General features: G+C 45.8%; 37 protein-coding genes and 3 tRNA genes (1 of these 40 running past the window's edge). 28 read left to right on the top strand and 12 right to left on the bottom strand.

Features of this window, described 5'->3' with window-relative positions; translation table 11 throughout:
* Positions 1–262: 262 nt before the first annotated feature.
* From HMPREF1254_RS11405 to HMPREF1254_RS11390, 4 genes are all read right to left on the bottom strand, one after another.
* Positions 263–339, bottom strand: a tRNA-Asp gene (locus HMPREF1254_RS11405).
* Positions 340–362: 23 nt separating this feature from the next.
* Positions 363–439 (bottom strand) — tRNA-Asp (locus HMPREF1254_RS11400).
* 121 nt (positions 440–560) lie between these two features.
* Positions 561–4,574: a glycoside hydrolase family 2 TIM barrel-domain containing protein gene (locus HMPREF1254_RS11395; protein WP_023058719.1), complete on the bottom strand. Its 4,014-nt coding sequence runs from the start codon at positions 4,572–4,574 to the stop codon at positions 561–563.
* A 294-nt stretch (positions 4,575–4,868) separates the two neighbouring features.
* On the bottom strand, positions 4,869–5,195 hold the full coding sequence (locus tag HMPREF1254_RS11390) for a hypothetical protein (RefSeq protein ID WP_036878222.1): 327 nt from the start codon (positions 5,193–5,195) through the stop codon (positions 4,869–4,871).
* 704 nt (positions 5,196–5,899) lie between these two features.
* Between HMPREF1254_RS11390 and HMPREF1254_RS12215 the strand changes: the two genes are divergently transcribed.
* The 4 genes from HMPREF1254_RS12215 to HMPREF1254_RS11375 are packed head-to-tail and all read left to right on the top strand — an operon-like array spanning position 5,900 to position 8,281.
* Positions 5,900–6,055 carry a hypothetical protein gene (locus tag HMPREF1254_RS12215; protein WP_023058731.1) on the top strand — a complete coding sequence of 52 codons (156 nt, stop codon included), beginning with the start codon at positions 5,900–5,902 and terminating at the stop codon, positions 6,053–6,055.
* A complete protein-coding gene (locus tag HMPREF1254_RS11385; RefSeq protein ID WP_196806308.1) occupies positions 6,036–6,833 on the top strand; it encodes a threonine/serine ThrE exporter family protein in 798 nt (265 codons plus the stop codon). The genes HMPREF1254_RS12215 and HMPREF1254_RS11385 overlap by 20 nt, the downstream gene beginning before the upstream one ends.
* A 10-nt stretch (positions 6,834–6,843) precedes the next feature.
* Positions 6,844–7,341: a threonine/serine exporter family protein gene (locus tag HMPREF1254_RS11380; RefSeq protein WP_023058770.1), complete on the top strand. Its 498-nt coding sequence runs from the start codon at positions 6,844–6,846 to the stop codon at positions 7,339–7,341.
* 31 nt (positions 7,342–7,372) lie between these two features.
* Positions 7,373–8,281 (top strand): LysR substrate-binding domain-containing protein, encoded by a 909-nt coding sequence (locus HMPREF1254_RS11375; protein WP_036871763.1) that lies wholly within the window; start codon positions 7,373–7,375, stop codon positions 8,279–8,281.
* 126 nt (positions 8,282–8,407) lie between these two features.
* Here HMPREF1254_RS11375 and HMPREF1254_RS11370 read toward each other — a convergent pair whose 3' ends face one another.
* A complete protein-coding gene (locus HMPREF1254_RS11370; protein ID WP_023058758.1) occupies positions 8,408–8,923 on the bottom strand; it encodes an Lrp/AsnC family transcriptional regulator in 516 nt (171 codons plus the stop codon).
* Positions 8,924–10,154: 1,231 nt separating this feature from the next.
* On the opposite strand from HMPREF1254_RS11370, the gene HMPREF1254_RS11365 reads away from it, so the two are divergent.
* The 7 genes from HMPREF1254_RS11365 to HMPREF1254_RS12400 all read left to right on the top strand — a co-directional run bounded on the left by HMPREF1254_RS11365 (position 10,155) and on the right by HMPREF1254_RS12400 (position 21,967).
* Positions 10,155–10,721, top strand: coding sequence for a DUF4738 domain-containing protein (locus tag HMPREF1254_RS11365; RefSeq protein ID WP_231385858.1), 567 nt, complete (start codon positions 10,155–10,157; stop codon positions 10,719–10,721).
* Between the two features lie 389 nt (positions 10,722–11,110).
* Positions 11,111–16,633 carry an alpha-2-macroglobulin family protein gene (locus HMPREF1254_RS11360; RefSeq protein WP_023058812.1) on the top strand — a complete coding sequence of 1,841 codons (5,523 nt, stop codon included), beginning with the start codon at positions 11,111–11,113 and terminating at the stop codon, positions 16,631–16,633.
* Between the two features lie 3 nt (positions 16,634–16,636).
* On the top strand, positions 16,637–17,698 hold the full coding sequence (locus tag HMPREF1254_RS11355; protein WP_023058752.1) for a DUF1573 domain-containing protein: 1,062 nt from the start codon (positions 16,637–16,639) through the stop codon (positions 17,696–17,698).
* A 7-nt stretch (positions 17,699–17,705) separates the two neighbouring features.
* A complete protein-coding gene (locus HMPREF1254_RS11350; protein WP_023058776.1) occupies positions 17,706–18,569 on the top strand; it encodes a 4-hydroxy-3-methylbut-2-enyl diphosphate reductase in 864 nt (287 codons plus the stop codon).
* A gap of 511 nt (positions 18,570–19,080) precedes the next feature.
* Entirely contained in the window at positions 19,081–21,420 is a 2,340-nt protein-coding gene (locus HMPREF1254_RS11340; RefSeq protein WP_036878224.1) for a hypothetical protein, read from the top strand.
* Entirely contained in the window at positions 21,417–21,746 is a 330-nt protein-coding gene (locus HMPREF1254_RS11335) for a hypothetical protein (protein ID WP_023058791.1), read from the top strand. Before HMPREF1254_RS11340 ends, HMPREF1254_RS11335 begins: the two co-directional genes overlap by 4 nt.
* Before the next feature lie 17 nt (positions 21,747–21,763).
* Positions 21,764–21,967, top strand: a complete 204-nt coding sequence (locus tag HMPREF1254_RS12400; RefSeq protein WP_231385857.1) for a hypothetical protein — start codon at positions 21,764–21,766, stop codon at positions 21,965–21,967.
* A 40-nt stretch (positions 21,968–22,007) separates the two neighbouring features.
* Here the strand turns inward: HMPREF1254_RS12400 and HMPREF1254_RS11325 are convergent, their stop codons facing one another.
* The gene (locus HMPREF1254_RS11325) at positions 22,008–22,238 is read right to left on the bottom strand and encodes a hypothetical protein (protein ID WP_023058763.1); all 231 of its coding nucleotides are present in this window, start codon (positions 22,236–22,238) and stop codon (positions 22,008–22,010) included.
* Between the two features lie 39 nt (positions 22,239–22,277).
* Complete coding sequence (locus HMPREF1254_RS11320) at positions 22,278–23,036, bottom strand: tRNA threonylcarbamoyladenosine dehydratase (protein ID WP_023058772.1); 759 nt, start codon at positions 23,034–23,036, stop codon at positions 22,278–22,280.
* A 72-nt stretch (positions 23,037–23,108) separates the two neighbouring features.
* Here HMPREF1254_RS11320 and HMPREF1254_RS11315 point away from each other — a divergent pair, with 72 nt between their 5' ends.
* Entirely contained in the window at positions 23,109–24,122 is a 1,014-nt protein-coding gene (locus HMPREF1254_RS11315; protein WP_023058760.1) for an iron ABC transporter permease, read from the top strand.
* Between the two features lie 518 nt (positions 24,123–24,640).
* Here HMPREF1254_RS11315 and HMPREF1254_RS11310 read toward each other — a convergent pair.
* Positions 24,641–25,795, bottom strand: a complete 1,155-nt coding sequence (locus HMPREF1254_RS11310) for a lactonase family protein (protein WP_023058746.1) — start codon at positions 25,793–25,795, stop codon at positions 24,641–24,643.
* Positions 25,796–25,966: 171 nt separating this feature from the next.
* Here HMPREF1254_RS11310 and HMPREF1254_RS11305 point away from each other — a divergent pair, with 171 nt between their 5' ends.
* Positions 25,967–27,331, top strand: coding sequence for a uracil-xanthine permease family protein (locus HMPREF1254_RS11305; protein WP_036878193.1), 1,365 nt, complete (start codon positions 25,967–25,969; stop codon positions 27,329–27,331).
* Entirely contained in the window at positions 27,328–27,672 is a 345-nt protein-coding gene (locus HMPREF1254_RS11300) for a hypothetical protein (protein ID WP_023058718.1), read from the top strand. Before HMPREF1254_RS11305 ends, HMPREF1254_RS11300 begins: the two co-directional genes overlap by 4 nt.
* Here HMPREF1254_RS11300 and hemW read toward each other — a convergent pair.
* Positions 27,647–28,807 (bottom strand): radical SAM family heme chaperone HemW, encoded by a 1,161-nt coding sequence (gene hemW, locus HMPREF1254_RS11295; RefSeq protein ID WP_023058765.1) that lies wholly within the window; start codon positions 28,805–28,807, stop codon positions 27,647–27,649. The two genes, HMPREF1254_RS11300 and hemW, sit on opposite strands and share 26 nt — an antisense overlap.
* A 153-nt stretch (positions 28,808–28,960) precedes the next feature.
* Between hemW and HMPREF1254_RS11290 the strand changes: the two genes are divergently transcribed.
* The 14 genes from HMPREF1254_RS11290 (at position 28,961) to HMPREF1254_RS11225 (ending at position 43,999) form a co-directional block, all read left to right on the top strand.
* On the top strand, positions 28,961–31,123 hold the full coding sequence (locus HMPREF1254_RS11290) for an elongation factor G (protein WP_023058756.1): 2,163 nt from the start codon (positions 28,961–28,963) through the stop codon (positions 31,121–31,123).
* A gap of 217 nt (positions 31,124–31,340) precedes the next feature.
* A complete protein-coding gene (locus HMPREF1254_RS11285; protein WP_023058714.1) occupies positions 31,341–32,900 on the top strand; it encodes a sensor histidine kinase in 1,560 nt (519 codons plus the stop codon).
* A gap of 27 nt (positions 32,901–32,927) precedes the next feature.
* Complete coding sequence (gene rprY / locus HMPREF1254_RS11280; protein WP_023058787.1) at positions 32,928–33,626, top strand: response regulator transcription factor RprY; 699 nt, start codon at positions 32,928–32,930, stop codon at positions 33,624–33,626.
* A gap of 541 nt (positions 33,627–34,167) precedes the next feature.
* Positions 34,168–35,547: an SLC13 family permease gene (locus HMPREF1254_RS11275; protein WP_023058700.1), complete on the top strand. Its 1,380-nt coding sequence runs from the start codon at positions 34,168–34,170 to the stop codon at positions 35,545–35,547.
* A gap of 17 nt (positions 35,548–35,564) precedes the next feature.
* On the top strand, positions 35,565–36,542 hold the full coding sequence (pfkA, locus tag HMPREF1254_RS11270) for a 6-phosphofructokinase (protein ID WP_023058744.1): 978 nt from the start codon (positions 35,565–35,567) through the stop codon (positions 36,540–36,542).
* Positions 36,543–36,692: 150 nt separating this feature from the next.
* A complete protein-coding gene (atpD, locus tag HMPREF1254_RS11265) occupies positions 36,693–38,222 on the top strand; it encodes a F0F1 ATP synthase subunit beta (protein WP_023058800.1) in 1,530 nt (509 codons plus the stop codon).
* A 21-nt stretch (positions 38,223–38,243) separates the two neighbouring features.
* Entirely contained in the window at positions 38,244–38,483 is a 240-nt protein-coding gene (gene atpC, locus HMPREF1254_RS11260; RefSeq protein WP_023058775.1) for an ATP synthase F1 subunit epsilon, read from the top strand.
* A gap of 14 nt (positions 38,484–38,497) precedes the next feature.
* Positions 38,498–38,908 (top strand): hypothetical protein, encoded by a 411-nt coding sequence (locus HMPREF1254_RS11255; RefSeq protein WP_023058703.1) that lies wholly within the window; start codon positions 38,498–38,500, stop codon positions 38,906–38,908.
* The gene (gene atpB / locus HMPREF1254_RS11250) at positions 38,905–39,987 is read left to right on the top strand and encodes a F0F1 ATP synthase subunit A (protein ID WP_023058811.1); all 1,083 of its coding nucleotides are present in this window, start codon (positions 38,905–38,907) and stop codon (positions 39,985–39,987) included. The genes HMPREF1254_RS11255 and atpB overlap by 4 nt, the downstream gene beginning before the upstream one ends.
* Positions 39,988–40,030: 43 nt before the next feature.
* A complete protein-coding gene (gene atpE, locus HMPREF1254_RS11245) occupies positions 40,031–40,273 on the top strand; it encodes an ATP synthase F0 subunit C (protein ID WP_023058810.1) in 243 nt (80 codons plus the stop codon).
* Positions 40,274–40,362: 89 nt separating this feature from the next.
* Entirely contained in the window at positions 40,363–40,869 is a 507-nt protein-coding gene (gene atpF, locus HMPREF1254_RS11240; protein ID WP_023058822.1) for a F0F1 ATP synthase subunit B, read from the top strand.
* Positions 40,870–40,875: 6 nt separating this feature from the next.
* Positions 40,876–41,412: a F0F1 ATP synthase subunit delta gene (locus HMPREF1254_RS11235; RefSeq protein WP_023058828.1), complete on the top strand. Its 537-nt coding sequence runs from the start codon at positions 40,876–40,878 to the stop codon at positions 41,410–41,412.
* Between the two features lie 19 nt (positions 41,413–41,431).
* Positions 41,432–43,021: a F0F1 ATP synthase subunit alpha gene (atpA, locus tag HMPREF1254_RS11230; protein ID WP_023058825.1), complete on the top strand. Its 1,590-nt coding sequence runs from the start codon at positions 41,432–41,434 to the stop codon at positions 43,019–43,021.
* A 3-nt stretch (positions 43,022–43,024) separates the two neighbouring features.
* Entirely contained in the window at positions 43,025–43,999 is a 975-nt protein-coding gene (locus HMPREF1254_RS11225; protein WP_023058734.1) for a F0F1 ATP synthase subunit gamma, read from the top strand.
* Positions 44,000–44,293: 294 nt separating this feature from the next.
* Here HMPREF1254_RS11225 and HMPREF1254_RS11220 read toward each other — a convergent pair.
* The 3 genes from HMPREF1254_RS11220 to ppdK form a co-directional block, all read right to left on the bottom strand.
* Positions 44,294–44,384 (bottom strand) — tRNA-Ser (locus tag HMPREF1254_RS11220).
* Positions 44,385–44,582: 198 nt separating this feature from the next.
* Positions 44,583–45,056 carry a hypothetical protein gene (locus HMPREF1254_RS11215; protein ID WP_023058723.1) on the bottom strand — a complete coding sequence of 158 codons (474 nt, stop codon included), beginning with the start codon at positions 45,054–45,056 and terminating at the stop codon, positions 44,583–44,585.
* 83 nt (positions 45,057–45,139) lie between these two features.
* Positions 45,140–47,118 carry the 3' portion of a pyruvate, phosphate dikinase gene (ppdK, locus tag HMPREF1254_RS11210; protein ID WP_023058793.1) on the bottom strand. It continues 742 nt past the right edge of the window, so only the last 1,979 of its 2,721 coding nucleotides appear in the window; its start codon lies beyond the right edge, outside the window; it ends in the stop codon at positions 45,140–45,142.

Raw genomic sequence — 47,118 nt, 5'->3', positions numbered from 1 at the left:
CAGAAAACGACCATTGTTAAAATCAAGATGAAATATTGTTTCTTCATTTGTGGAAACTTATTGAAATAAATGTGTGCAAAAATAAATAAAAAGCGGAAAAGTAAATGTTTGGTTCATCTGCTTTTTGTGCTTTTTAACAGATTTAGGAAATTTCTACTGAGCCTTTATCACGGGTAGAGATCAAAAAAATATCATAACTCCGTGGAGCTATGATACTGATGTGTTGTTAAATCCATTCAGACTTGATGTCTAAACTATTCGTTGGCGGTGCGTACGAGACTCGAACTCGTGACCTCCTGCGTGACAGGCAGGCATTCTAACCAACTGAACTAACGCACCAAGTGCATTGAGAAATGACTGGTTGGCGGTGCGTACGAGACTCGAACTCGTGACCTCCTGCGTGACAGGCAGGCATTCTAACCAACTGAACTAACGCACCTCAACAAATGCTGTCATTTCTGTTTGCGGATGCAAAGGTAATGCTTTTAATTGAAAAGTGACAAACAGATGTCAAGAATCATTCGTAATTAATATATATTAACACATCGCCTTGTCTAATCTTATTGCAACACAGAGAACTCTGCACAGGTGGCAAAGTCTTGTCCGTCTTGTGAACTGAGTGCGGTAAAACGCACATATCGCGCTTTAATAGGCTTGCTGAACAGTACGCGTTGTTGCTTCATACCATTCTCAAAGTTACCTTCCGCGACAGCCTTGCTCCAGCTCTTGCCGTCATCACTCACCTGCACGCGGTAGTTCTTGACGCGGCCATTTGGCGAATCCTGACGCGGCAAATAGGTAAAGCCTTTAAGTATCTTGGACGATCCGCAATCCAAATCAAACCAATGCGGATAGTTGGCCACCGTAACACTGTACATGGTGTGCCAGTAAGTGCGTGGGTTGCCATCGACAAGGTGGCTGGCATCCCCCTCTCCACTTTCAACACTGGATGCAAAACTCACGGTTACAGGAATGGTTTCTATCTTGTCAAACGATTCCTCGTACTTGAAGTTCGATTCTTTCTGCCACGCATTTACCTTACCGCCGTTGCGCAGATTGAACGGTCCATCGTATTTCATGGTCTTGTTTTTACCGTTGAGTTGATAATAAATCGTATGACCTTGCTGGCCTTTGATGGTAACCTGTCCCGTGTTGTCGCGTGTGATTGAAAGCGGAACATCTGATGATGGGCTCACCATTCCTGCCGCATTGAGTGTCGTGGAACGCATGTCACTGACGGGACGAATGACGTATCCGAAGGTGTGGGGTACCGCTTTCACCCGATCTTCCACCAAAGGAGCGCCTTGTCCACAGCTGTTTCCACCCAATCCGGTAATGGCCAGGTCAAGATGGAGGTAGATACCGTCGCTCTGTGGCAACTCGTAAGGATGGTTAGCCATGGCCAATTGCAGAGCCGAATAAGGCAGAACGGAGAAACTCATGTCACTTGTTGCGGTCGTAGCGAAGATGACTGACCGTCCATCTTCACCCTGCAATGCCACCCAACGCGAATCGGTGTGGTTGGCCATGTCTTGCGGTTTGGGGAAGTTTACAAACTCATCGGCCACATCTTGCTGCTCATAAATGCCGACGTGCTGGGAGGTTTTTCGGTCAGGATAGTTACCTATTGGGCCACGACCATTGTAAACCATCATGCGCATGTCAGCAGGCAACTTCACGACATAGCCCAAACGAGGCAGGATGAGTTGTGGGTTGTTAGAGGTGATGCTGCTTTGGCTTTCCACGCTTCCGTCAGGATAAACGGTGTAGATGACGTTGGTAGTGAACTTGAAGTCGGGACGTTTTCCCGTTTCCACCAATTTTTTCCAATTCTTGTCGGCTCCTTCCAACTTGGCTGTAGACAGGCCCTGGCTCTCTACCTTGAAGCTGAGCGACACGCTTCTGTTACGGTTTCTCGCCCATTTGCAATCCAATGCCTTGTGTTGCAGGGTGTGCAATCCATTTTCATGCCATGCCTGATAAGCCCAGTTGTCATTGTTGACCCATGCACGAAAGGCGTCGAGCTTGGGACCGTTGCCTGCTGCGATGATGGTTTTTCCACCGTATGTCAAACTATGGAGCGAACCCGTGGACTTGTCAAACACAATGGTGTTTCCGTTACCAGTCACTGTAATTTTGGATTCTTGTTGCATCACCTTGAGCGGCTGCAGGCTCTTATCCATCGTAGATGCAAGCGAAGGGCGCGTTATGGCTTTGTGAAGCTCCAGTTGTTGGTCAGCCTGAACATAGCCAGCCTTTGCCCAAGGCTTGTCGGCCTTGAGCTTAAAGCTGACGTCAAGACGGTAATCCTTGCCGTCATCCAGTGCATCGCAAAGTCCATCAATGCGCACCGTCTTGTGTTGGCGTGGCAACACGCTGCCTAAAGGCAACACACCTTTTTTTACACGAATGCCATCAGCGTTCAGCGACCAATGCACTTCATAATCGGTTAAATCGTCTGTGTAATAGTTTTTGTTGAAGATGTCGAGCGTGCCATCTTGCTGGTTCGCCCACGAAATGCCCACGTTTTGGTAGACCTTTTTTACCTCAAAGTATTGAGGCTTGGGTTGCATGTCGCCAAAGATGATGCCATTCATGACAAACTGGCCATCGTTAGGTGTATCGCCAAAGTCGCCTCCGTAGGCCAGATAGCGTTTTCCGTCTTTCGTATAGTTGTACATGCTTTGGTCAATCCAGTCCCAGATGGCACCGCCCATGAAGAAGTTGGTCGACTCAATGGCATCCCAATAATCCTGCAAGTTGCCCACAGCGTTGCCCATGGAGTGAGCATATTCAGAGATATGGAAAGGATATTTGATGTTCATCTGCCCTTTGACAGCGTCGCGCACCCAGTTGATGGACGGGTATTGGTTGGACCCCATGTCTACAATGTCGTTGTTGCGTTCGTATTGAACCGGGCGAGTAGTGTCGAATGCCTTCAGCGCTTGGTATGCTGCAACAAAGTTTTTGCCGGGACCAGCCTCGTTTCCCAAACTCCAAATGGCGATGCACGGTTCGTTGACGAGCGAATGTACCATTTCCATCACCCTGCCCACATGCGCCTTACGCCACTCGATGGGATGCGACAACGACTCCTTACCATAGAAATATTCGTGGCTCTCAATGTTGGCTTCGCTCTCCAAAACGATGCCATATTTATTACAAAGATAATAGAAATAAGGATCGTTGGGATAGTGCGAGGTGCGTACATGGTTGATGTTGGCACGCTTCATCATCATAATCTCATCGTACATTTGCTGGCGACTGATGGCGTGTCCCGTGGCAGGATTGGTATCATGGCGGTTTACTCCTTTGAGTTTTAAGGGCTTGTCGTTGATATAAAAATACCTGCCAGCCAAATTAAACTCGTCTTTTGCAGCAGGCGTGTCTTTAATTTCTACCGAACGAAAACCGGTTTGCACGCTGATGGCCTCAACGGTTTTTCCCTTCTTGTCTTTCAACAGAGCCACAAGAACGTACACGCGCGGGTCTTCGGGTGTCCACGGCTTGATGTTTGGTATCGTAAAGTGGTTGCAGATGATGGCGCTGTAGCCACTTTTCAATGACATGGCAGCATCGGCAGACCAGGTAGATACTAAATGATTATCGTCGCCAAACAATTTGTTTTCGTACAAAAGATAATCAATTTGATAGCCCTTCACGGCTTTCTTGCCCAGGTTTTCTATGGTTGTAGCAATCTGCAAAGCACCGTTTCCGTCCATGTAAGCTGGTTTCACCACCATGTCTTGTATATGCGTTTTGGGCGTGGAATATATGGCCACGCTGCGGAAGATGCCCGGTAGGCGGAACATGTCCTGTGCCTCGAGGAACGAACCGTCGCTCGAGCGGTACACCTCCACGGCTATTTGGTTGTCGCCTTTGTGCACAAATCGCGTGATGTCGAAGCGGGCTACGTCACGTGAGTTCTTGGAAAAGCCCACATATTGGCCGTTAATCCAGAGGTAGAAAAAGCTGTCTACGCCATCAAACGACACGAGGATTTCTCTTCCGTCCCAGTTCTCGGGAACGCTGAATGTGCGCTTGTACGACCCAACCTCATTGCGGTACTCGTAGGTGGTATAGTGCTTTGGCGGCTCACGCATCACACCCTGCCGCCAATCGTCAACGGCAATGTTGTATTTGAAGATAACCCACTGGTTCACATAGATAGGAACGCCATACTTCAGACTGCCATCTTTTTGAATGCCTTGAATGTTCCACGAACCTGGAACCGTAATATTGTCCCAGTTGGATGTGTCATAATCGTTCTTGTAGAAATCGGTTGGACGCTCATCTGGGTTCTTAGCAAAATGGAATTTCCACTGGCCGTCGAGGCTCATCCGATAAGACGAGTGTTCCGGAAGATACTGGCGCGCCTCTTCGGTCGAGGCGAAAGAAGTGAAATTGGCACGCGGCTGCAGCTTGTTGTAGCCCAACTGCTCGGGCGATTGCCATTCCTTTCTGGTAGGCGAAGTGGCATTTCCATACTCAAAACTCTCGAGCTGGGGTACTTGAGCCATGGCCGAAAGGACCATATTGGTGAGTGCGAAAAGAAGCAATGATTTGAAACTCATAGGCAGAAGATTATTGATAATTCTATTACGTTGCTACAAAGATACGAAATGATTTTCAAAGTAGATGGGGAAGCGTGCGGCAATCAAAAAAAATGTGCATGCAAGCTGTTTGGCAAACTCATGGAGATTGGGTGCCAAAAGCATGTGAATTGGGCATCAAACTCATAGAGATTGGCGGGTAAAGGCAATGAGTTTGCATGCTTATCTCAAAAATACTTGAGTGTGTATGCACAACAAGTTGATGTTCAGTGATTTGATAAATTTGACTTACTGGCGAAAATAGATGAAAATTGTTCACATCGCCGAAACGATGAGGAACAACGATAAAAGTATCATACAGCCGGCAACCACCTTTTGATATTGCTCTGAGAACAAATTGTTTGTCCATGAAAGCATGATGGCGGTAATGCTACAAGCAGGAATAAACGCAAGCAGGCTCAACAAAATCATGTGGTGTCCACCCGATATCCAACGACAAAGCATCACCAACCAAAGATAAAAAGGTGGCTTATCTGCATAAAGCTCTCCATGAAGCGTGAAGGAAAAGAAGTTACCTGACCTGATTGCTTCATCGGCAATGATGAGGTACCTACCTTCATTCGCAGGAGTGAAGTCGCGCAAGATGAGAATCGGGAGAAAGACCAGTATGATGACGAACTATATCTTCTTATCAATATCAGGAGCTTTTGCGTCTTTCATATATAATGTATATAAACATCAGTTAGCAGTGAAATTGCTACTCCATCCATTGTATTTTACAAAAACGGTGTGCATACTGCAATTCAAATGATGTGATACTTCTCATAATGCTTTTGTGCTGAATGATTGAACCATGTTTTGGTATGACAAAGATAATTTATTTTTCAAAGAAAGGCAAATAGATAATTGTCGTTTTTAGAATCTTCATATATATATATCATCATGGAAAGACGCATGGTAGGTTCATTTTTTTTCCTTTCTACGATAAAACCAATAACAGATATTCATAGAACCAAATGCCAAGCGAAAGAAAATCAAAACGTTTTTACTAAACATGTAACAACGTTCCATAGAAATGAAGAGTAAACGTCAATCAGTTCATCATGCGAGGTGATTCTGTGTAACAAACAGCTTGTCATGATGTTATCAAGTATTTATTCTTCCTTTTTATCGTTAGCACATCGTTCCTTTGTAGGGTTAGTTTAAAGTTTACAAAACAACCTGATGTCTCAATTTTCAACCATCCTCTACCGAATGCGGGTATAGATAAAAACCGTAGTAGGAGGGTAAAATCGGTTGTTTATCCTCCTATCTTTGCAGCGTCAAACTTTAACGAGATAGTAATTATGGACAATCAAATCATTATTTGGAGTAGTGTTATTTTAATATTAGGTGTCATTCTCATCATGCGGGAAGCAGTCAAAATGAGAAGACACACCAAAGGTCATAAACTATTTGAACTTTCAGATGAGTTTGACATCTATGACTGGGACGAAGAATAACCAACCACCTAAAGCTAATCAAACCAAATCAATATGCCTGTTTCTTACCGACTATGCCTCATGGCTCTATGGCTGCGGGGCGACGTGCACGCGAATTACGAAAAACGTAGACCGCTTGGCCAAGGTATGGAAACTAAACATAGAGATGACCATTCTGCCTAACAGCATCCATTTGGCGCACTTTGATCCTGTAACGGGACAGTCGAGGGTATATCTGAAGAAGACCCCAAACACAGGTATCAGCTTTTATAAAAACACCCAACTGAGCAAACTCAGTTGGGCAGTTACAGACGGACAAATACAATTTGAGGAGGCTCAAACCGAGTTTGCCCGCATTATTTCTGCACCGTTTACCAACGAGTGGGTGGTGCTGTTCCTTGCTTCATTAGCCAACATGTCATTCTGCCGCTTGTTCGGTGGCGATTTATTGGCCATGATCATCGTCTTCGTGGCTACGCTGTTGGGATTCCGATTGAAGCAGGTGTTGTTGGAAGAACATGTGGATGTCAAACTGGTTTTCATGGTTTGTGCTTTCTTTTCTGCCGTTATCGGTACGGCGGGATATGTCTTCGGACTGGGTGAAAAGCCTGACGTGGCACTGGCAACCAGTGTTTTGTACCTCATACCAGGCATCCCGTATATCAACAGTCTCAGTGATCTTATTCAAGGTCAGTATCTTGTGTCTTTCAGCAGATTCATGAATTCCATGATTCTCACGTTCTGCCTCTCTGTAGGATTGGCTGGCGGCATACTGCTGATGAATCTCAAAATGTTTTAATCGTATAGTTATGGCATTCTTTTTATGCGTTTTAGAAGACGCATTCTTTGGGGGGCTGGCAGGCATAGGATTTGCCAGTATCAGCAACCCTCCCCACAATGCGTATCCTTATTGCGCCCTCATCTCGGCCGTGGGCCATGGCGTGAGATATTTCTTGATGAACAACGCCTATCACCCAGAGAGCCTTATCGTAGCCAGTTTCGTGGCCTCTTTGTTCATTGGTTTTATGGCAGTGGCATTGGCAAGAATGGCTAAGTGTCCACCTGAGACATTCTCTTTCCCATCCCTTTTGCCCATGATTCCAGGTATGTATGCTTATCGTACCGTCGAAGCTTTGGTTATGTGTTTGTTTACACAGGATGAAGATTTATTCAATCATTATTTGTATCTTTGTACATCAAACGGATTCACTTGCGCTTTTGACATTTTAGGAATGGTGTTGGGTGCTACATTGCCCATCTTCTTCCTCAACAAGATATCCTATCGCGCTACCCGTAACGTAGATTGAATATGATGTAACAAACTGAATGAGGTTAACTATGGAACTGAGACAAATAAAATACTTTCTCAAGGTGGCCGAATTGTTGAATTTCTCTGAGGCGGCAAAGGCACTGTTCATTACACAGAGCACCCTCTCTCAACAGATACGCCAGCTTGAGAATGAATTCGATACCATTTTGTTTGAGCGAAACAGTCACGAGGTTTCGCTCACCGAAGCCGGGAAACAATTCATGCGATATGCCCGAAAAGTAATCATCGATGCCGACGATTGCACGCAGAAGATGGACGACCTGAAGAACATGCTGACGGGCGAATTGAATATCGGCGTTACGTTCACGTTCAGTCCTTTGCTTACAGAGACCGTTCTTGAGTTCATGAAACTGTATCCACATGTGCGCCTCAATGTTTTTTATAAAACCATGAGTGAGTTGATGGACATGTTGCAACGACGGGAAGTTGACTTTGTGCTGGCCTTCAAACCTACCGACAGAAACGATAAGATAGAGAGCCATGTGCTCTTCAACAACCATCTGTCCGTGGTGGTGAGCGAGCAACATCCACTGGCAAGGCGGAAGTCGCTGAACTTAGACGATTTGGTGCTGTACGATGCTGCCATGCCTGCACGCGGTTTACAGGCTCGCAACTCGTTCGACGATATGATTCATAGTGTAAACAGCAAACTTAAAATTCGCGTTGAACTCAACGACGTGAGCATCTTGCTGAAGCTGATTAAACAGAGCAAGCTCATCACGATATTGGCCGAAGCCACCATTCATGATGAAGATGGCTTGGTTGCCATCCCGCTCGAAATGGCAGGCAACGATATGGAGGGATGCATTCATCAGCTCAAACAAGCCTATGTCAAAAATTCCGCACGCGAGTTTTATCGGCTCCTTAGTCAGTCAAGAGCCATTCTCAAATATTCGTCTTTGGCCAAATTGCTCTAAGTTTTTTCGTTCAAGAAGAGTAGAAGCTGCGCCAGCCGCTACCCAACAAATCGGGTGGAAGTTAAATACACAAATATGTATTTATCTTCCACCCGTTTCACTTGGTGTTGTTTCGTTCGCGTATAACTACGACTCTGGTTCAGCTTCTTCATCAACCATCTCGCTGCGTTCTTCTATCTTCATCTGAGCGATGGGCAGTTGACGATCGATCACCGTGCGGAACGAAATCATGGTTTCGCTTCCCGATAGTCCCAGGGGTTGCAATTTATCATAGATAATGCTCATCAGGTGATGATTGTTTGTGGCATATAGCTTGATGAACAAATCATAATCACCCGTAGGGCAATGGCATTCTACCACCTCCGGAATCTTCTTCAACTCTTCGGCCACTCTGTCAAAATCACTTGGATCTTTCAAGTGTAAGCCTATGTAAGCACAGGTTTCGTAACCGAGCTTCTCTGGATCGAATATGAATCCCGAACCCTTAATAACTCCCAAATTTGTCAGTTTTTGCACACGCTGATGAATGGCTGCTCCGCTGACATTGCATGCGCGGGCAATCTCCAGAAATGGAGTGCGGGCATCCTCAGCAATCATGGTGAGAATCTTCTTATCTAATGCGTCTAAGTTATGATGTCCCATTTTTACTTTTATATATTTTAATTTTATAAATTACATGCAAATATACAACAATGTGTTGTTTTCCGCAACGATTTAAGTATTTTTTGTAATCAATGTTCATTTTGCGGTAATTTTTCTTGACAATCATCTTTCTCCTCCTTGGCTTATTTACAAACAAACTTGCTGCTGACAGAAAATACGCCGAAAATAAGCGATGTTTGTAAGGTGTTGATATACAATGTTCTACCGTCTTTATACGTTGTTTATCCTCAGTAGTTCATGTTGATTTCAGCCAAAGTCATTGCTTTTTAATGCTAATTTGCATGCTTTAACGCTGTAATGTCATGTCTTTTGTGGTGCAAAGTGATGCCTTTTACCGTGATATCTCATTGCTTTTGCGAGAAAAGCTGTTTTTTCTGACTGAATCATCACTTGTTTGCTCCCTGGTTGCCTATCAATTTTTTCTATTTTGAAACTTTTGAAGAGCCGTTTTTGGGGCATTATTTGAGTAAAATAATGTACAAATCGTGTCGTTTGTAGTACGCTCACTCTTTGTTCAACGACAAATTATTGAGATGGAAAGATACGGTCGTTCTGACTAATATACCTCCGTTTCAATTCATTTTTTTTATTGATAGGATTAAACCTTTTTATCATACTCTCGTCATAACATAAAATCGACACAGTAATTTAGCTATACTTCAACTAAAAAAGTTAAGTGATTTCGGTCTTTTAATTGACAGTCATCTATTGAGAGGTTGACTAACGCATCTTGAAGCATGCCTGTGAAGGTACGAGCTGGCAATATGGAATTCGTGGGAGAAAAAGTACTTCCAAATAAGGAAGAAAGGCATCAGGCTATTTGAAAGAAGACCCTGTACCGCTAAAAATCTCCTGTTAGAGTTGAAGGAAGATTTGTGACCTGGCCCAACGAACGATGAGGTGCGTTTATTGCTTGATAAATACAAGAACTGAACTTTTATATATTTAAATGTGATTCAGTAAGAATTAGTTTGTAAGATCAGGATGATATGGAGCGTCCCCTAAGTGATTAGTGGGCGCTTTTCTTTTTATTATCTTGTTTGTATGCAATGACTTTTTTGTCATTTTTTATTTGTACCTTTGCAAATGGTGGACGGCCCAGGTTTTCTTCCTGATGATGAAGGATGAAGCTCGACACGCCACAAGTAAGTCATAAGATAGGAAACATTAAAAATAGAATCAACTCATGCGATTGTTTTTACGTTTATTTTTGATTATAGTAGTAGGTTGTGGTATCTCATCTTGTTCAGAAAAGAAACAAGATAAGACGATTATCACGCAGAAGCCAAAGCCTGTCAAGAAGAAGGCTACGCAATCTATGAGCGATTACGAGCAGTCGATTCCTGTAGAATGGGTTGGTTCGGTGTATCATGTGAATGTTTCAAGGCAAGCTGACCAGTCCCTACCGTTAGCAGATGATGGGGCAGGCAATAAATATTATGATAATAAGATTAAACTGAGTATCGTTCGAAAGGATCAAAGTGAGTTCTATAGTAGGACGTTTACAAAAGCTGATTTTGTAAACTATGTTGATGAATCTTATCGTAAAAACAGTGCATTATTAGGCATTGTTTTTGACAAGGTTGAAGGCAACAACCTCATTTTTGCAGTGAGTATCGGCTCGCCCGACAAAATGAGTGACGAGTATGTTCCTTTGGTTATGAAGATATCAAACCTTGGTGCTGTATCCATCCAGAAAGATACCCTGTTGGATACCGGTAACACGGAGGGTGATGAGTCGGAAGCTGATACAGAAGATGATGATGATGGTGTGTAGGGTAGACCGTCATTGAGCAGCTTCGTACTGGCACATCTTTTCTTTGTTTCTATCCCCATGCCTCCACGCCCAACGGCATTTCTTCATGAGGGTTAGGGGATTGTATTGTTTGGTGTGACTTATCTTTTGGTATCATTTCTGTTTATTTGTTAGTCGGCATCCACTTTTAGCTTGTCCTTAATTCGTCATAAAGAATGATAATTCTTGCGGCTATTATTCGATTTTTGTTATCTTTGCATAAGATAGGCGTCGCCTTAGCAAAGTAAGTAGACTTCCTTTGCCTTCGGCTTGCACTATCTTTGCAAATAACGAACGGTGTGTGTTTTGGTAGAATACAGTTCTGTCATCTGCATGCTTCCTAAGTCTTTTATAAAAACAAGAGTTAAGGTATGAAAAAAATCATAATGATGTTGATTGCTACTTTACTGATGTTGCCGTTTCACCTGATGGCAGACAGTTATACTGTACTTTGGAAGCAGTATGAGCGAGTACAGCAGAAGGATCTACCTAAAACGTCCATGAATGTGCTGAAGAAGATTATAACCAAGGCACAGGCCGATAAACGATACGGCCATCTCTTGAAAGCCGAATTGCTACACGGTTCCCTCGCTAATCAGGTATCGCCCGATTCATTGACGGTAGAGGTGGAAAGACTGGTTGCCAGCATGCAGAAGGCCGAGAAGCAGGATCCTGTCTTAGCGGCTGTTTATCAATCATCGTTAGGTCGGCTATATCGGGAGAATGAGCGATTGTCAGACAACAGCAAGGAGTTGAGTGAGGAATATTACCGTAAATCCTTGTCGCATCCCGACTTGTTGGCTGCTCACAAGGCCTCTGAGTATGTGCCCATGGTGATAGAAGGCATCGACAGTAAGATTTTCGGCAACGATCTCTTGCATGTGTTGGGCATGGAGGCCAAGGCTTATGGGATGCTGCATGATTATTATCAAAAACAAAACAACCGTCCTGCAGCGTGCATCACGGCCTTGCTGCGTGTGCGACAAGATAGAGATGGGGACGTGATGCAGGTGAGGAAGTCGAAATATCTGCTGACCATCGATTCGTTGATTGGCCACTATAAAGATCTTCCTGTGGCAGGTGAGCTGGCCATAGAGCGCTATCGTTTTATGGAACAGGCTGACGATGTTTCTGCCGAAAGCAAGATGAACTACATCAATTATGCGCTGACTCAATGGGGAGCGTGGCCTCGTATGAACATACTGCGCAACGCAAAGGCACGGCTGACATTGCCAATGTTCCATCTCTCATTGGGTGAAAGCGTCCAAATTCCTCATCAGGAGCGGCAAGTGGTCATCATGCAAATGTGCAATATCAATCAGTTGGACATGTCGGTGTGGCGCCTCAATCTGAAAGGCGATACCTCATTTGATCCCAATGACCCGCGCGACTATGCAAAAATCAAGTCGCATATTGCTTCTAAAACACCAGTGTATACAGCCTCAAAGCGATACGTTGGTTTGCCAGACTATCAGGTCATGCGCGACAGGATGACCATCAAAGGCTTGCCAATCGGCGTGTATCTCGTGGAGATGACCACCAACAACAAGTCCATAAAGCCACAGCGGGCCTTGCTGCGTGTCAGCGATATGTATCTCATGTCACAGACACTGCCCAACAACAGGGTACGATTGGTTGCTGTGAGTGCAACCACAGGACAGCCGTTGCCGAACGCTAAGATTAGAATCACAAACGGTAACAATTATGATAACAAACGTCATTCCCAAACCTTGACCTGCAATGAGCAAGGTGAGGCGGTGTACGAAATGGGTTGGCCGTCCTATCAATCCATTTATCCTTATACAGATGAAGATCAAGCTTGTGCGGAAACTTATTTCAATGCTTATGGACAATTCTCAAAAGATCGAATATCAGTTCGTCCACAGGTAGAGCTATACACGGATCGAAGCATCTATCGTCCTGGACAGACTGTGCATGCCGCAGCCATTGTTTACCGAAGGGTGGATGATGAGCGTACTGAGGCAGTTGCCCATCAGACCATGACTTTGACGTTGCGTGATGCCAATTATAAGGTTATAGCCACCAAAGAGGTGGTCACGGACGATTTTGGAACCGCATCAACCGACTTTGTTTTGCCATCCTCTGGACTTACAGGCATATTCTCATTGCGCACAAACTTTGGCAACAACGGTTACGAATACTTTTCTGTCGAAGAATATAAACGTCCTACTTTCCAGGTTTCTTTCGATGAAGTGAAAGAGAAATATCAGGCGGGTGACACCGTGAATGTGGTTGGATGTGTGAAAAGTTTCGCCGGCGTTCCTGTTCAATTAGCCAAAGTTAAGTACACAGTTGTGCGCAGACCTGCCATGTGGTGGTTCCATCGAATGAGTAAAGACCGGGAAGTCATGGTCACTAAAGACACCTTGGTGACTGACGGTGACGGACGCTTCACGGTTCCTGTGCCGATGGAGATGCCCGATGATTACAGCCATCACGTTGCCCGTTACTATTCGTTTGAGGTTCATGTCGATGTCACCGACGCTGGCGGAGAAAGCCATTCGGCTGAAACTCGCCTGCCATTGAGCGACAAACCAACCTTGCTCACCTGTAACTTGCCGGCTCAAAGCTTGCGAGACAGCATCCCGCCTGTGACCTTCAGGTACATCAATAATGCAGGTCAGCCTGTCGATGGACAAGTAAATTATACGATAGATGGGCATGCTTATTCAGTAAAAACCAATGAGCCGACCGTTCAGGGATTGAAGAATCTGTCTTCGGGCGAGCATCATTTAGTCGCCATTTGCGGCAACGATACGCTTGACCAGAAGTTTGTCATCTTCTCTCTTGATGACAAGAAACCCGCTGTCAATACCTCCGATTTCTTTTATGTCACATCAGACACCTTCCCACACAAGGGCAAACCGGTGTATCTGTTGTTCGGTTCGTCTGACAAGCAGGTGCATGTGGTGTACACAATGATTGCTGGCGACCGTGTCATTGATAGTGGAACGCTTGAAATCAATAACCAACTGATTAAGAAGAAGCTGACTTATTTGCCCCAATATGACAAGGGATTGCTTGTCAACTACGCATGGGTGAAGAATGGTAAGCTATACAGTCATCGTCAGATGATACAAAAACCGCAGCCCGACAAGCGGTTGATGGTCACATGGAAGACTTTCCGCAACCGCCTCAACCCAGGGCAAAAGGAGGAGTGGTCGTTGCAAATCACCAAGCCAGATGGCTCGCCAGCACAAGCTCAGTTGATGGCTGTGTTGTTCGACCAGACGCTTAATGAAATCAGAAAACACGATTGGAGGTTCAATACGACCTACCATCCAGCCTTGCCTTTTACCCAATGGAGCGGGTTAAACTTTACTGAAGCTGTTCTCTATGGTGATGCTCCCATTGCGTCTCTTCGTGAACGGAATCTTGATTTCAGTCGTTTTGACGATGTGTTTGCAATCGACCCCAGGGTGGAGGTGCTCCTCGCAGCCCTTGAGGGCAGGCTGTATGGAACCCGTGCGATGAAGGCCATGCCTATGTCTGCGACGGCTAAGCAGTCAGGTGCCATGATGCTGAAATCGACAACTGGAGGGGGCAATGCAAGGGAAGCATCTGATGATGACGCTGCTTCTCCGGCCTTGGCAGAGCCATCTCAACCCCAGCAGCCTGCCTCACGACAGAGCGTTCGCGAGAACTTGAGCGAAACAGCCTTCTTCTTTCCCGCCTTGTTGTCTGACGACAAAGGCAACGTGAGCTTGAAGTTCACCTTGCCGGAGAGTGTTACCACATGGCAGTTCATGGGCCTTGCGCACGACAAGGCGATGCAACATGGCATGCTCAAGGACGAGGTTGTGGCGCAAAAGACTGTCATGGTGCAGCCCAATATGCCGCGTTTTGTGCGTATGGGCGACCATGCCACGCTGTCAGCGCGCATCATCAGTACTTCCAAGCGAGTGGTGGAAGGCACCGTGCAGCTGGAGTTGCTCAACCCCGAGACTGAAGGTGTGGTGTTCAGCAGGCAGCAGACCTGCCGTCTACAGCCCGACACAACCGTGTCGGTAGCCTTCGATTTTGACGTAACTCCTCTGCTTGCAGCCCATCCGCAGCTGTCGTTGCTCATCGCGAGAGTCACGGTAAGCGGTAAGGGATACAGCGATGGCGAACAGCATTACCTGCCCATTCTGCCTGCGAAGGAATGGGTGACCACCACTGTACCATTTACGCAGCATGCCCCCGGCACCAAGACGATTGACTTGAAACAGCTCTTCCCCGTGGATGATGCTGCTAATCGGCTGACCATTGAGTACACCAACAACCCGGCATGGCTTATGGTTCAGGCACTTCCCTCGATGGGAACGCCCGACGCCGACAATGCCATTAGCCTGTCAGCAGCCTACTATGCTTACAGCGTTGGGCGCTATCTGTTGAACGAGGCACCGCAACTGAAGTCGACTATCAGCCTGTGGAAGCAGGAAAAGGGTAGTGAGACCTCGCTCATGAGTAGTCTGGAAAAGAACCAATCACTCAAAACAATGGTACTTGAAGAAACGCCTTGGGTGGCCGATGCAAGCAGAGAGAGCGAGCAGAAGCAGCAACTGGTCACTTTCTTCGACCCAAATTCGATCGACTACCGATTGAACTCCGCCCTCGACAAGCTGTCAAAACTGCAAAATCCCGACGGCTCTTTCAGTTGGTGGGAGGGCATGTCGGGCAGTCGTTACATGACAACGGCGGTAGTCAAGATGCTGGTTCGGTTGAATGTGCTCATTGGTAAGCAGCAGGTAACAACGTCAATCATTCGGCAGGCTCTTGCATACTTGGACAAGAAGGCAGCTGAAGAGGTGGCTAAGTTGAAAGAATTGAAAGCAAAAGGAAGCAAGAATCTGGCTCCCAGTGAGGCGGCTTGCGACTATTTGTACATCCATGCGTTGGCAGAAAGACCATCGACATTCACCGTTAAATATCTTGTTGACTTACTTGCCAAGAAGCCTTCCGCGTTGACGATTTATGGGAAAGCCAATTCTGCGATTATACTTTCACAGTATGGTAAACACGAATTAGCCAAAGAATATCTGCAAAGTATCAACGAATATAGCGTGTACAAGGAAGAAATGGGACGCTATTTCGACACGCCGCGCGCCCAGTACACCTGGTGTGACTATCGCATTCCTTCTCAGGTGGCCGCTATTGAGGCCGCCAAACGCCTGCGTCCCGGCGACCCCAGCATCGAGGAAATGCAACGTTGGCTGTTGCAATCCAAGCGCACGCAGACCTGGGACACGCCCATTAATAGCGTGAACGCGGTGTATGCCTTCTTGCATGGCGCCACGGAAAAACTCACCCAGTCATCCCAAGATGCCGTTATCAAGATAGATAACCAGCCTGTCGCCCTGCCTAAGGCCACCGCAGGTCTGGGTTATGTCAAGGTGTCGAAGCCGGGCAAGGATGTGCGAACGCTTGCTGTGAACAAGACTTCAGCCGGCACATCATGGGGAGCTGTGTACGCACAGTTCATGCAGAAGTCCACCAAAGTGGCCAGTCAGTCGTCTGGAATTAAGGTAACTCGCACCTTATTATATAATGGTAAGCCTGCAACCAGCCTGAAAGTGGGCGACAAGGTGACCGTGAGAATCGAGATAGAGGCCGATCGCGACTACGACTTTGTGCAGCTACAGGATAAGCGTGCGGCATGTCTTGAACCGATAGGGCAGTTGAGTGGTTATCATCAAGGCTACTACTGTGCGCCCAAAGACAATGCCACCAACTATTATTTCGACCGCCTTGGCAAAGGAAAACATCGCATAGAAACAGACTATTACATAGACAGAGCCGGAACCTACCAAACGGGTATTTGCACCATTCAGTGTGCTTACAGTCCTGAGTATAATGGTAGGGAGGCTGCCAAAACTTTGAATATACAATAAAAGATGAATCGAAAACTCATGATATTCGCGCTCATGGTGCTTCCACTCCTGTCTTCTGCGCAGCAGATGACAGCCGTCAACGAGGTGATAGATTGCGGACAAGTCGTTTATAAGGCTCCCGTGACGGTGGCGTATGACATCAGGAACACCGGCGACAAGCCACTCGCTATCAGCAAAGTGCTGACCAGTTGCGGCTGCACCTCTGTAGATTATCCCCGCCAAGCCATCGCATCACACGGTTCGGCTGTCGTGAAAGTCACCTATGATGCCAAGCAAATGGGAACTTTCAACAAGCTGGTTCGCATTTACAGCAATGGCGCTGCCGCTCCTTTGGAGTTGATCTTGAAGGGAAAAGTCGTGGATGAGATTATTGATTTTGGCGGATCTTATCCCTTTACTTTAGGCATGTTGCAAACCGATGTCAACAACATCGAGTTTGATGACGTGAATCGTGGCGAGCGTCCGCAGGCTAAGATACACATCAAGAACAACACGACGCAGATGGCACAGCCCATCTTGATGCATCTACCCAACTATCTCTCAGCCGACGTGTCACCCTCACGCATTGCACCAGGCCGTGCCGGAGTGGCAACCATCACCTTGAATTCCAAGCTGATACGCGACTACGGACTGACCCAGACATCCATCTTTATGGGTTTTGTTCCGGGCGATAAGGTAAATCCAGATAATGAGTTGACCGTATCAGCTGTGCTTTTACCTGAATTCAATGAGCAGGCAACAGCCGTGCACATGCCCCAACCGAAGATGCAACTCTCTGCAACCAAGTTGGATTTGGGAACCTTTGGACGTAAGAAAAAGCTGAAAGGACAAATCTTCATCCAAAATATTGGGAAGAGCAAGCTCGAGATAGAGAGCGTGCAGATGTTCACCGGTGGCTTGGAAATATCTCTCAACAAGTCGAAATTGGAGCCTGGCCAGACCGCCAAACTCAAAGTGACGGCTATCGCAGAGCAATTGAAAAAAGCTAAGAGTAAACCTCGTATCTTGATGATTACCAACGACCCGGACTTGCCCAAGGTGATTATTGACATCCATGTGAACTGATTTTCCGATGGTACAAATAGAAATTGATAGTGGCAGTGGCTTTTGTTTCGGTGTGACGACCGCCATACAGAAAGCGCAGGAAGAATTGGCTAAGGGCGGAACATTGTACTGCTTGGGCGACATTGTACATAATGGTATTGAAGTGAAGCGTCTACATGAACGCGGACTGGTGACCATTAACCACGATGATTTGCGCCAACTGCACGATGTAAAAGTGTTGCTGAGAGCACATGGAGAGCCCCCCGAAACCTACGAATTGGCTCGAAAAAACAACATCGAGATTATAGATGCCACCTGTCCAGTAGTGTTGACCTTGCAGCGACGCATCAAAAAACAATACGAAAGTCATCCTGATGTTCAAATCGTAATCTTCGGAAAAACTGGTCATGCCGAAGTGTTGGGCTTAGTAGGTCAAACCCAAAGCAATGCGATTGTGATAGAAAAGGTGGACGACGTGAAGCTGTTGGACTTCTCACGCGATATTTATTTGTATTCGCAAACTACCAAGAGCCTCGACGAGTTTCATCGCGTGATCGATTACATACAATCGCACATCTCGCCCGATGCCGTCTTTCGTAGCTTTGACACCATTTGTAGGCAGGTGGCAAACCGTATGCCCAACATTGCTAACTTTGCGTCTAAGCATGATTTGATACTCTTCATGAGTGGTCGAAAGAGTTCGAATGGGCGTGTCTTGTTCAACGAGTGTAAGCGTGTGAACCCCAATAGTTACCATATAGAGGATGTCGACGAAATCGATTTCGATTGGTTGCAAGGTGTCAATACCATTGGCATTTGTGGTGCTACCAGCACGCCTAAGTGGCTTATGGAGAAGTGTAGGGATTATATCTTGCAGAAGCTGAGGATGTGAAGGGACTGGCAGGAGGCTGTGAAGTAGTTAACTGGAGTTATTAGGAGTTATGGGGGAGTTAACGGACAAATGTCCGTTTATCATGTAAAGGAGTTAACGGGGCTCTACTAAAAATATAAGTTTTTTGATATTCAATCATATATATATCTTAATATTTGTAAATTCACCAAAAATGACAACCTTTGGGTGCAGATTAAAAAACAACTAATTATGAAGAAGAAACTTCTAAGTGTTGGTATTGCTTTCTGTTCTATAGTAGCAATGTCCTTAGCTACCCCAAATGGGAAGGTAAAGTCCTATTCAGGAATCAGCCTGGCTGATCTTGTAAGTACGACCGAGGTGAATGCAGAGTGTGTCCAAGGCTCAGACTGCTCCGCAAGCGGGAAATGCCTGAGTGGTGTTGGAGTCTGTGTGGTCGCTGTAGAGTATCGTGACTGCGATCCGTACAAGTAATCTAATCTTAGCATGGGTGCAACCGCACTTCATGCTACGTAATTGTAAGAAGTATCCTATGAGAACCTGTAAGAATCTCGGAGTGTCTCTCCTGCTGGGCCTGTTCTTCCTGACTGCATCAGGTCAGAGTCAACCGCATACTGCACAAGACTTGGAGGCAATCTGTGCCGCACTGCCTCAGGACCAGCCGTACATGCTCTTCAGCAAGGAGACCTATGAGACGGGGGAAGACATGTGGTTCAAAGCCTGGCTGTTCGACCGCTCCTTATTGACACTGTCGAACAGGAGTCAGACTCTCTTTCTGAGAATCTATGATTCCGCCGACAGCCTTGTGTGGAACGAGAAGTATCCGATCTCCGGTGGGCGGGCGGAAGGACACGTCTTCATCGGGGAACATTGGAAAAACGGGGAGTACAGGGTGGAGGGATATACTCAGTCTTCGTTCTATGCAGACAGTACGGAAGCCGTGTTCCCTCAAAAGATATGGGTCGTTGACCGAATCAACACACCGAATCCGAAAGATATAAGGCCTGCACAATGCAAGGACAGCATCAGCCTTGGACTATATCCGGAAGGAGGTTATCTGGTTTTGGGTATGGAGAATCATGTCGCATTCAGGTCAACAGACGGCCGTGGTATGCCTGTCTTCATGAGGGGATGGCTGTGCGAAGACGGGGTGAAGGTATCGGATATAGAAAGTGTGCATGACGGCATGGGGCAGTTTTCGCTCGTCCCTCACGAGGGGGTCCAATACACGGTACGACTGACCAGCGGAAATGAATTCCCCCTTCCCGCTTCTCTCCATTCGGGCATGGTAATGCATTTGGAACACACAGACAGTAAAAATGCCGTTTTCTCGGTGAGACAGCCCCGTGGAAGCAAGCCTCGCCGCATAACTCTGTTTGTGCAGATGCGTGGTGTTCCCTGCTGTCAGGCCAGCGGCATACTTCGAGACAGCCTCATCATCACTTTGCCTACGAGCGAGTTTGCGGGACAGGGGATTGCCGAGGCAACCCTTTACGATGAACAGCAACGCCCAGTAGCAGAAAGGCTGTTCTACGTTCTGCCGGATAAACAGCTGACGATAACAGCCCGTCCGTCGAAGGAAGTCTATATACGCCGTGACAGGGGAGAGGTAAGGATACATGTGACAGATTCCAAGGGGAAACCAGTACAGGCAGAAATATGCATGAGTATCTTTGATAAAGCTTACATGAGCCAATCCTACCGGGAAACAATGCTGTCCTATAATTTTCTCTCGACCCAGATACGTGGCAACATTCATCACCCTGCCTACTACTTCGACCACAAGAATCCAGATAGATTGCATGCTTTGGACCTGCTACTTCTTACGCAAGGGTGGCGGCGGTATATCTGGCAGGAAAGTCGGAAGGCCTACCATGGGAAACCATTCCTATGTGACAGTATCATAGGGATGGAAACCGTGGGAAGCCGTAAGATGAAAAGAAATACCACCAACGGAGGCGAGCAGGTAATCCAGGTGTTCGGACCTTCTGGGGACAGCCAGTTCCTATGGACCGATTCCGTGGGCAACTTCTCTGTTCCCGTGTCTGTCATGAATACGCTTCGGGGTGGATATGTTTATATCAGGCCACTTCTGGGAAAAGAGTTCAAGCCACATCTGACGCTCTCGGATGGTACGGTACTGATAGACTCCATAAGGAAGTCGAAAAAATCATACCTATCCTATTTTGATAATGTTGAGAAAGAAAAAGGAGACGTGAAGCCCATCATGACTCCGGCAGGGACAGTGCTGTTGAATGAAGTGCTGGTCACCAGGAAGCGAAAGATGCCCTTTAGAGATAAGTTTATGGGGAGATTGGACAGTCTGGCTCAATTTAATTTAAATACTGCCTGGGTTTGTCCCGATGGTTCGCAGGAGCCTGGAACGGTGGGACATCTCAATGACTATTGGGAAGGATATACCCATCATCCGGCAGGGTCACCGGGTGCCAATTACGGAGGAAAGAGATTAAAGCCAGAGATAGGAAAGCGATACGAACTGATTAAGTATTTACCAGGAGAAGATGGAGAATGGTATATTGCAGATATAACATCAATTTTATATCAGGGGCAGTTGTACACCGACGAGGAATTGCTCCGTATGAATAACATAACGCGTGTCAAGGGTTACTATGGCCAACGCGAGTTCTATATGCCCGATTCTGTGGAGATGCTGTCCCCGCTACCCGATGCGCGGAATACACTGCTATGGAGTCCCTCTGTCCAGACTGACAAGAACGGAGATGCCACCGTGCCATTTTGGACTTCCGACATCAATACGCAGTTTATGGGGGTCGTGGAGGGTACCGATGGTCTGGGACTGTTAGGCAGTGGCACCTTTGAGTTTCATGTATCAAAAACCGTGGAAGAATGAAGAAGAAAATAGCTGAAAGCCGGACAGTGGAGCTGATATTCATGATGCTGCTGTACATAGTCTGTACGGGGTATGCCTCTGCGCAGACACGCAATGATACCATCAGACAGATGAGCGACTCGACCGTACATCTTAAGGAGGTGCAGGTAAGTGCCTCGCGCCCGTTGATAAAGGCAGAACTCGACAAGATAACCTATCATGTAGCCGATGATCCCGACAGCAGGAGCATGACGCTGCTGGAAATGCTGCGGAAGGTGCCTATGATTACTGTAGAAGGGAATGATGTCGTGAAAGTAAAGGGCATACAGACTTTAAGGTATATGTGAACGGCAAGCCAAACACCATGATGAGCAACAAGCCCACGGAGATGATGAGGACCATCCCCGCTTCGACCTTCAGGAAGATAGAAGTCATTACGAATCCTGGTGTCAAATATGATGTGGAGGGACATGCTTACCTTGATGCTGGCGGAGGTGGATGGAAGCAAGCCGAAGAGGGAACGCACGGACGAGGACGGCAACGACCATGGCGGTACGATGAGAGTTGACGCCACCTGCTGCGATGCCGAGGTTCGCTATCCGACCGACTCAAACCTTTTGGAGGACGGCAGCAAACTGATAGACCGCCTTCTTGACAAATTCTGTACCCGCCACAATATAAAGAAGCCGCAGATCCACCGTGCGGAAGCCCGTTAGGCTTTCATCTGCTTGATTAAGAAAAAGCGCAAGGGGAAGCAGCTCATAGACAAGACCAGGCTGATCCAGATACGTTGCTTGAAGGCTGATTTCCAGACGTTTCTTGATTTTCTCGGCAGACACACAAGTGACTTTTTACTCCCGCTAACTCCTGAATCTAAGCTACAAACCACACAAATCTTTTACCACTTCACCCCCAACAATCAGTCCTGCGGCGGCAGGAACAAACGCATTGCTGGCTGGTACAGACCGTTTTTTGTTAGTAACTATTGACGCTGATGATGCGGGTTCTGGGGTTGATGAGTCCTCATTGGTTGGCGCTATGGGGAACGGCTTACGGGGCTCTTCGTCACTATAAACCACCTTGAGGTGGGCAATTCCCAACTTTCTGAGTTTCTTTCTGATAACCTTTGCCAGCGGATCCATCTGCGTTTTGCTGATATCTGTCACCTTAAAACGAGTGGCATCCATCTTGTTGGCTGCCCCCATACAGGCAATCATGGGTATGTGCAGCGCGTCACATTGTTTGATAATCTCCAGTTTGGCGGCCATGGTATCAATGCAATCTACCACATAATCGCAAGCTGACAGGTCAATTTCATGCGCTGTTTCCGGCAAATAAAACAGCGCATGCGCATGCACTTTGCAGTGGGGGTTGATGTCTAAGATGCGCTTTCGCGCCACCTCCACCTTCTTTTGCCCGAGGGTTGAATGCAATGCCACCAGCTGTCGGTTGATGTTCGAGTGGCTTACCTCGTCGTTATCTACCAAACTGATTTCTCCAACTCCGCTGCGTGCCAGTACTTCCACTACATAACTGCCCACGCCGCCCACGCCAAAAACCATGACGTGCGATTGGCTTAGCTTTTCTAAGGCAGCGGTGCCAAAGAGCATTTCGGTTCGGGTAAACTGATTTTCCATATCCTGTTTCTTTATTCAGTGTGCAAAGTTAGCTATTTTATCCCACTTTTTAACTAACTTTGCCCTTTGGGTATGACAAAGAACAATACCATCGTTTTGAGTTTGGCTTTATCGTTTTGCATCTGCCTTTTGCTGATGCTCAACTTGTTGGTAGGTAGCGTTTCGATACCTACGCAGGATGTGTTGGCTATTTTGACTGGACAAGATGTGGGCAAACCAAGTTGGCAATTCATCATTCTCCAATCGCGTTTGCCGCAAGCCCTCACGGCGTTGCTGTGCGGGGCCGCACTCTCCACCTCTGGTTTGCTGTTGCAAACGTCGTTTCAAAATCCCTTGGCAGGCCCTTCTATCTTTGGCATCAACAGCGGGGCCGCATTGGGCGTGGCCCTCGTTATGCTGTTGCTGGGCGGCAGTGTGTCCACGGCTTTGTTTAGCGTGGGTGGGGCATGGGCTGTCTTGTTGGCTGCGTTTGTGGGTGCCATGGCCGTGACAGGCATCATTTTCATGTTCGCCCAGTGGGTGAAAAGCAGTGTGATGCTGCTCATTATCGGCATGATGATTGGTTATTTGGCCTCGTCTGCCATCGCTCTTCTCAACTTTTTCGCCTCCCAGGAGGGCGTGAAATCATTCACCGTGTGGGGCATGGGCAACTTCGGCGGCGTGTCGTTGTCGCAACTGCCCATGTTTACAGGTGCGGTTGTGGTAGGGTTAGTGGGCTCCGTTTTGCTGATCAAACCCCTCAATGCGCTGTTGCTGGGCGAAACATACGCGCGCAACTTGGGTGTAAACGTGCGCGCGGTGCGCAGTTGGCTCTTGGTGATTACGGGCTGGCTTACGGCCGTCACCACTGCATATTGCGGTCCGGTGGCATTCATCGGGCTTGCCGTTCCTCACTTGGCGCGTCTTGTGATGGGCACCGACAACCATCTTCAACTGCTTCCCGTCACCATGACCATGGGGGCGTTGATTGCTCTTTTGTGCCAACTTGTTTGCGTGTTGCCCGGTTCGCAAGGCATCTTGCCACTCAATGCCGTAACTCCATTGATTGGCGCACCGGTGATTATCTATATTATTTGGAAGAGATAGAAGATAGAGCCTCTCCCCCGACCCCTCCCCGAGGGGGAGGGGAGTAGATACATTATTTGCATAGGAAAATTCTACTATCGTGTGAGAAAGATTTTTACAAACATGCTTCTCTGCTTGGCTTATTTGCAAGCAACCCTGCAGTTCGATGCAAATACGCAAAATATGGTCGATTTGTATAAATGAAAGTGAATCAGGGTGTTACGGGATTAAGTATGGAAAACACAGGCTTTTTACCCCCGATTTTTCCCAAAAAAGCCAAGAAAAGCGGTGAAAAAACAATGGTTTTGAGTCGCAATAGCATACAGATAGGGCGACAATATGTATGATATTGTCGCACTATCTCAATGACTTTCTGCTAAAACAACCTATTTGTTGAAAATGAACGTCATGTAGGCGTATCGTTTGCCTATTGTTTTTTTCTATTTCATCATTTTACGATGGCCATTTTTTTTGTCATTTATACGGACAAAAATAGGTCAGAAGAGGGATGATGGTTTTTGACAGATGAATAGACAAACTTATTTTGTCACCTCGATTACCCTGAACACACCGTCGCCCTGGATGTCAGGTTGCATCACGATGGGGTAGAACTGTACGCACACCGCCTTATCCACTGAAATGTTCTGATGCGTGTCGGTCAGTAAGCCATTAGCACTGTTGATGCGGAAAACCTGAATGGTGTTGTCGTCGCGACAGGCGCAAAGTAAGAACCGTCCGTTGGGTGTAATGTTGAAATGACGTGGGTGGATGCCTGTTCGCTGATAGCCTATCTTCGTCAACAAGCCTGTTTTTTGATTGATTTTGAAGATGGTAATGCCGTCGTTTTTCAGTCGGTTACTGGTATACAAGAACCTGCCGTCGGGTGAAACGTGAATGTCTGCGCCGCCTTGTGCGCCCACTTCATCAGACTGTATCTCCTGTATTTTCTTCATATTGCCAAAGTTATATTGGTATGCAGTAACCGCTCCAGACAGTTCGCTCATCACATAAACATACCTGCTGTCGGTGCTGAAGGCGATATGGCGAGGTCCTGAACCTTTGGATAGCTGTGCGGTAACCTTGGCGTTGCCCAGTGATTTCATGTCTTCCAGTTCGAAGCGCAGCAGTTGGTCGGCACTGAAATCGGTGGCAATAACGCCATTTCCATCGGGAAGGAATCGTGCGCAATGAACGTGTGGCGCTTGTTGACGCTCAGGGTTTGGTCCACCTATCGAGCCTTTGAATTGTTGCGACATGGCTGAGAGCGACCCGTCTACGTTCAAGGGGAACACGCTCATGGAGCCTCCCGAATAGTTGGCCGTCAGCAACAGGTTGCCGTTGGTCTCCACATAGCAAGGATCTTCGCCCTTGGTGAGGAACGAACTTTGCAGCTGCATTTGTCCCGTTGTCTTGTCAAACGTGATGGCATTGACCGCTGCCGACTCGTCATGGTTTTCGCTTACGGCATAAATCATTGTGCCGTCTGAGGCGAGTGTCAGGAAAGAGGGGTTCTGCAGTTCAAGTGTGTCGAGAGGTGTAGCCTGTCCGGTGGATTGATTGAAATTAAAGGAGTAAATGCCTTTGCTGGTACCATTGGTATAGGTTCCAACGATTAGTTTGATGTCGTCTTGCGCCTGTAACGTCACTTGGCCGAAGACAATCAAGGCGAGTAAAAGTAAATTCCTGATTTTCATAAAGTATGTTTTGTTATTGATGTTCGTCATCTCAGATGAAGCAAGAGGTGTTGTACAAACCGTACAAGGTACGATTGACCAAGACAAAGATATTCATTTTCTTGCACTGTAGCAATCATTTCTTGTTTTTTTATTCACAATTCGATATTAATTTGTAATTTTGCCTGCATGATGAATACCATTGAATTAACTCCTTTACGTAAGGGAATTGTGGGAGTGCAATTTCTCTTTGTCGCATTCGGTGCAACCGTTTTAGTTCCATTGTTGGTAGGTTTGGATCCGGCAACCGCATTGTTTACCGCTGGTATAGGTACTTTCATCTTTCATTTGGTAACGAAAGGGAAGGTACCTATTTTCTTAGGATCAAGCTTTGCTTTCATCGCACCTATCATTGAGGCCTCCAAGATGTGGGGCATGGCTGGTACGTTGGCTGGTATCGCTGGCGTGGCCCTGGTTTATTTTGTGATGAGTGCATTGATTAAGTGGCAGGGAAGGAAACTCCTGGATCGGTTGTTCCCGCCCGTTGTCATCGGTCCGGTGATTATCCTCATTGGTTTGTCTTTGTCGGGATCGGCCGTGAACATGGCCAAAGAGAACTGGGCGTTGGCCTTTGTATCTTTGGTGACGGCCATCCTTGTGCTGACACTCGGCAAGGGTTTGATTAAATTAGTACCCATCGTGTGTGGCATTGTGGTTGGATTCATCGTCGCTTCCCTGATGGGTGAAGTGGATTTCACGAAAGTGCATGAGGCATCGTGGTTTGCCTTGCCCGGCTCATTGGCCCATTTTCATTGGCCCGAGTTTGCTTGGAAGCCATTCATCTACATGATTCCTGTTGCCATTGCACCGGTGATAGAGCACATCGGCGACGTGTATGTGGTGAACGCAGTGGCTGACAAAGACTTCGTGAAAGAGCCGGGTTTGCACCGCACCATGTTGGGTGATGGGTTGGCATGTCTTGCGGCAGCCTTCTTTGGTGGCCCTCCCGTGACCACTTACTCGGAGGTGACGGGTGCCATGCAGATTACTAAAGTGACCCATCCGCAGGTCATCCGCATCGCAGCATTGACGGCTATCGTGTTCTCTGTGATTGGAAAGCTGAGTGCTCTGTTGCAGAGTATTCCGCAAGCAGTACTGGGAGGAATCATGCTGTTGCTGTTTGGAACCATTGCCAGTGTGGGTGTTCAAAATCTGATTCAGCACAAAGTGAATCTCAACAATCAACGCAACATTATTATCGTGTCGGTGACTTTGACGCTGGGAATTGGTGGTGCGATGCTCGATTTCAGTCTGCGTGGCGTAATCATCGGCATTCTCATGGTTAGTTGTTTGGTTTATGCCAATGCCATGAAGCAAGGTTTGGTAAAAGTGCTGCTTATTATAATAGGTGGTATTGCTTTAAGTACCTTGATCTTCTTTTTGCTTCCTGGTGGTGAAAGCGAACTGACCAAGATGAGTGGTATTGGCCTGAGTGCCATTACGGGCGTAGTACTCAACTTGGTGTTGCCTAAGCGAGCCGAGGAGGAAGAAGCATGATAGAGGGGGACTTTGAGCGTTATTGGCTGGAAAACCGCCGTGAACTTCTGGCAAAAAACAAAGAGTATCGGGAGATAGAAGAAAGCTATAAGATGCGAACGGGCTTCGATTGGCTGCTTTGGGCCTTGCCTGTGGTGGTGGGAATCCTGACGTTCAACGTGGTCAGGAGTGAGAGCGAGGTGCTGAAATGGTTGGCCTCTGCGGGAGCTGTCATTGTCGTATTCTTGGTATGTGTCTGGGTTAAGTCAGCTGTTTCTGGCCATCGTCCGTTGGATGAGGTGGAAAAAGAGGTCAAAGCACAGGCATACGAAGCTTTTAAGCGTAGATTAAATCAGCCATGACGGCATCGCTCACATACAGTCCTTGTGTCGTCAAACGGATTGAGTCGCCCCGAATCTCCAAGAGGTTCTGGGTGATTTGCTTTTCTGCTTGTTGTAAAAGATACGTCCTGTGCTTAGGAGTGAGTGTTGAGAGGTTGATGCCTTCCGATGTTCTCAGTGCGGTTGTTATCAAGTCGTTGTAGCGGGTATCGTCGTCAAGCCATTCGCGTTCAAAAGGAATCTCACCTTCTTCGATGGATGAGATGTATTTCTTGATGTTGGAAACGTTCCACTGTCGCGATTGAATGTCGTACGAGTGGGCCGACGCACCGATGCCCAGATAGGGTATGGCGTGCCAATAACTGCTGTTGTGTTGGCTCCGTTTACCCGGTTTAGCAAAGTTGCTGATTTCGTAGTGTTCATATCCCGAAGCTTTCAGCTCATCCACTAAAGTTTGATACATGGTCAAAGAAAGTTCGTCATCAATTTCTTTCACCTTATTATTTCTTAGTAGTTGGTAGAGTGGTGTGCCCTCTTCGTACATCAAACTGTAAGCCGAGATGTGCTCAACCAGTAGCGCAAGGGCCTTTTGGATGTCCAGTTTCCATTCGTCGAGTGTTTGGTTGGGAAAGCCAAACATCAAATCTACACTGATGTTGTCAATGCCTATGCTTCGAAGTTGCTGCACGACAGGAGAAATATCTTCCGCATGATGACGCCTGTGAAGAAACTTCAATCGCTCGTTGCTGAATGATTGTACACCCATGCTCACTCGGTTTACAGGCGAATGTTGTAGGAATTGAACAAATGCCGGGGTGATATCGTCGGGATTACACTCCATGGTTACTTCACAATGGGTGCGCATCAGCGTATCATCTCCATGAAAGAAAACCGTGACGATGGTACTGAAAATCTGTTGAAGTTGTGCAGGAGTGAGTTGAGAAGGGGTACCTCCACCTAAATATATGGTGGAAATAAGTGGCTGAGGAACAGCACCTGTGTCTTCTGTCGTGGGCAGGTAATGGCGTCTTAGCTGCATCTCTCGGCACAAAGCATCTACATATTGTTGGCGTACACCAAGGAGCGTGGTGGAGTAGAAGCCACAATAAATGCAGCGACTGGCGCAAAAAGGAATGTGTATGTACAAGCCAGCCATGGGTATGGACTATTTTCATGCAAAAGTACTAATTTGATTTAAATATGTTATATTTTTTCTATAATACTTTTGTCTTTATTCAAAAAATGCCTAACTTAGACGGCATAATCTTAAACAACGTAATACTAACCCTTTTTAAAATCTATAACCGTTATGAGAGTATATCAAACGAACGAAATTAAAAACATCGCATTGCTTGGCAGTGCGGGTAGCGGCAAGACCACACTTGCCGAGAGTATGCTGTTTGGCAGTGGTATCATCAAGCGCCGTGGATCAGTAGAGGCCAAAAATACCGTCAGTGATTATTTTCCAGTTGAGCAGGAATATGGCTATTCGGTGTTCCCTACCGTATTCCATGTGGAATGGAATAACAAGAAACTGAACATCATTGACTGTCCCGGTTCGGATGACTTTGTGGGTGGAGCCATCACTGCTTTGAACGTAACTGACCAAGCTGTGATTCTCATCAACGGGCAATATGGACCAGAAGTGGGCACGCAGAACAACTTTAGATACACGGAAAAACTGAAAAAGCCCGTCATTTTCTTGATTAATCAGCTTGATTCAGACAAATGTGATTATGATGCTGTCATCAATACCATGAAAGATATTTATGGCTCCAAGTGTGTTCAAATACAATATCCAGTGGAGACAGGAGCCAACTTTAACGAAATCATTGACGTGCTGTTGATGAAGAAGTATTCGTGGAAGGCTGAAGGTGGAATGCCCATTATTGAGGATATCCCAGAAGACCAGATGGAAAAAGCCATGGAACTGCATAGACAACTCGTAGAAGCAGCAGCTGAGAATGATGATAGTTTGATGGAGAAATTTTTCGAAGAAGAGAAACTTAGTGAGGACGAATTGCGTGAAGGAATCCGTAAGGGACTTGTTACGCGCAGCATCTTCCCTGTATTCTGTGTTTGCGCTGGTGAGGATAAAGGTGTACGTAGACTGATGGAGTTCTTAGGAAATGTTGTTCCTTTTGTGAGTGAAATGCCGAAAATTCACAATACACGCGGTGAGGAAGTGGCTCTAGATGCACAAGGTCCCACGTCACTTTACTTCTTCAAGACCGGAATGGAGCCGCATATTGGTGAGGTATCTTATTTCAAGGTCATGAGTGGTAGCGTGAAGTCGGGCGATGATTTGACCAATGCAGACCGCGGATCGAAAGAGCGTATTGGCCAATTGTATGCTTGTGCGGGTGCCAACCGTATAGCTGTAGACCAGCTGAACGCAGGCGATATAGGATGCACGGTTAAATTGAAGGATGTTAAAACGGGGAATACGTTGAATGGAAAGGATTGTGAGTGGCGTTTCGACTTCATCAAATATCCTAATTCAAAGTACAGTCGTGCCATCAAAGCTGTTAATTCAGCTGACACAGAAAAGGTGATGGCCGCCTTGCTGAAGATGCGCCAAGAAGATCCGACATGGGTGGTTGAGCAGTCGAAAGAATTGCGCCAGACCATTGTTCACGGACAAGGTGAGTTCCACTTGCGTACCTTGAAATGGCGTTTGGAGAACAATGAGAAGCTGCCAGTGACCTTTGTGGAAGCCAAAATACCTTACCGCGAAACCATTACCAAGCAAGCCAGAGCCGACTATCGACATAAGAAGCAATCGGGAGGTGCAGGCCAGTTTGGTGAAGTTCATCTGATTGTGGAACCTTATGCCGAAGGTATGCCTGACCCAACGGTTTACAAATTTAACGGTCAGGAGTTCAAGATGAACATCAAGAGCAAGGAGGAAATCGACTTAGAGTGGGGTGGTAAGTTGGTATTCATCAACTCCGTGGTTGGTGGTGCCATCGACTTGCGTTTCATGCCCGCCATCCTGAAAGGTGTAATGGACTGCATTGAGCATGGACCATTGACCGGAAGTTATGCGCGTGATGTTCGTGTTGTGGTTTACGATGGCAAGATGCACCCGGTAGATTCCAATGAGTTATCGTTTACTTTGGCTGCGCGTCATGCCTTCTCACAGGCGTTCAAGGCTGCAGGTCCTAAGATTCTTGAACCAATTTATGATTTGGAAGTGTATGTTCCTGCTGACTACATGGGCGATGTGATGAGCGATTTGCAAGGCCGTCGCGCATTGATTATGGGAATGGACAGCGAGGCAGGATACCAAAAACTGTCTGCCAAGATACCATTGAAAGAATTGTCCAGTTACTCCATCTCGTTGAGTTCGCTGACTGGCGGACGTGCATCGTTCACGACCAAGTTCTCAAGTTACGAGTTAGTACCAAACGATTTGCAGACGAAGCTTATTGAAGAGCATGAGGCTGAGCTCGCAAATGAGGAAGAATAAACCGTTATTTTACAAGTTAAAGGTGTGATGTGGTTCGCCATGTCACACCTTTTCTGTTTGAAGAGTTCACAAGATTAATACTCATTCTTGATAATTTTGTTTTATAATTTTATATACATAATTATAAATATATAATTCGTTAATTATCGATAATAATAGAGAAATATTTAACAGCCTATTGTTAAGCAATTAAGAAAATTATATATCTTTGTGATATATGAAGAAGAGAACAATTTGGATTATCTCGACAATCATGGGGCTTTCGTTCCTGGTGTTGCTTTTCCTGCAGTTGAAATACTTTCAGGAAATGGCCGACATGAAGAAGGAACAGTTTGACGAATCGGTCAACAGAGCCTTGAATCAGGCATCACGCAACTTGGAATACAACGAGACGTGGCGCTACCTACAGAAGGATGTGAACGAGACAGAACGGCGAGCTTATATACAAGACTCGATAGGAACTCGTTCAGGAAAACCTGACGGTACGTTGCAAGAGTCTCACCAATTCTCGGTTACGGGCAAGGATGGAACCATGTATTCGGCCTTTGAGTTGAAGACCATCACGGTAAAACCCTCGCAGATGCCCAAAGGAATGATTTTGCAGAACGACAAAAACTCTCTGTCAGAGGCTTCTAAGTCGTTGCAGGAGATCGTCAAAAACCGGTACGTTTACCAGAAAGCTTTACTCGACGAGGTGGTTTACTCCATCTTATACTCAGCTTCGGACAAGCCACTGAAAGAGCGAATCAACTTCAAATTGCTGGATCAAGACCTCAAGTCGGAACTGATGAACAATGGCATTAACATCCCATATCACTTCCGTGTGACAACACAGGATGGGCGCGAGGTGTACAGATGCTCCGATTATTCCGAGAAAGGAGAGGAGTATACCTATTCGCAGGTGCTGTTCCGCAACGACCCCGCATCGAAAATGGGAGTGGTGAAGGTGCACTTCCCCGACATGAATAGCTACATCTTCTCTTCTGTAAGGTTCATGATGCCAGTCATTGTCTTCACCTTCATTCTGCTGGTGACGTTTATTTTCACCATCGTAGTGGTGTTCAGACAGAAACGGTATACTGAGATTAAGAACGATTTCATCAACAACATGACGCACGAGTTGAAGACACCAATCGCCAGTATCTCGTTGGCTGCGCAGATGTTGAATGACAAGAGCCTGACCAAGAGCGAGTCTATGATGAACCATCTTGGTGGGGTGATACAAGAAGAGACCAAGCGTCTGCGGTTTTTGGTTGAGAAGGTGTTGCAGATGTCCATGTTCGATCGCAAGAAAACCGTGTTCAAGAAGAAGGAATTGGACCTCAACGAGATGGTTGAGAGCATTGCCCATTCGTTCTCATTGCGTGTTGAACATACCGGAGGAAGGATATATACGGACATAGGTGCCGTTGACTCTACCATTTACGTTGACGAAGTGCACTTCCAAAACGCCATCTTCAACCTGATGGACAATGCCGTGAAGTACGGAAAACCCGATCAGCCGCTGGACATCTACATGGCTACTTGGAACGATGGTGAGCATTTGTATCTGTCAATTCGCGACACAGGACTGGGCATCAAGAAAGAAAATTTGAAGAAAGTTTTCGAGAAGTTCTACCGAGTCCATACAGGGAATGTGCACGATGTGAAAGGATTTGGGCTGGGATTGGCTTATGTCAAGCAGATTGTGGAACTGCACGATGGTGAGATATCCGTTGACAGTGAGTACAGAAAGGGGACTAAGTTTACAATCAAACTCCCCGTCATTAAAGATTAATAATTATTCATTAATAAATACAAGACTATGGAAGAGAAAATAAAAATTCTATTGTGTGAAGATGATGAGAATTTAGGAATGCTGCTTCGTGAGTATTTGCAGGCTAAGGGTTATGCCGCAACATTATGCCCAGACGGTGAGGCTGGCTATAGAGAGTTCTTGAAGGACAAGTTTGACATCTGTGTCCTGGATGTGATGATGCCTAAGAAAGACGGGTTCACCCTGGCTCAGGAAATACGCCAGGCCAACGCAGACATGCCCATTATCTTCCTCACAGCGAAAGTTTTAAAGGAAGATATCCTCGAGGGATTCAAGATAGGTGCCGATGATTACATCACCAAACCATTCTCTATGGAGGAGCTTGTGTTGCGTGTTGAGGCCATCTTGCGCCGTGTGCGTGGTAAGAAAAACAAGGAAGCTACTGTTTATAAAATTGGCAAGTTTGTGTTCGATACGCAGAAGCAGTTGCTCACCATCGGTGACAAGCAAACAAAGTTGACTACCAAGGAGAACGAGTTGCTGTCCTTGCTCTGCTCTCATGCGAACGAAATACTGCAGCGTGACTTTGCTTTGAAGACAATCTGGATAGACGATAACTATTTCAACGCCCGTTCTATGGACGTTTACATCACAAAGTTGCGCAAGCACTTGAAGGATGACGACCAGATTGAAATCATCAACATCCACGGCAAGGGCTATAAGCTCATCACACCAGAGGAAGATTAAGCGCGTCGACAAGCAGAACGCCATTCTTATTGGAAAACAAACAGAGGCACAGGGTTTACGCTCTGTGCCTTTTTCGTGAAAAGATGTATAGGTAAGCTGTTGATAAATAGTGGATTATGATACCCATCTAAAAGCATTGGTTTTGCGGTCCAAAGTCAATGACTTTACCCGTTAAAGTCAATGACTTTGGGGCATTACAGTCAATGACTTTGTCGGACATGCTTCATGCGCTTGCCAAACAGTCTTTATGGAACATGGCATATTGCTTCCGAATGTGCATAAAATTTAGGTATAACATCAGGTGATAAACTGGCGAATTTGCCCACAAAAGAGCCGAGTTTGTAGCCGACGAGGGATTTCGCTTCAAACGGGTATGTTAATCTGATTCTCATGAATTCACATTAAGCGTTGTTCTAAACAACAATGGTAAGCCTGTTTTCACATACAAAACAGTTTTGATATTTTAATGGAAAAATCATGCAATTGTTTTGTTTTATTCATATTATATTTAGTACCTTTGCGGTGATTAAGTCGCTTTATCATGACACCCATCATTGTCAGTATTTTAGCAGTCTGCTTTCTCTTGATAGCTACAGAAAGCAAGACGAACGTCAATAAAGCTGCTGTTGCCATCTTTGCAGGAACAGTGGGATGGGTTTTGTACGTTGGTTACGGTACTGATTTTGTGATGAGCCGACACGCTACCGACTATGTTCGTTTCTTGGACGGAGCAGAATCTACGGGAATACACGTCAAAGAGTTCATTGCCCGCAACGTGTTTCTTAAGCATGTGGGTCATGCCTCCGAGATTGTTCTTTTCTTATTGGCTACGATGACAATTGTGGAGATTTTGAGCAATAATGGCTGCTTTGATTTTATCAGCCAATTGTTGAAGACGCGTAGCAGCAAGAAAATATTATGGAGGCTGGCCGTTGTGACGTTCATCATCTCGGCCAATCTGGACAACCTCACCACCACGGTCATGATGCTAACCATCATGCACAAGATTATTCCAAGCAGGCGATACCGCATGATTTATGGTTCGGTCATCGTCTTGGCTGCCAATTGTGGGGGAGCGTTGACGGTCATCGGCGCCCCTATGGGACTGGTACTGTGGAACCAGGGCGCCGTTACACCAACCAACTATTCGCTGTCGCTACTCATTCCATGCCTCATCGCATGGATCCTGCCAACCTATTGGGTGGGGCGGATGTTGCCTGAACGGATGCAGACCGAGTGGATTGTGATGCCCTATCGTGGCGATGACACCAATCTCAACGTGTGGCAACGATTGTTGATGCTGTTCATCGGCATTGGTGGGTTGTGGTTTATCCCCTCGTTTAACAATATCACCCGTTTGAGTCCATTCCTCGGAGCGCTCTGCGTGCTGTCCGTTCTTTGGGTTGTCAACGAATTGTTCAACCATCGATTGATGAATGAAGAACAGATGATACAGCGCCGCATGCCACGCGTGCTTCAATACGGTGTACTGCAAATGATGCTCTTTGTGATGGGCATCATGCTGGCTGTAGGTGTTTTACAGGAAACAGGATTCTTGCAGCGGTTTACCCTTTTGTTGGATCGAGGAATGCAGAATGTTTGGCTGTTGGGCGCAGTGGGAGGGCTGGTGAGCATCATCTTAGACAACTTTGCCACAGGAATGGGCATGCTGTCGCTTCATGCAGTGGAAGATTTTCGTACGTCAGCTTCCCTTTCAGCATTCGCACAAGACGGAGTATATTGGAAAATAGTGGGATACACATCAGCCGTTGCTGGTAACATCTTGGCCATTGGATCGATGAGTGGGTTGGCCTTGGTCAAGGCTGAACGCATCCGAGTGGGCTGGTATTTGCGAAATATAGGATGGAAAGCATTGGTGGGAACCGTGTTGGGCTATCTGGCTTTATATGTCTTTTTATGAAACATTTTTTTTGAGGTATGAATAATATAACAACAATAGGAGTTTTGACCTCTGGTGGAGATGCTCCGGGAATGAATGCAGCCATCCGTGCGGTAACGCGCGCAGGCATCTGTAATGGCTTTAAAATTAAAGGTATCTACAAAGGATTTGATGGTCTGATCAACGACGAAATCAAGGATTTTACGACCGAAAACGTGAGTGGTATCATCATGTCGGGCGGCACAATCTTGAAAACAGCACGATCTTTAGAGTTTATGACACCTGAAGGACGAAAGAAGGCTTATGAAAATGTTAAGAAACATCAGATAGGCGCATTGATTGTGATTGGTGGAAATGGTTCGTTGAGGGGTGCCATGGAGTTTGGCAAAGAATACGACGTACGTTGTATTGGCCTGCCAGGTACAATCGACAACGACTTGTATGGTACGGATTCCACCATTGGATATGACACAACCTTGAACACGATTGTCGAGTGCGTAGACCGAATTAGGGACACGGCACAGAGCCATGAGCGTATCTTCTTTGTAGAGGTGATGGGGCGTGATGCCGGTTTCTTGGCACAAAACAGTGCCATTGCATCGGGTGCGGAAGCTGCCATCATACCCGAAGATAATACAGACGTGGACCAATTGGGACATTTCATGGAGCGGGGTATACGTAAATCAAAACGCTCGTGCATCGTCATCGTGAGTGAAAGTCCAAAGTGTGGTGCGTTATATTACGCAGATCGTGTAAGGAAAGAGTTTCCCGGATATGATGTTCGTGTCACCATTTTAGGTCATCTGCAGCGTGGAGGCCGCCCCTCTGCGCATGATAGAATCTTGGCAAGTAGAACAGGCGTATCGGCCGTTGAGGCAATCTTGCAAGGGCAACGCAATATTATGATAGGTGTAAAAAACAACGAGATAGATTACATTCCGCTGGTAGAAGCTATCAGAAGCGATAAGCCATTTGACCGAAAACTCATCAAAGTTCTTGATGAATTGAGCATTTAATAGATACTATCTGATGTAATATATGTTAATATACCATTTCGTATTGTTAATAAATCGGTGGAGCCGATGAGCTATACAAAGTATTTCGTATATTTGCAGTGGTTAAGTTTAAATATAATTTAGAAAAATATTGATATAAAACATAAAATCATGTCACAGATAACCGGACATATTTCTCAGATTATTGGGCCTGTCATCGATGTTTATTTTGACACCAAAGGGCAAGATTCAGACAAAGTGCTCCCAAAAATCTATGATGCTCTAAAAATCAAACGCCAAGATGGAACGGAGCTGATTATCGAAACTCAGCAACACATAGGCGAAGACACGGTTCGTTGTGTAGCCATGGATAATACCGATGGGTTGCAACGTGGAATGGAAGTTGTTCCTACAGGAAGCCCCATCACCATGCCCTCTGGAGAACAGATCAAGGGTAGAATGATGAATGTGGTAGGACAGGCGATTGATGGAATGGACGCGTTGAACATGGACAACTCATATCCAATCCATAGAGAACCTCCAAAGTTTGAGGATTTGTCCACTCACAAAGAAATGTTGGCAACCGGCATTAAAGTGATAGACTTGCTGGAACCTTATATGAAAGGTGGAAAAATCGGATTGTTCGGTGGTGCCGGCGTGGGCAAGACGGTGTTAATTATGGAATTGATCAACAACATCGCCAAAGGTCACAATGGCTATTCGGTCTTTGCTGGTGTTGGTGAGCGTACGCGTGAAGGCAATGATTTGATTCGGGACATGATAGAATCGGGAGTGATTAAATATGGTGAGAAGTTCCGCAAGGCCATGGATGAAGGCAAGTGGGATTTGTCATTGGTTGATCCTGAAGCATTGAAACAATCACAGGCTACACTTGTGTATGGACAGATGAACGAACCACCCGGGGCCCGTGCATCGGTTGCCTTGTCTGGTTTGACCGTTGCCGAGGAGTTTCGTGACAAGGGCGTTGCCGGTCATGGTGAGCATGCAGACATCATGTTCTTCGTTGACAATATCTTCCGATTCACTCAGGCAGGTTCTGAAGTATCTGCTTTGCTGGGTCGTATGCCATCGGCTGTGGGTTATCAACCAACCTTGGCTTCTGAAATGGGCGTGATGCAAGAGCGCATCACATCAACCAAAAGGGGATCTATCACATCCGTGCAGGCTGTTTATGTGCCGGCAGACGACTTGACAGACCCTGCTCCTGCCACTACTTTTACACACTTGGATGCCACGACCGAGTTGAGTCGTAAGATTACAGAGTTGGGTATTTACCCAGCTGTAGACCCCTTAGGATCAACCTCGCGCATCCTCGATCCATTGATCGTTGGTAAGGAACATTATGAGTGTGCGCAAAGAGTAAAACAAATTTTGCAACGCTATCAGGAACTGCAAGACATCATTGCCATTCTGGGAATGGATGAGTTGTCTGATGAGGATAAACAAATTGTGAACCGTGCGCGTCGCGTACAACGCTTCTTGTCACAACCATTTACGGTGGCCGAACAGTTTACAGGCGTGAAAGGTGTGATGGTTTCCATTGAAGACACCATCAAGGGATTCAATATGATTCTTGATGGTGAGGTTGATGACCTGCCAGAACAGGCATTCCTGAACGTGGGTACCATAGAAGATGCCATTGAAAAAGGTAAGAAACTGCTTGCGGCAGCACAGGGATAATCACAAAACAGAAAGAGAAATATGTTGCATCTTAGAATTGTTTCTCCTGAAAAGGTGGTGTTTGATGGTGAGGTTGAAAGCGTCCTGGTGCCTGGAACATTGGGAAGCTTTGAAATCTTGACGGACCATGCTCCAATTATCTCTTCTTTGGAAAAGGGAGTGGTGGAGTATAAAACACATCAGCAAAAGCAGAAAATAGATATTCTGGGTGGCTTCGTTGAGGTTAAGCAGAACAACGTTTCACTTTGTGTGGAAGTATAATAAACGGAAAGTTCATGATTGATTCTGTGGTTAAACAATATAAGAAAGTTAGTTTATGGATCATTGCAGGATTCATGCTGGGTTTCTTATTAGCTATACAAATCACTTCCAACACACCGATGCTGACAGGACTGGTGGTGTGTGTGCTGTATTTTTTAACCACAACTCTCGTCTATGCTGCTTTATGGAAGAAAACAGCGAAGGCATCTCCAACGAAGCTGACGGGCTTTTACTTGACAGCCATGGCCGTGAAGTTCTTTTTGGGAATATTAGTGGTTCTGGTGTATTGTTTCATCGTTCGAGCCAGAGAGCAAGTTATTGCATTCGCAGCTATGTTCACAATTTACTATTTAGCGATGGTGATTTATGATGCAACCTATTTTTCACGCGTAGAGAAGAAGAATCAAATAAGCATTAAGAAATGAAATATATCAAACATATCTTCTGTCTGTTGACCCTGTTTCTGGTTCTTTCTCCAGCGATGGCTGCAAACCAGGAAAAGGAAAATATTGACTTGGAGGAGATTTTGATGGGCCATATTAAAGACTCCTACGAGTGGCACATAACTGACTTTATGGGCAAGCCAATCGTGTTGCATCTGCCGATTATCGTCAAAAGTTCGACAGGATGGCATGTTTTTTGCAGTAATGAATTTGCACATGAGCCCAATGAACAAGGTAACAGGCCAGGTCCTTATGGCTTGTATATTGCAAACAACGAGGTACACGAGAATAAGATTTGCGAGATGGTGAATGGAGAAGAGGTCCGTCCTTTCGATATATCTATCACCAAAACTGTTGTCATTCTGTTTATCAATGCCATTATCTTACTGCTCTGTATACTGATTCCTTCCAGATGGTGTCGCAAACATAAGCCGAGTGACCCAGCTCCAGGAGGATTTACGGGGATGGTGCACATGTTTGTCATGTCTGTATATGATGATGTAATTAAACCGACACTGGGTAAGGAAGCTGATAAGTATGCTCCATACCTGTTGACCTGTTTTTTCTTCATCCTCATCTCCAACTTTATGGGTGTCATACCTTTTCCGCCAGGAGGAGGTAACCTTACGGGAAATATCACCTGTACTTTCTTCTTGGCTCTATGCACTTTCTTGGTAACGAACTTAACAGGAACGAAAGCATATTGGAAAGAAATCTTCTGGCCGGACGTCCCTTTGTGGATGAAGGCACCGATTCCTTTGATGCCTTTTATCGAGTTCTTTGGAATCCTCACAAAGCCTCTGGCCTTGATGATTCGATTGTTTGCCAACATGATGGCTGGCCATGCCATTGCCATATCGTTTGCCTGCATCATCTTTATCATGTTTGCCATTAACCCAGTATCAGGCACTTTGATGACTGTTGTCAGTGTCCTGATGAGCATCTTCATGATGTTGCTGGAACTGTTGGTATGCTATATCCAAGCATTAGTGTTTACCATGTTGAGCGCAGTCTTCATCTCTCTCGCTCATGTCAAGGAACACAGTGCCTCTATAGAATAGAAATTGAAATATATTAAAATAATAACTTAAAATTAAAACGACTATGTTATCATTATTATTAGCAGCAGATGCTGTCGCAAAATTAGGTGCCGCAGTTGGCGGTGGTATATCTGTAATTGGTGCTGGTATCGGTATCGGACGCATTGGTGGTAATGCCATGGATGCTATGGCACGTCAGCCAGAGAAGATGGGTGACTTGCGTTCTTCCATGATTATTGCAGCCGCATTGATTGAAGGTGCAGCATTCCTTTCGATCATCATTGCTCTGCTAGCATTGTTTGTATAGAAGTTGAAATAACAGATGGCATTTGTGTTGCCATCTGGCGATGTATAATGTACACATTCAACTGATTAACAAGAAATTAATAATAGCTTATGTCATTAATAACTCCTGATTTTGGATTGTTTTTCTGGATGGCCGTCGTCTTTATTATTGTATTGGCCATCTTATGGAAATGGGGCTTTCCATCGATTGTCAATATGGTGAATAGCCGAAAGGAATTCATTGACGACAGCTTGAGAAAGGCCCATGAGGCCAATGAAAGACTTGCAAACATACAGAAAGAAGGGGAAACCATGCTCCAGAATGCGAGAGAAAAGCAGGCACAAATATTGAAGGATGCGGCGGATACTCGCGATGCGATTGTTGTGAAAGCTCAGGAGAAAGCTACAAATGAAGGTTCCAGATTGCTCAATGAGGCAAAGGCTGAAATAGAAGCAGAAAAGCAAAATGCCATTCGCGACATTCGCACACAGGTAGCTGAGATTTCCATTCAGGTGGCAGAAAAGATTGTTCGCGAGAAACTTTCTTCGAATGAGAGTCAAATGGAGTTAATCAACAAACTGCTGAATGACATTTCTGTTGGTAAAAATAACGAGTAGAAGGATATGGCTATAGGTGTAATATCAGTCAGATATGCAAGGGCGCTTTTAAAATGTGCGATGGAGCTGAACCTGGAAGACAAGGTTTATCAGGAGATGATAACTCTTGCTGATCAGTATAACCGTGTACCTGAACTGCGTCCTACGATTGACAATCCGATGCTTGAAAAGAACAAAAAGCAAGCACTTTTGCAAGTTGCTTGTGGGAAGAATCTGTCTGAATTGACAGCGAGATTCATCCAGCTGGTTCTACAAGAAGGCAGAGAGAATGTCATCCAGATGATGGCCACATCTTATATTACGCTCTATCGAAAACAGAACAACATCATCAGTGGACGATTGATTACTGCAACAACAGTTACGTCAGAGGTGGAGCAGAAAATGAAACAGATGGTTCAAAGGAAGTCTCAAGGTACGGTTGAATTCCAAACAGAAGTCGACCCAGACATCATAGGAGGCTTTATCCTTGAATATGATTCTTACCGTATGGATGCCAGTGTTCAAACAAAATTGAACAATATTCTGAAAGAGCTTAAGAAATAAATTAAAAAGAAAAGATAAAATGTCAGACAAAATAAAACCAAGCGAAGTGTCAGACGTACTACTTCAACAACTAAGAGGTATCAGCTCGGACAATCAATTTGATGAAACTGGTACCGTACTTAACGTGGGGGATGGTGTGGCCCGTGTCTATGGTTTGCAGAACGCCGAAGCTAACGAGTTGCTCGAGTTTGAGAATGGCGTGATGGCAATTGTGATGAACCTGGAGGAAGATAACGTTGGTTGTATTCTTTTAGGAGCAACATCTTCCATTAAGGAGGGGATGGTTGTGAAGCGTACCCATCGCATCGCATCTATCCGCGTGAATGACAACATGCTTGGACGTGTCATCAACCCTCTTGGTGAGTCTATTGACGGATTGGGCGAACTGGATATGACAGACTCGTTTGAGATGCCGTTGGATCGTAAAGCTCCGGGCGTTATTTATAGACAACCCGTGAAAGAACCGCTGCAAACGGGATTGAAATCTGTTGATTCGATGATTCCAATCGGTAGAGGACAACGTGAGTTGATTATTGGTGACCGTCAAACTGGTAAAACTGCTATTGCGGTTGACACTATTATCAACCAGAAGAGCTTTTATGATGCCGGCAAACCCGTTTACTGCATTTACGTAGCCATTGGCCAAAAAGCATCTACTGTTGCAAACCTTGTTCAGACATTAAAAGAACATGGCGCTTTACCTTACTCCATCATTGTTTCTGCCACGGCAGCAGATCCAGCTGCCATGCAATACTATGCGCCGTTTGCAGGTGCTGCCATCGGTGAATATTTCCGCGATCGAGGGGAGTCAGCTCTTGTGGTATACGATGATTTATCTAAACAGGCTGTTGCTTATCGCGAGATTTCACTGATTCTACGTCGTCCTTCTGGACGTGAAGCTTATCCAGGTGATGTGTTTTATCTACACTCAAGATTGTTGGAACGGGCTGCCCGCATCAATGACCAGCAAGAGGTAGCCGAGCAGATGAACGACTTGCCTGAGTGCCTGAAGGGGCATGTTAAGGGTGGTGGTTCGCTGACAGCCTTGCCAATTATTGAAACCCAGGCAGGTGATGTGTCAGCCTATATTCCTACCAATGTTATCTCTATTACTGATGGACAGATTTACCTTGAGTCGAATCTCTTCAATCAAGGTTTCCGACCTGCCGTCAATGTGGGTATCTCTGTGTCACGTGTCGGTGGTAGTGCTCAGATCAAGAGCATGAAGAAAGTTGCGGGAACCTTGAAAATTGATCAAGCACAGTATCGTGAGCTTGAAGCATTCTCCAAGTTCTCCAGTGACATGGATTCCGTTACAGCGATGACACTGGATCGAGGCAGAAAGAACAATCAGTTGTTGATTCAGCCACAATACAGTCCTGTTCCAGTGGGTGAGCAAGTTGCCATTCTATATTGTGGCGTTCATGGGTTGCTGCATGAGGCGCCGCTTGAAGAAGTTCGCGCATGCCAAGATATCTTTTTGGAAGCTATGCGCACCAAACATACGGATGTACTGCAGCTTCTTGAGTCTGGCCAATTAACAGATGAAGCCATCAAGACCATTGAGGAAACCATGAGCGAAGTGACAGCTTCTTACAAAGTTTCATAGCCTATGCCGTCACTCAAAGAGATAAAGACACGTATTGCCAGTGTCAAGAATACCCGGAAAATAACAAGTGCGATGAAGTTGGTTGCATCTAGCAAACTTCATCATGCACAGGTAAGAGTAGAGAATATGCTCCCATACGAAAATATGTTGGAACATATTCTAAAGTCATTTCTTATTTCCACGCCAGATACTGACACGCCATTTGACGCTAAACGTCCAAACTTGAAGAGAGTGGCACTGGTGGTTTTTGCTTCAAACAGCAGTCTATGCGGTAGTTTCAATGTTAATGTGTTGAAAATGATGCAACAGGCGATTGAAGATTACCGCCGTCAAGGAATTGATAAGGACGACATCATTATTTATCCTATCGGCCGAAAAGTCGCTGAGCGTGTTGCAAAGATGGGGTATAAGTCTGCTGGAAATTTCATTGAATTGGCTGACAAACCTAATGCACAGACATGCCAACAGATTGCTCATGAAATTGCACAGAAGTTTTTAGACGGTGAGTATGACAAGGTCGAGATGATTTATCATCACTTCAAGAGTGTTGGTTCGCAGATTCTGACTCGTAAAACCTTCTTGCCCATTGACTTGTCAACGGAGATTGGATGGGGAAATGATCGTGATTTGAAATCTTCTTACACGACGGCAAGGGCACAGGAATACTTGAGAAAAAAGAATCTAAAAGTTGAAAGGAAAGAGATTGATGCCAAGCCGTTGAACGATGACTTCATTGTAGAGCCTGATGTTAAGACTGTATTGGGTTCCTTGATACCTAACCAATTACACCTCATGTTCTATACAGCATTGCTGGATAGCAACGCAAGTGAGCATGCTACTCGGATGGTCGCCATGCAGACAGCCACCGACAATGCTGATGATTTGCTTCGTTCACTCAATCTACAGTTTAACAAGAGTAGGCAGCAGGCCATTACAAACGAGTTGTTGGATATCGTTGGCGGTACTATCAATAACTAAACAATTTGATGCAATTGAACAAAAAAGTTCGAGTCAACACTATGATGTTATCTCGAACTTTTTTGGTTTATGTTTTGAGTACTAAAAGTATACCCAAACAGACGAGTGCTCAAAGTCAATGCTATTGTTGCTCAAAGTCAATGATATTGTTGCTCAAAGTCTATGCTATTAACACGCAAAGTCTAAGCTATTAACACACTAAGTCTAAGTTATTAACACGCAAAGTCATTGCCTTAAAAGCTCAAACTCATTGACTTTGGTAAGCAAAATCAATGAGTTTGAAGGCTCTTTTGTTGGCGGAAGATGAGGGATTCAAACCCCCGATACCCAAAAAGGGTATACCGGATTTCGAGTCCAGCGCATTCGGTCACTCTGCCAATCTTCCTAAATGAGTATGCAAATGTAATAATAATTTGGCAATGCCCAAAATTTTTTGACCATTTAATATGCTCATAAAATTTAGTGTTGCATGCATTGGCCCCAACAGGAATAGATATGATGTGGCCCTGCGTTTATCAAACAGTTATATCGTAGCTTTGCGGCATCCTTACCATGGACACAAAGAAAAGGTAAAACGCATGAATTAGAATGGACCGTAAGTCAATTCAGCATTCCATACACCTTGCCTTTTGGCTGCCGAGATGGTAAACAAGTGGCCTATACCTTTTGGTGACAAACCGCCTTTATAGAAATACGAGCCATCTTCATAATCTTCTGAAAGTGCATGTTTTTTACCCAGCTCTTTAGACAAGGCTTCAACCTTTTTATCAGCGCTTAATTTGTTTTTGGCTCTCATAAAAAAGCGAGCTTCATTTAATTTATCATTCTTGAACTTAAAGATGACTAAGTCGAATTTAAAATTATGATAGGTCAAATTCTTGAATTCAATAGCCTGTTTGTCAATGGTTGTAGGTTCACCAAACTCGGCCTTAATGTCCGTCAGAGCTTGTTGGTATTCTGAACCGATACTGACAGTTGCCACTTTTGCACCATTGTCAGCTTGTGTATTCATGAAAAAGAAACAACTAAGGATGAGAATAAATAATCTTGATAACATGTCGATTTTAAGTTAAGGCCAGGTAGTTTGTGTAGATACACGCAACTACCTGACCTATTGCTGTTGATAAATGTGAATAGGCTTTATTCCTCAACTGCTGCCTGCGCCGCTGCTAGGCGGGCGATAGGAACTCTGAACGGTGAACAACTAACGTAGTTAAGACCTACCCTATGACAGAATTTCACGGATGTAGGCTCACCACCATGCTCACCACAAATGCCACATGTAAGATTCTTACGAGTGGAGCGACCTTTTTCTACGGCCATTTTAATAAGCTGTCCTACGCCATCTTGGTCTAATACTTGGAACGGATCTACCTTTAATATTTTCTGTTCCAAATAAACTGGTAAGAAACTTGCAATGTCATCACGACTATATCCAAATGTCATTTGAGTAAGGTCATTTGTTCCAAAGCTAAAGTACTCAGCGCGTTCAGCAATCAAGTCGGCTGTAAGTGCAGCTCGTGGGATTTCAATCATCGTTCCTACATGGAATGGTATTTCAATTCCCTCTTCGTCAAACAGTTGTTTAGCCGTGTCTCTAATTACTTTTTCTTGCACATCAAACTCTTTCACGATACCAATCAGCGGCACCATAATCTCAGGTCTTGGGTCGTATCCTTCCTTCTTCAATTGAATGGCGGCACCCAAGATAGCTTTTGTCTGCATGGCGGTAATCTCTGGATAGGTGTTGCCCAGACGGCATCCACGATGGCCCAACATGGGGTTGGCCTCGCTTAAACTGTTCACACGTTTTTGAATTTGCTGCACACTGACACCCATATCCTTGGCCATGATTTCTTGTCCAGCCAAATCATGAGGAACAAATTCGTGTAGCGGTGGATCCAGCAATCGGATGTTAACGGGATATCCGTCCATCGCTTTCAATATGCCATAGAAGTCTTGTTTCTGATAGGGTAGGAGCTTCTCGAGTGCTTTCTCGCGGCCGTCTTGGGTTTCAGCCAAGATCATTTCTCGCATGGCCTTGATCTTCTCATTCTCAAAGAACATGTGTTCGGTGCGACAAAGGCCAATGCCAACTGCACCAAAATTACGTGCAACTTCAGCGTCATGCGGCGTGTCTGCATTGGTACGTACTACCAACTTTGTATATTTATCGCAAAGTTTCATAAGCTCTGCAAAGTCACCGGTAACTTCAGCCGGACGAGTTTCCACCTCGCCTTGGTATATTTCGCCTGTTGAGCCATTGATAGATATATAGTCACCCTCATGGAGAACGATGCCATCTATTTCTACCGTGCGATCTTTATAATTTACATTGATGGCTCCTGCGCCCGAGACACAGCATTTGCCCATACCTCTGGCAACAACGGCAGCATGTGATGTCATACCTCCACGAGCCGTCAGGATGCCTTCTGCAGCAGACATGCCTGCCAAGTCTTCGGGAGATGTTTCCATACGTACCATGACAACTTGATGTCCAGCCTCGTGCCATTTAACAGCATCGTCTGCAAAAAATACGATTTGTCCGCATGCAGCACCTGGTGAGGCGGGTAATCCTCTGGTGAGAACTTTGGCTGTGCTGAGTGCAAGCTTATCAAATACTGGGTGCAATAGTTCATCCAGCTTATTGGGTTCGCAGCGTTCAAGTGCCGTCTTTTCGTCAATCTCACCTTCATGTAGCAAATCCATGGCAATCTTGACCATAGCGGTACCTGTACGTTTTCCATTTCTGGTCTGTAAAAACCACAGCTTGCCTTCTTGTACGGTGAACTCCATGTCCTGCATGTCATGGTAATGCTTTTCCAACTTGTCTTGAATGTTGTTCAGCTGTTCATAGATTTCCGGCATGGCTTCTTCCATGGAAGGATATTGGGATTTGCGTATTTCTTCGCTGATATTCTGCTGCTTGGCCCATCTCATACTTCCTTCTTTGGTGATTTGTTGCGGCGTTCTGATGCCCGCAACGACGTCTTCACCTTGCGCATTGACCAAATATTCTCCATTGAAACGGTTCTCACCGGTTGCTGCATCACGGGAGAAGCATACGCCAGTGGCAGAGGTGTTACCCATGTTGCCAAACACCATGGCCATGACTGAAA

It is taken from the genome of Prevotella sp. BV3P1, from assembly GCF_000479005.1.
In the GTDB taxonomy this organism is placed as follows: Bacteria; Bacteroidota; Bacteroidia; order Bacteroidales; family Bacteroidaceae; genus Prevotella.
Note: the sequence above shows the minus strand (reverse complement) of the source record. Positions and strands in the feature narration are given on the sequence as shown.

Excerpts from the sequence above, each read along its gene's own strand:
- HMPREF1254_RS11355 (WP_023058752.1), top strand. The coding sequence starts at position 16,637 with ATGAATCGAAAACTCATGATATTCGCGCTCATGGTGCTTCCACTCCTG.
- HMPREF1254_RS11350 (WP_023058776.1), top strand. The coding sequence starts at position 17,706 with ATGGTACAAATAGAAATTGATAGTGGCAGTGGCTTTTGTTTCGGTGTG.
- HMPREF1254_RS11215 (WP_023058723.1), bottom strand. The coding sequence starts at position 45,056 with ATGTTATCAAGATTATTTATTCTCATCCTTAGTTGTTTCTTTTTCATG.
- HMPREF1254_RS12215 (WP_023058731.1), top strand. The coding sequence starts at position 5,900 with ATGGACAATCAAATCATTATTTGGAGTAGTGTTATTTTAATATTAGGT.
- HMPREF1254_RS11305 (WP_036878193.1), top strand. The coding sequence starts at position 25,967 with ATGAATACCATTGAATTAACTCCTTTACGTAAGGGAATTGTGGGAGTG.
- HMPREF1254_RS11385 (WP_196806308.1), top strand. The coding sequence starts at position 6,036 with ATGACTGGGACGAAGAATAACCAACCACCTAAAGCTAATCAAACCAAA.
- atpE (WP_023058810.1), top strand. The coding sequence starts at position 40,031 with ATGTTATCATTATTATTAGCAGCAGATGCTGTCGCAAAATTAGGTGCC.
- atpD (WP_023058800.1), top strand. The coding sequence starts at position 36,693 with ATGTCACAGATAACCGGACATATTTCTCAGATTATTGGGCCTGTCATC.
- HMPREF1254_RS11285 (WP_023058714.1), top strand. The coding sequence starts at position 31,341 with ATGAAGAAGAGAACAATTTGGATTATCTCGACAATCATGGGGCTTTCG.
- HMPREF1254_RS11380 (WP_023058770.1), top strand. The coding sequence starts at position 6,844 with ATGGCATTCTTTTTATGCGTTTTAGAAGACGCATTCTTTGGGGGGCTG.
- hemW (WP_023058765.1), bottom strand. The coding sequence starts at position 28,807 with ATGGCTGGCTTGTACATACACATTCCTTTTTGCGCCAGTCGCTGCATT.
- atpB (WP_023058811.1), top strand. The coding sequence starts at position 38,905 with ATGAAATATATCAAACATATCTTCTGTCTGTTGACCCTGTTTCTGGTT.
- HMPREF1254_RS11370 (WP_023058758.1), bottom strand. The coding sequence starts at position 8,923 with ATGGGACATCATAACTTAGACGCATTAGATAAGAAGATTCTCACCATG.
- HMPREF1254_RS11375 (WP_036871763.1), top strand. The coding sequence starts at position 7,373 with ATGGAACTGAGACAAATAAAATACTTTCTCAAGGTGGCCGAATTGTTG.
- HMPREF1254_RS11235 (WP_023058828.1), top strand. The coding sequence starts at position 40,876 with ATGGCTATAGGTGTAATATCAGTCAGATATGCAAGGGCGCTTTTAAAA.
- HMPREF1254_RS11255 (WP_023058703.1), top strand. The coding sequence starts at position 38,498 with ATGATTGATTCTGTGGTTAAACAATATAAGAAAGTTAGTTTATGGATC.
- HMPREF1254_RS11275 (WP_023058700.1), top strand. The coding sequence starts at position 34,168 with ATGACACCCATCATTGTCAGTATTTTAGCAGTCTGCTTTCTCTTGATA.
- pfkA (WP_023058744.1), top strand. The coding sequence starts at position 35,565 with ATGAATAATATAACAACAATAGGAGTTTTGACCTCTGGTGGAGATGCT.
- HMPREF1254_RS11225 (WP_023058734.1), top strand. The coding sequence starts at position 43,025 with ATGCCGTCACTCAAAGAGATAAAGACACGTATTGCCAGTGTCAAGAAT.
- rprY (WP_023058787.1), top strand. The coding sequence starts at position 32,928 with ATGGAAGAGAAAATAAAAATTCTATTGTGTGAAGATGATGAGAATTTA.
- HMPREF1254_RS11320 (WP_023058772.1), bottom strand. The coding sequence starts at position 23,036 with ATGGAAAATCAGTTTACCCGAACCGAAATGCTCTTTGGCACCGCTGCC.
- HMPREF1254_RS11315 (WP_023058760.1), top strand. The coding sequence starts at position 23,109 with ATGACAAAGAACAATACCATCGTTTTGAGTTTGGCTTTATCGTTTTGC.
- HMPREF1254_RS11340 (WP_036878224.1), top strand. The coding sequence starts at position 19,081 with ATGAGAACCTGTAAGAATCTCGGAGTGTCTCTCCTGCTGGGCCTGTTC.
- atpF (WP_023058822.1), top strand. The coding sequence starts at position 40,363 with ATGTCATTAATAACTCCTGATTTTGGATTGTTTTTCTGGATGGCCGTC.
- HMPREF1254_RS11310 (WP_023058746.1), bottom strand. The coding sequence starts at position 25,795 with ATGAAAATCAGGAATTTACTTTTACTCGCCTTGATTGTCTTCGGCCAA.
- HMPREF1254_RS11395 (WP_023058719.1), bottom strand. The coding sequence starts at position 4,574 with ATGAGTTTCAAATCATTGCTTCTTTTCGCACTCACCAATATGGTCCTT.
- HMPREF1254_RS12400 (WP_231385857.1), top strand. The coding sequence starts at position 21,764 with ATGATGAGCAACAAGCCCACGGAGATGATGAGGACCATCCCCGCTTCG.
- HMPREF1254_RS11360 (WP_023058812.1), top strand. The coding sequence starts at position 11,111 with ATGAAAAAAATCATAATGATGTTGATTGCTACTTTACTGATGTTGCCG.
- HMPREF1254_RS11290 (WP_023058756.1), top strand. The coding sequence starts at position 28,961 with ATGAGAGTATATCAAACGAACGAAATTAAAAACATCGCATTGCTTGGC.
- HMPREF1254_RS11335 (WP_023058791.1), top strand. The coding sequence starts at position 21,417 with ATGAAGAAGAAAATAGCTGAAAGCCGGACAGTGGAGCTGATATTCATG.
- HMPREF1254_RS11300 (WP_023058718.1), top strand. The coding sequence starts at position 27,328 with ATGATAGAGGGGGACTTTGAGCGTTATTGGCTGGAAAACCGCCGTGAA.
- atpC (WP_023058775.1), top strand. The coding sequence starts at position 38,244 with ATGTTGCATCTTAGAATTGTTTCTCCTGAAAAGGTGGTGTTTGATGGT.
- atpA (WP_023058825.1), top strand. The coding sequence starts at position 41,432 with ATGTCAGACAAAATAAAACCAAGCGAAGTGTCAGACGTACTACTTCAA.